Origin of the sequence: Solibacillus kalamii (assembly GCF_002174535.1) — a bacterium.
Taxonomy (GTDB): domain Bacteria; phylum Bacillota; class Bacilli; order Bacillales_A; family Planococcaceae; genus Solibacillus; species Solibacillus silvestris.
Map to the genome: position 1 here is coordinate 519,043 of NZ_NHNT01000001.1, position 57,671 is coordinate 576,713.

Consider the following 57,671-nt stretch of genomic DNA (forward strand, 5'->3'; position numbering starts at 1 on the left):
TCCACATTTACTTTCCCGGGTGTATAGTTATGGATTGGCTTGTTTGTTTTCGTATTATTGATGACCTTTTGTGGTTCGGCTTGAATATCGACGGAGCCGGGCGTGAAGTTTATTTTTACGCTATCCGCCTGTGGAATGAACTTGATCCCTAGGCTGGAGTACGGCTGTCTTCCTGTTCTTTTTGCCTGTTCTACAAGCGGGTTGCCACCGTTTTCGATTTTCATGAGCTCGCCGCCTTCTTGTGACCGTCTTGCCAGTCCTTCCATTGCGGTTTGCGCACTGTACTGAGCAACTTCTGCAGCTCGGCTAGCCGAGCTTCTTAAATCAAGACTTTCGCGCATTTCAACCGAATCAATAGATAGCTCCGACTTCGTTGTATGGATCGACATTTCGGCTTTTGGCTGCTGAAGGTCCAAATCGGCTTTTGGTTGCTCGATTTGCTGAACCGGCTTTTGCGTTGTCAGAGCAATTTGTCCTCTTGTTGTCTGTAGCTGGATCTGCGGGATATTCATCTTGTCCCTCCCTTTAAAGAAAGCGCTTGGCACAAGTTGTCCAAACGCTTTTCATTATCTTAGAAAATCTGTTAAAGTCGGTTGAATGATTCGGGCCCCTACCGATAAGGCAGCGCGGTGAATCGATTCCTGTGTAATCATTTGCGTAATCGTTTTTTCATAGTCGATGTCTTCATTTTCCGACATGCGCTTTGTTGCGATGACTTCCTGTGACTGGAGTCTTGTATCCATTAATTCCACCCGGTTTTGACGCGCACCGATTCCGGCCCTTGTTTCAAGGAGCTTGTTCATGTTTTTGTCGATTGTTGAGATATGTTTCGAGAGTTCACTAGCAGGTGTATCGCTTTGAATCGCTGTGTTGATTTCCTCGAACATTGCGTCGATATCCTTGAACATATCGATCGGTGTACTGTTGATCGGCATCATAATCCCGCTGAACACTTCAATTTCAATCGTCTTATTAAACGCTTCATCTTCCACATACTTTTCACCATCAAAGGGTGCAGTCGTTGTTTTTGTACCGCTGAAAATATAGCGGTCTCCAATTTTTGTGTTCGCTAGGTTCTGGACATGCTCTCTTAATTGCTGAAGCTCACTGTCGATTTTTTTGCGGTCGTCTTCTGTCGTTGTCCCTGAGGAAGCATTTACCATAAGCTCATTAGCCCGTTGCAGAGCAGAACCGATTTTGTCGTAGGTGTCGTCCGTCGTATCGAGCCAGTTGTGCGCTTCACCGATATTGCGGGCAAATTGCTCCACATTGTTCAGTTCGGCGCGGTAGTTGATACCTTTCATTGCTGTCACAGGATCATCTGACGGACGGTTCACCTTTTTACCAGTGTTTACTTGCTCCTGAAGTTTTCCCATTGCTGCATAGCTGTTTGATAAATTACGCAGCATATTGTTTGAAAGCATAGATTGTGTTACACGCATTTTCGTCTACCTCCTATAATCCGGCGCGTCCCATGCCGTTAATGATTTTGTCGAGCGTTTCATCGATTACAGTAATCATGCGGGCATTGGCATTGTAGGCCTGTTGGAATGTAATCATATTTGTCATTTCTTCATCGATTGATACAGAACTTACCGAGTCGCGGCGTTCTTTTACCGCCTGCTGTAGTGTTCCTGCATTATATTCAAGGCGCGCTGCCTGCTGACCATCTACACCCAATTGGCCAATTAGTCCTTCGAAATAAGTTTGGACACTAAGATTATCTAAATCTTCTAATGCTTCAAATTTCATATTTGCAAGAGCAAGAGCGTTTTTCCCGTTCCCTGCCTCTGCAGTGCCGATAGCCGAATCTGAAGCCGCAATTTTGTTCGGGTCTTTTATTATAGTATCGGAAACATAGATGTTTTCAGCTGTAATTCCAGTCGCGTTTGGATCTTTGGAAACAAAGAAGTCCACTCCTTGGTTGCCCTCTAAATCCGTTCCGCTTTTGTGGATTTCATTGAACTTTTCAGCAAAAGCCTTGGCCATGTCATTCAATTTATTAATCATTTCCGGGAAGAGCCCAGTTGTCTCATTATTATTATTTGTGTAACCATAAGAATTGACTAACGATTTAAATTTCCCTGAATCGCTAAAGTTGTTGATATCAACAGTAGTCCCTGTTTGCGACCAATCAGCCGGAAGTGCCGTATCTTTTCCGTCACTGTCCAGTTTCACAAGGGAAATTCCAGTCATATTGCCGACCGGTGTGACACCATCATCTGCTCCATCCGTACGGAACTGTGCATAATCTTTCCCGTCTACTAACTTCATCTTCGATCCGTCTTTTAACACAAGTGACACAGTAATCGGTCCTTCAGCGATAGCCAAAGAATTTCCGCCTGAACCTTTTTCCGAGCGCTTTACTTCAATCGGGAAGTGAGTCGCCAGCTCGTCCAGTAAATTATCTCGTGCATCATATAAATCGTTCGGCATGTATCCATTCGGTTCGATTGCCTGGATTTGTGCGTTCAAATCGCCAATCTGCTTCAAAATCGAGTTCGCATCTCTTAATTCAATGCCAATTTCCGCACCAGCATTGTCCTGGATTTTTTTAATGGAGTTATACATGTAGTGGAAAGAATCCGCAACCGCAATCCCACGCTGTACAACAACTGCACGTGTTCCTCCGTTTTCCGGACGGACATTTAAATCCTGCAGGGAATTCCATAACTCATTTAATGATTCTGCCAACCCATAGTCAGATGGTTCATTCAATACATCTTCTAGTTGACTGATAGAATGAGATCTTGTCTGCCAGTAACCAAGTTTATGCGTTTCCTGTCTATATTGCTGGTCAACAAAACTATCGCGGATACGCTGCACAGAATGCGCCTGTACCCCTGTTCCGATATGTCCCGCTGTTTTACCTGTATTTAAACCCGGACTTGGGAATCCCGGTGTTGTTTCCATATTGACGCGTTGACGAGAATAGCCGAGTGTATTGGCATTTGAAATATTATGTCCTGTTGTGTAAAGCGCTGATTGCTGTGTGAACAGACCGCGCTTGCTTGCTTCAAGTCCCATAAATGTTGAACGCATTGTAGGACCTCCCTTTTAAGTGTGTTTATATCTAAATTCCGATATTTCCCCATGAAAAACGCATGTATCGCCCCCGCAGCATGCGGAAGCTTACATGCGATTAGGCTTTAAATTCATTGAATGAACGTTTCGTTACCTCAGCGTTTCCGCGCACTTCCGCACCGGAATAATTGAACTGTTCCGTACGTTGTGGACGCATTGCATCCAATGTAATGTTAATAAACTGCAGTGAGTTCATGACTAATTTTTGATTCAAATCGTTTTGCATCTTTAATTGATTCAACAAGGCGATTAATCGTTCGCGCACGCTGACCAATTTTTCTGTGGATTCGCTGTTTTCAGCGGCTGTTATCACATCGGCAACAGACGGTGTGTCAGTGAGAGCAATTCCTTTTGCTCGGAGGTAATCCGTTACCATCGCCTGACGCTGTTGTTCAAGTGTGTTAATTGCCGCTACATGTGCCTGCTCATTTTTGATGAGCTGATCCAACTTTTCCATATCACCTTGCTTAATGTATTCCGTTTTCGCAAGCGCTAGCTCCAGCAGACTTTTATGCATTTTCTCTAGCTTCTCCAGCGTGACGACAATCGTGGCAATTGACATGTATTTAGCGCTCCCTTGCTTGCAAAATTTGTGTTATTAGCCGCGGTAGAATTTCAGCATGTCTTCAGCAACCTGCTTTGCGTCTACTTTGTAGTTTCCAGAATCAATATCTTCCTTAATCTTTTTCACACGTTCTGCACGCTCATTTGCATAGGTCGAATTTGCCTGCATCTCTTTCGCTTTTGTTGAAATTTCGATGTGGTCCGCAAATGTTTTTTGAGTTTCTGCACTCTTTACAGCGCGTGCCTGTTTGTTGTAAGGATTGACTGCCTGCAAACCGATTGGATTAATCTTCATCTTTATAGACCTCCTCTCAAATTAAAAGCTTCGTCTAAAGTATATTTCGACTGCTTTGGCCGATTGTTTAAGCTTTATCGCAAAAAACTGGACTTATGTAGTATTTTATTATGCTCATTTTACGAAAAATAAAAACGAAGTCCTATTCAAACGACTTCGTTTTACGAATTTATTTTTTTTCAGAGTGATAAGTTGCACGATTTTGACGATTCATCTCATCACGGAATTCCTGTGCTGCTTCCAATGTACGTAATTCTGATTTTAATTCATTTTGGCATTTTTCACAGAGCTTCCCTGTAGTTGTCAAACGTCCACAGTTGTCACACGGGTAGCCAAGGTTCGGAAACATCGCCGGGTGCAGACGCCCTTTTCGTACCCATTTATAAAGCAAGTCCCGCTCAACGCTTGTCGCCTCTACAATTCGGTCGACATTCGCCGCACGGTTTTCACGCTTACGCAGAAAACGATATACTTCCTGATATTGATCCTCTTCTTTTTGTGCACAGTTATGGCAAACTTCCCTCATACCAGTGTAGTTAAAAAAACTGTTACATGACGGGCAATTTCTTAATTCAGCCATTTTGAGCCCTCCTCATTCGTTTAAACTTAATCATCTTAATTAACTAATAGGTACTATAATTTTACCCATGGATTAATGTGAATCCGTCCACTGTTTTCGCACCAGCTTCGACCAGTGCCTTTTTCGCATGGTTTAATGTTGTCCCTGTAGTATAAATATCGTCCACTACAAGTAAATTTTTATCTTTTATTGCATAAGGATTGATGACTTCAAAAAGTTGTGGGGTTTGCAGCCGCTCTTCCCGTGTTTTAAGTGATTGCTGCTCATTCGAAAGCTTTGTTAAATGATGGGTAAACGGGATATTCGCCGCCTTTAGCAATTCATCGATATGAGCAAACGTTCTTAGTCGCAAGTTTTCGGGATGCATTGGAATGGGGATAATGACACGGGTTTCATTTTTGAGCTGTTCATGGAGGATTTTATTGAATACTTTTGCAAGGAGTATGTCGTGAAGGAACTTATAGCGGTGCAAGTAATCTTTCATCGCTTCATTATAGTGGAATAAAGACACGATACCTTCTTCCTGTTGCTGCTCGATTCGTTGAAAGCGTTGTTCACAGCGGGGGCAAATTGTCTGAGGTAGTGTTTTTAACAGCAGTTCTTTCCAGCCAATGCTTTGCTGGAGCTCACGGTCACATAAGAGGCAATTCAGGATCGGCTTATTCATAACGGTTCATCTCCAATATTTTATTGCGTGCCCGGTCCATTTCTATCGTGATGCCATGGTGGAAAAACACAATATCCCCTGTAGGATACTGCACATTACGTCCTACTCTTCCGCTTATTTGGATGAGAGCACTGGATGTGAAGACTGGATTTTCCGCTCCGACTACGGCAACTTGGACATTTTTAATTGTGATTCCGCGCTCCAATATAGTCGTTGTCAATAAACCTTTTCGGTGTTCATTGCGCAATTGCAGGACTTTCTCTTTTCGATTAGGATCTTCGGAATGGACACTTTCAATGGTAGATTCTATTTTTTGAAACACGGGAGTTGCTTGTTCCATTAATTCAATTGTTGGGAAGAAGATGAGGAATGGCTCGTTCTGCCGGAGCCTTTGTTCAAACCAAGCTTTTAGTTTAAGAGGGATTTTATTTTTTTGAAATGCTTTTTCGTAATTCCATAGTGACTGGAACCTAGGAACCGGTAAGGGATAGCCATGGAATCTTCTTGCGATAAAAGAGTAGCCCCAGTTTTCTTTCCTTTGCTGAAGGAGCAGTTTGTTTGAAGGAGTAGCTGTTACAAATGCAATCGGGGCATCCGCTTTTTTTGCTTTCATGACCGCACGCTGCAACGCTTCGTCATAGGTGTACGGGAAGGCATCCGCTTCATCGACAATCATGACATCAAATGCATTTTCAAACCGATATAACTGATGCGTCGTCGCCAGAACAAGCTGCGCAAACTCGGCGTTATTTTCCGCGCCTCCGTATAGTGCATGGATCGTAATCTTTTGGAACACCTGCTGAAAACGAGGGTACAATTCCAGGACTACATCCGTTCTAGGCGTTGCCACACAAACTCTTTTACCTATTTTCAGTAATTCGTATATTGCAGCAAATAGAATCTCTGTTTTACCAGCACCACAAACTGCTTCCAAAAGGTGATTTCTGTTTTGTGCAATACTTTGGGCGAGTTCATCCGCCGCTTTTTGCTGATGAGAGGTAAGGTTGCCCGTCCATGCAAATTGAACTGGCGATTTTGATTTCCGGGTTTTCGTTCCTTTCCACAAAATTAGCTCATCACAGCTGCACATTCGCCCCATCGTAATACAGTGCCGGCAATAGTGACAGATTTTTTGACACTTCGCACAGGGAAAGGAAACAAATTTATATGGTTGTTCATTTAGACAACGCCGGCAAGTAAGCTTGGGTTCTGTAATAACAGCTGGGGTGGTTTCAAAATATCCGCGGTTGATGTAGGTGTCGATTTTTTCCTGGGAAAATGGTGTATGACGGCGCGACCAGATTCGGCCAGTGAAGAAATTTACGATTGCCGGTTCGGGGATGAGTCCGGTGTATCGGGTGTGGGTTGGATAATTAAGTATATCGGAGTCGTTTGAGACGAAGGGTTTGTGAAGTCGATAACGTTTGTTTATTGAGGTTATTGTTAACATAATTTTCGCTCCTTTATTTAGTTTTATTTTTAGAAGTTGTTGCTAATCTTTGAAATTATTTGTGTTAATGAAGTACCTCGGACTATTCTACTTTTGATACTATAGGTTCTACATTTCCCTCTTCATATTCTACTTTCAGGGGCAGGCGTTCCACTTTCAGCTCAGAATTTTCTACTTTCAGGGGCTCACGTTCCACTTTCGCCCTGTGACTTTCTACTTTTCACGGCCCACGTTCTACTTTCCAGCCACGAACTTCTAATTCCACCGCCCACTTCCGCACAATTCAAAAAACAGCCACTAACTCCCTCAGAAGTAGTGACTGTTAAGCCTAAAAATTATTTCTTAATCCATCCCATCGCCATTGCACCTTCACCTAGGTGTGTGCCGATGACCGGACCGAAGTAGCTAAGCGTGAAATCGACTGTCGGGTAAGCCGCTTCCAGAGATTTCATCCATTCGCGGGCTTCATCCTCACAGTTGGCGTGAATGACTGTTGCTTGAAGGGCGCCGTGCTTTTCGACTGCTGAAGCGAGTTGTTCTTCCACTCGGCGTAGTGCTTTTTTACGTGTACGGATTTTTTCGAATGGCACGATGACTTTGTTCTGGAAAGTTAAAATCGGTTTTACTTGAAGCAATCCGCCGATCAATGCCGCTGCTGCTGATAAACGGCCGCCGCGCTGCAGATGCTGCAGATCATCAACAATAATGTAATCATCCATCGTGTCTTTCAGATCGTTTAAGTGTGTCATAATCTGCTCGCCTGAAGCGCCTTTCGATGCTAGTTTCGCAGCTTCTTTTACATAAAATCCTTGCAAGTAGGCTGCAACTTCCGAATCAAATGCAAGAACGTTGACACCTTCCACCATTGCACCGGCTTGGACCGCACCTTGGAAAGTGCCACTAATTCCGCTTGATAAGTGAATCGTTACAATTTCATCATAATCCTTACCTAATGTTTCATAAAGCTCGACAAATTTTCCGACAGAGGGCTGCGTCGTTTTCGGAAACTCCGCTGCACCGCGCACACGGTCGTAAAATTCAGATGCTGTAATATCGATTTCTTCATCGTAAAATGTTCCTTCAATGTTGACACTTAGAGGAATCATATGGACATTGTACGAATTTCGTTCTTCAAGTGTTAAATAGGCTGTACTATCTGTAACAATTGCTGTTTTCATCGCTCTCCCACTCTCCTATGTTCATTAGTTTACATGAACTCACTATAATTGTGAACGGTAAATTGCCATTCTTATAGGGAACTTCCCGCTGTCTCAACCTCATCGCTATATGAAAAAAACATCTTGGCATCGATTCGCACAAGACGTTTTTACTTTATATTATAGAAGATAAGTTTTTATTCACTACCGATATAATAGATACTTGAAACTTTCCAACTGTCTTCCTTCTTAAATACCGTTACTTGGCGGCCGACACCGGATAGTTCGGCACCTGTGTCAATTTCTTTCGTTTCGGTCTTTAAATTGGAAAATACTTGGGCTTCTTCGCCACTATATTTAACAATCGTAATATCTTCAGCCGTACGTTTTACATCATATTGATTGAACACGTCGGAAACCGCCTCGATGTCTTCATCATAATTAAAGCCTGTCGCATTTTTTGAAATTATATTTTTATAACGTTCTAAATCTTTTTCATTAAAGGCTGCAATATACTCATTAAAAGCAGAGATAATATTATTTTTTTCTTCCTCCGGGACATCTGTAGCTTCTTCAATCGAATCTCCCATCATTTCAAAACCTACAGTACCTTCGTCGATCGTTTTCTGCAGATTTTCAGGTGAAGCTTCTTGTTTATCCCCGCAAGCCGCCAGTACAAAAACCGCCAGTACTGCTACCAACCATTTTTTCATAATTTTACAACCTCCCGCAAAACATTTTAGCACACAATATTAGAAAAACACATCTTGTATTAAATAGCACGAATAATGTTTTCTTATGCCGATTTCATTGAAAACGAATACCTTCTTTAGCCGCGTAAAAATTCGATGTTCGAATTATTTGCTATCGTCTTCAAAAGATTAGGACGAAACTTGTTCACAGATGTTTCATAGATAAAACGGCAAGGTCTATTTATTAATCCTCAATAATATGCAAAAATAAAAACAGGGAGACGAATTCGAATCCCTGTTTTAACGTATAATATGTAATTAACGTACTTCTACCCAGCCGTTTTTGATTGCTGTTACAACTGCTTGTGTACGGTCATTAACATTCATTTTTTGTAAAATACTTGATACATGGTTTTTAACCGTTTTTTCCGAGATGAATAATGTCTCACCGATTGTACGGTTTGATTGGCCATCTGTTAATAATTGAAGCACTTCGCATTCACGCTTCGTTAATAAGTGGAATGGACGGCGAATTTCTGTTTGGTGGAAATTACCTTTGTTTTCGTGCTCTGAAAGACGGCGGAATTCCGCAACCAGATTTTTCGTTACTTTCGGGTGCAGGTAAGAACCACCGTTTGAAACAACTTTGATTGCTTCAACGATTTCATCGGCATCCATTTCTTTCAGCATATAGCCAAGAGCACCTGATTTTAATGCGTGGGTTACATAAGATTCATCATCATGAATCGATAAAACCATTACTTTCGCATCTGGATATACAGCGATTAAATCAGCAGTCGCCTCAACACCGTTTTTACCTGGCATATTAATATCCATTAATACGACATCCGGTTCGTTTTGTTCATACAAGTTTACGATATCTGTACCGTCATCGCCTTCAGCAACAACTTCAAATGTGTCTTCAAAATCTAAAATACGTTTTACCCCTTCACGGAATAATTGGTGATCATCTACAATAATAATTTTCGTCATTTCGAAACCCCCTGGAATTCTGCTATCTTATCTCTTCATCTTTTGTCGGCAATGGAATTTTCATTAAAATTGTTGTTCCTTTACCGATACTGCTGCTAATTTTCAAAGAACCTTTCAGCAGATCAATTCTTTCTTTCATTCCTATAATACCGAAAGATCCTTCACGAGCGCTTTCCGTATCAAATCCAACCCCATTATCTTTTACTACAACATTAATTTCGTCACATAACCACTCAAGTTTAACAATAATCAGGTTCGGCTTTCCATGTTTCAATGCATTGTTTACACTTTCCTGCACTAAACGGAAAACGGCCACCTCATAATCTGAAGGGATTCTGCGCTCGTTATTATATGAAAGGAACTGAATCTCAACACCTGGATTGTATTCCATAATCGTAGATAAATACTTTTTCAATGTCGGATCAATACCTAAATCATCGAGTGCCATTGGACGTAAATCATAAATAATGCGGCGTACTTCTGATAAGGCGTTGCGAACGCTTATTTTCAAGTCATGAATTTCTTTTAAAGCGGCGTCTGCTCCTTTTTCTCGGAAAGTGCGGTCAATTAAATTCGAACGCATCAGCACATTCGCCATCATTTGTGCAGGCCCATCATGAATTTCACGCGATAAACGTTTTCGTTCTTCTTCCTGGGCTGCAATAATACGTATGCCAAAATCTTGTTTGATCTTCGCCTGTTCCAGTGCTGCTCCGACATTTTTCAGGTCGGTCGTCAAAAAATTGATAACAACATTTACTTGGTTCACGATATGATCCGCTCTTTCAATCGTATCATAAAGTGTGCGCAGGCGTCTTTCCAAATCGTCACGCTTATCTCTTAGCTGCTTTTCGCGCTCCCGGCAAAGGGAGACCTTTAATTGTAAGTTACTTGTATTTTCATAAGCTGCACGTATTTGCTCTTCTGAATGATTATTGAAACTTTTACTTACAACGACTAATCGCTGTCTAGACAATTGAAGCAACTTTTCCAAGTTATCACTTTCATCTATTATAATCTTTATTTCATGACGCACAACTTCCAGCTCTTGTTGCATTTCTTCAAAGTTTCTGCGGCTTTGTTCGCTTATAATAAATACATCATCTTTCGAACTTGTAATAGTTTCCAACATTCGATTAAATATTACATCAAGCGAGGCGATGTCTATTTGATTGTTTTCTAGCACTTTTTCCCCACCTTACTTAGTCAGAATGCGAACTACTCTATCTTTTTACTTTGCAACCTACTATTATAGTACATACATATTATATCATTAGTAAATCATTTTTTAAGTTAAATTATAACCACAAATTTGAAATCAAATTGTAATATTAAGGAGAATCGATAATGAGAAATAACTACATTACTGTAAAAGGTTACGGAGAATCAGAAATCATCATATCAAAATCACGTTTTTTAACTTATGTCGAACGCGTTGAGACGGAAGAAGAAGCGATTCTCTTTATAGATAAAATAAAAAAGATTCATGCATCGGCTACCCATAACTGCTCCTGCTATATGATCGGTGAGCATGACCAGATCCAAAAAGCGAATGATGACGGGGAACCAAGCGGTACTGCAGGCGTCCCTATGTTAGAAGTACTTAAAAAACAAGGTTTAAAAGATACGGTTGTTGTCGTTACTCGCTATTTCGGCGGGATTAAGCTTGGCGGAGGCGGTTTGATCCGCGCCTATAGTAAAGCTACAACAGAAGGAATCGCTGCTGCCCAAGTTGTTGAGCGAAAATTGCATTATTTAATGAAAATTGAGATTGATTATGTGTGGTTAGGGAAATTAGAAAATGAGATACGCGGTTCCCACTACCCTCTTCATGATATTCAGTATGCGGAAAATGTAGAAATTTATGTACATGTTTTAAAAGAAGAAGAGCAAACATTTATCGACTGGATTACTGAACTGACAAACGGGCAGGCAGCAATTAAAAACGAAGACGCGCTTTTCATCGAATTTTCGAAGGAATAACCTCGAAATAAATGTCATCATAATGCAAGATTTCGTTACTTTACGACAAAAGGTGATTGTAGTATATTAGATAAGATTACGAATTAACTAGTATAACCAATTAAATATAGTAACCTATCCCTAACCTAGAGGAGAATCTTTATGACAACAAGGCAAAATAAAAAGAAAGGCTCTTCGAAATTCAGATTATTTCTTAAAGTTACGATGCTTCTGACTCTTTCACTCGCAATTTGCGCAACAGCATACGGTGTCTATTTGACGAAGCAAGCCGAACATGCAGCAGACAGTGCATATGAAGTTATCGAGGACCGCAAAATGTCGGACCAGCGAGAAGTAAAAGTTGAGCCTGCCCAAGACAATGTATCTATTTTAATTTTAGGTGTCGATGATAGTGATAAGCGCGGACAAGGTGCAGATAATTCCCGCACAGATGCCCTTTTGCTTGCCACTTTGAACAATAAAACAAAAACAGTTAAACTAGTAAGTATTCCACGTGATTCATATGTTTACATCCCTCACATCGGATATAACGATAAAATCAACCATGCGCATGCGCGCGGTGGTACACTTGCTTCAATTGAAACTGTAGAAGAATTATTTGATATCCCAATTGATTACTATATGCGTGTAAACTTTAATGCCTTCATCGATATTGTCGATGCATTAGGTGGCATAGAAGCAGAAGTACCTTACGCAATGCTTGAAAAAGACGAGTTCGACCGCAACACAGTCAACTTGCAGCCAGGATTGCAAACATTGGACGGCCGTGAAGCACTGGCACTTGCCCGCACACGTAAACAGGATAATGACATTGAACGCGGTAAACGCCAACAAGAGATTATTCAGGCGATCGCTTCTAAAGCAGCATCATTTACATCACTTTCAAAATACGATGATATTTTATCCGCTGTCGGTAACAACATGAAGACAGATATGACATTTACGGAGATGAAATCGTTCTTCAGCTATTTATCAAACGGTATGCCTCGTATTGATACATTGACATTGGAAGGCTATGACGACATGTCAACAGGTGTTTACTATTACAAACTGGATGAAGAAGCGCTTGCAGAAACAAGCCATATTTTAAAAAGTCATTTAGGGCTTACTCCTGAATCGACAAACATTTCGGGCACAAGCTCTCAATCCAACTCAGCTTATACAACAAAAACGAATTCCGATACACAATAACCGAAACCAACCTCCGCAAGTAATGCGGGGGTTGGTTTTTTATATGGCGTTTCTACTATAGTATAGGGGGTGTTCTACTTTACGGGTATTCTGTTCCACTTTTCCAAGAGAAGCTTCTACCTTAGACTTGGAACTTTCTACTTTCACTTCATTTCTTTCCACTTTCCCCCAAGACTTTGCTAATAAAATCGCGCGTTCTACTTTTTCGAGGATTCGTTCTACTTTTAAATGAGAAGCTTCTACTTTAGCTTCAGAACTTTCTACTTTCACTTCATTCCGTTCCACTTTCCCCCTCGAATCTGCTAATAAATTCGCGCGTTCTACATTTCAGCCGGTCTGTTCCACATTTCCACGAAAAGTTTCTACTTTCACCTCTAAACTTTCTACATTCACTTCATCTCTTTCCACTTTAGCCGCCAAACATTCTACTTCCTCCAACAACTTGGCAAATAAATTCCCCAAAAATAAAAAACAAGCAAACGGCACGAGGCCATTTACTTGTTTCGATCTTTTCACTTATTAAATATTCTTACGAGGTTGAGCAATGGTTTGTAGTTTTTGCCGGCGAGGCCGATAATTTCTACGAACAGCTCAATAGCCACTAATATAACGGCAATGAGTAAAATTGCGCCCCATACTTTTGCCATCGAGAAGATGACAGCAGCGAGACCGAACATTGCAGCCATCGCATAAATAATCATCACTGTTTGACGATGCGAGAATCCTAAATCCAATAAACGGTGGTGTAAATGCGATTTATCCGGATCTGACCACTTTTTACCGCTACGTAAACGACGCACGATCGCGAAGAATGTATCAGAAATTGGAACTCCCAGCATAATAACCGGGATAACGAATGAAATAACAGCTACGTTTTTAAATCCTAATAGCGCGAGCACCGAAATCATAAATCCTAAAAACAGTGCACCTGTGTCCCCCATGAAAATTTTCGCTGGGTGGAAGTTGAAAAACAGGAAACCGATTGTTGCAGCAGCTAAAATTGCAGCCATTGCGATAACAATACCGTTACCCATGATCATTGCCATTACGGCTAATGTCATTAACGCAATTGTTGATACACCTGCAGCTAGTCCATCAAGACCATCGATTAAGTTAATCGCATTTGTAATACCAACAATCCAAATAATTGTGAACGGAATTCCTAACCAGCCGAATTCCAGTTCCCCACCAAACGGCAAGTTAATATTATCAATTTGAATACCGCCGACAAATACAACGATGCAGGCAGCAATGACTTGACCAAGCAGCTTAGCCTTTGCGGAAATTTCCCGCATATCATCAACAATACCTGTTGCTACAATAATTGTCGCAGCAATTAAAATTGCATATAAGTAGTCACTTTCGAAGTTCGTGACTAATTTTAAAAGTAATATCCCGATCATAAACGCACCAAAAATTGCTAAACCGCCTAATCGTGGCATAATGCGAGCATGCACTTTACGATAGTTCGGGGCATCTACAGCTCCAAGGCGAAAAGCCAATCGCTTCACAAGCGGAGTTAGTATAATAGCAGCAATAAAAGCTACGATTAAAGACACGTAAATCATGTCTCTCCTCCTTAATTTTTGTAGTATTAAGCATTACAATAAATCGCCTTTTGGAGATTCATTAAAAACTCTACATTTTTATTCAACATAAGTATAGCATGAACAATTCATAAAATATAGCTCAAATTCCTTCCACTATTTATTCCGCTCACATAAATTTTACATCTATCATTCTTCTAGTATATTTCAAACCAATCAAATAATTAATATTATAAAAGGTTGTTCATCCAATTTATTTATATTGTTCCTATGAATTCCCTTTTGGTCAGTAGTCTTTTTGTGCATTATTTGATAAAATAACGGAGTGTCTACTATATTAAAGTAGCCAATTTCAAAGGAGAGTAAAATAATGTTCTCAATTTTCAAACGTAATAAAGAGCAAACAAGTGCTCGAGAGCTAAAAAGATACTACAAAACGGTAGAGCAAATTAATAGTCTCGAAGCAACATATAGTCCTATGTCTGACGAAGAACTTCGAAATATGACATTTACATTTAAAGAGCGTTTAGAAAACGGAACACAGCTAGTTGATATTATCCCTGATGCATTTGCTGTTGTCCGTGAAGCTTCTAAACGTGTATTAAACATGCGCCACTTTGATGTGCAGTTAATTGGCGGTCTAGTTCTTACTGAAGGTAATATTGCCGAAATGCCGACAGGTGAAGGTAAAACACTTGTTGCCTCACTCCCTTCTTACGTGCGTGCATTGGAAGGCAAAGGTGTACACGTTATTACGGTAAACGATTACCTTGCAAAACGTGACTTCGAATTAATCGGACAAATTCACCGTTTCCTTGGGTTAACAGTTGGACTGAATGTTCCAATGATGGAGCCTGCAGATAAAAAGGAAGCGTACAATGCGGATATTACATATGGTGTCGGTACAGAATTCGGCTTCGACTACTTACGTGATAATATGGCACATACAATCGGCGATAAAGTACAGCGTCCATACCACTTTGCGATTATCGATGAAGTAGATTCTGTCTTAATTGACGAAGCGAAAACACCTTTAATCATCGCGGGTAAAATGGGTGCAAACGAAGAACTGCACCGTATTGCTGCAATGTTGGCGAAACGTTTCAAAGCTGAAGTAGATTATGATTTCGATGACGAAACGAAAGCGACTTCTTTAACAGATCAAGGTATCGAAAAAGTTGAAGCGGCATTCGGAGTCGACAACTTATACGATTTAGAACATCAAACTTTGTACCACTACGTAATTCAGGCAGTACGTGCACACGTTATGTTTGAGCGTGATGTTGATTACATCGTGCGTGATGACAAAATCGAATTAGTCGATATGTTTACTGGCCGTATCATGGAAGGCCGTTCACTTTCTGATGGCTTACATCAGGCGATTGAAGCGAAAGAAGGCGTGACAATCACTGAGGAAAACAAAGCACAGGCACAAGTTACAATTCAAAACTATTTCCGTATGTATCCGAAATTATCAGGGATGACAGGTACTGCGAAAACTCAAGAAAAGGAAATTTTAGAAGTTTACGGTATGCGTGTTATTCAAATACCGACAAACCGTCCACGTCGTCGCTTGGACCAACCGGACATCGTATTCGAAAAAATCGAGCAAAAATACGAATATGTTGCACAGGAAGTATTGCGTCGCCATGAAAAAGGACAACCGGTATTAATCGGGACAACTTCTATTTTACAATCAGAAAAAGTAGCAGATTATTTAAAAAGACACGGCTTACAGTTCCAATTATTAAATGCGAAAACAGTCGAACAAGAGGTTGAATTAATCTCGGAAGCCGGACAAAAAAATCGTATTACGGTTGCGACAAACATGGCAGGACGTGGGACGGATATCGTATTAGGTGAAGGCGTGGATGAGCTTGGAGGTTTATTTGTAATCGGTACTGAAAAGCACGAAAGCCGTCGTGTCGACAATCAATTGCGCGGACGTTCCGGTCGTCAAGGTGACGTAGGTGAAACTCGATTTATCCTTTCAATTGAAGACGATATGTTCAAACGTTTCGCAAAAGATGATGTCGAGAAATTCCGAAAAAAAATGACAACAGATGAAATTGGTCTTATTCAAAACAAAGAAGTGACAGAGCTAATCGAACGTACACAGCGTATCGTTGAAGGCGCACACTTCTCTATGCGTGAATATAACTTAAAACTGGATGATGTGATTAATGATCAACGTCGTGTTGTTTATGATTTACGTGATAAAGTATTACGCAATGAAAATCTTCTGGAACATTTAGTGACGATGATGAAGGAAACTGTAGATTTTGCCGTTCGTGAAAATGCCCCTGAAGATAAAGATGTACTTGAGTGGGATTTCGATAAAATGGAACGCACAGTGAACTCTTTATTCTTAACACCTGTGACTGTGAACCGCGAAGAAACAAAAGTGAAGAAAATGCTCGATGCAATGGATCCCTCTGTAAAAGAGTTAACAGAAGTTATCGAAGGCTTTGCTGAAAACGAACAAATTATGGCGATTATTCCGCAAGTCATGTTAAGTTTCATCGATCAAATGTGGGTAAAACATTTAGAACAGATGGCTCACTTAAAAGAAGGTATCGGCTTACGTCATTACCAGCAGGAAGATCCGATGCGTATTTATCAACGTGAAGGACTTGAATTATTCGGTAAAAACTATCAGGAACTTCGCCGCAAAATAGTAGAAGAACTTGTAACATTTATGAAAAACATTACGATGAATGTGGAGGAATAGCAGATGGGTTTATTCGATTTATTTAAAAAAGGTGACAAAGTAGGTAAAGACAGTGCTGTTGATTCTTCATCAGTCGTAAAAACATCTGGTGATACTTCTAAAAAAGGTGCAAATCGCGATGTTATAACAAAATTATCGTTCCACCCTGAATGGGATGTACCACAAGAACAAAAGTATGTATTTAATTTCTTGGCAAATGATTTGGCACCATTGAAACCAAATCAGCTATCGTTGTCAGCAATTAATATTGAGCCTTCATTGGCGAACGGTTCTTGGAATGTTAAAGCATTTTTCCGTTCTTCATTAACAAAAGCAATTGAATTAGGCGAAATCGAGTTATTAATTTTAGATAAAGATGATAACCGAATTGCTTCACATTACTTTGATTTTAAAGAACTAGGTGTGATCCCAGCAGAAAGTGCTCGTCCATGGATTTTCACGTTCCCTGCTTCTTCAATTACTGCAGACGAAGTGCCTGAAGAAGGCTGGAAAATTTCATTCAACTTACTTTCATTACGCGGTCACCAATTAGACTTGGATGATACTTGGAAGAAACAATTACCGAAAGATCAGCAAGAAAAACTAGCTGAAATTGTGAAAACTTTACCGAAGTTAGGAAAAACAGAAGTAAACTTCACAGGACTGCAAGCGAAATTAAACGATGATGGCAGCTTCCACGCATCAATTTTCATCCGTAACGGCCATGAAAAAGCGATCAACTTGGAACAGTTACCACTTGAAATTATGGATGCACGCAATGTCTTAGTTGCTAAAGGATCGTTCAAATTAGACCCTGTATTAACAGTACAGCCTAATACGACAAAACCTTGGACATTCATCTTCCCTAAAGAATTAGTAACAGCTGAAGGCGCTGACTTATCTCGCTGGACAGCTCGCGTACCACAATAGTTTTATATGAAAAGGCAGCATTCGGAAGTCATTAAATGGCTTTCGGGTGCTTTTTTTGGTTTGTGGCTTGCTTATATTTGCTGATTTTTCGGGAAAAGTAGAAGATTTCTCTGCTAATGTAGAACGAAGCGCTGGTAATGTGGAATGTTGCGGGCTTACGTAGAAAATTCTGCTTAAAAAGTAGAACGCTCATTCTTTATTTGCCATCCTGTCTTGAGATGTAGAATGTTTCTGATCTATTGAGGAAACTTTCACTATTAATGTAGAACGGTTCACTCGGAATGTAGAAAGTAGCAGCACTTATGTAGAAATTTCCGCATTGAAAGTAGAACATCGACTTTTTATTCACCATTCATCAGGAAATGTGGAAAGTTTCAGCTCAAATGTAGAACGAAGCGCTCATAATGTGGAATGTGTCGTAACTTATGTAGAACATTTCTCTCATAAAGTAGAACGCCATCCAATCTAGCTTCCCCACTCAAAATATAGATACCCAATCTATCATTCAGCCCCACTACCAAGCCCAAACCACACCAAAAAATCCCCCATCCTATAAAAGGTGAGAGATTATAATTACGAATTATGCAGTATGTAGTAGTGTGGATAAGCTATGTATTATTCTGCTTCTGGAGTGTTGTCTACATCTGAATCGTCTGCATCTGCTACAAGGGCTTCTTCTGTTGAGAAGTTGGCGATGCGTTTAGCACCTACGTACTTTTTACCCCAGTAATATTTGTCGTTAATGCTTGTTTTGATAACACCCTTGCTTGTAGAAGCGTGGATGAATTTTCCTGAACCAATGTAAATCCCTACATGAGAGATGCGTTTGCCTGATGTGTTGAAAAATACTAAATCGCCTGGCTCAAGGTCACTTTTCTTAACTTTCGTACCTTGCGTATACATATCTGAAGATGTGCGATTCAGTGATGTGATGCCTAGTTCTTTAAATACGTGACGTACATAGCCAGAGCAGTCAAAGCCTTTTGCTGATGTACCGCCGTATGAATAGCGAACTCCTAAATATTTTGAAGAGACTTCTTTTAACTCATCAATCGAGTAAACAGATTCTTCTGCAGAAGCTTCCTTTTCATTCACCGGTGCGAAGAAAATTACGAAGGCAGCTGCCAAAGTTAGTACGGTATTGCGTATTAATTTTAAGTAATCCATCGTGTTCCCCCAACCAATAAATTTTCTGAAAACTTAACTGATATTAGGTTAACACGAGATTATATTTAATGACATTACAGTTATGTAACAACAAAGTTACATTTACCCGATTTTAAATAACCTCAAACATTGCTAAAGGACCTATTTTAATTAGGATTTTTACACTATTACCAAAACAAATACCGCTATTATTTGTAATATTAACCAATATTCAAGCCCTTTTTTGTAACATTTGTAACATTATCACGAATTCATGTAACAAAAAAGAACTAGTAAGCAATTTTCAACACCACTTATTAGCTCTTCACTATTTTATTTTAAATTATTAATGCGTTTGTATGCGACAAAACGCTCATCCCAATATTTTTCTTTGACATTCGAAACCGTAATTCCCTTTGAACCCGCATGGATAAATTCATCATTACCAATATAAATACCCATATGTGAGACATTTGGGATAAATGTATTTTTGAAAAATACTAAATCTCCCGGTACAGGTTGCGTCACTTTTGTCGTATCCTGTTCGAAATACATAAGACTGCTTTTACGATCCATTTGGATACCAACTGAATTAAATATGTAGTTTACAAAGCCGCTACAGTCAAATCCATCTGTTGTCGTTCCGCCGTATTTATAAGGTGTGCCTAATACTGCATTAGCCGTTTCAATAGCTTGTGCATAAAGGCGTTCTGTTTGTTGCGAAACCTTCCCAGGCATTGCAACTTCCTTCTTCAACTGTTTTTCAATCGCATCATCTGCTGTTTGATTAAAATTAATTTCCGCTTCCACTGTTTTGGCAGAAGGTGCTTCAACAGCTAAGTCTTTAGTTGACTGCTGGCTGATTGTGAGCTTTTGACCAACTTTAATCGCATCCGTTTTCAAATTGTTCAGCTGTTTAATACTCGCTACCGATATACTATACTTTTTAGCGATCTTTGTTAAATTATCACCTTTAATAACGGTATGAGAAACTGCATTTTGAAGGGTTTCGACTTTTTCCTCTACAACTGAAACAGCTGTTGTTTTTGCCGCCGCAGTTTTGCTCACTGCACTTTTTGCTGGTGCAACGACCAGTTTTTGTGCGATAAAAATGCGATCTAGAGATAGTTTGTTCCATTGTCTAAGCTGATTAATCGTCGTGTTGTGAGCTTTCGCAATTTTTGTTAACGTATCGCCATGTTTCACCGTATAGGTGGATGCTTGGGCATCGGGTGCAATGAATAGTGCAAGTGAAAATGTGACACCTGTCAGCACTAACTTCCATTTATTATTCAATATGATAACTCCCCCTTCTTAATGAAACTATTTTTTACTCTATTTTACTTAATTTTTAATAGAGGATACAACCCTCTTTTAATAAGAAGATTAATCGGATAGCTATATTTTTCTTCTATTACTATACTCACATAGTAATATTATGAAATAGAAATTAACGAATATTTTATAGACACTGAATTATTGCAAAATGATTTCTTAAAATATGCTTGTATTTTAATAGTTTTATGATAGAATTAGTTTTTGTTAAAAGATTTAAATTTTTAGAAAACTTTGTATTTTCAAATTAAAGGAGTTAAGTCAACATGAATAGCAAGTCAAGTTTTTTCCGTGAGAATATCGCGGTCGGTTTTATGTTATTTGCATTGTTCCTAGGTGCAGGTAATATCATATTCCCACCACAACTAGGTCAAATGGCGGGGGAAAATATTGTAATATCCATGATCGGATTTTTAATAACAGGAGTAGGGTTGCCTCTATTAGGTATTATTGCCGTAGCAAAGAACGGCGGAGACTTAGAAATATTGGCAGGTCGCATTAATCCATATTTCGGTATAATTTTCACGTCGATTATATACTTGTCGATCGGACCATTCTTTGCAATTCCGCGTACTGGTGCTGTGTCATATTCAATCGGTGTGGAACCGTTTTTAACAGAAGCAATGAAAGGTAGCTGGATTCCATTATTTATTACAACACTTATCTTTTTCGGAATCACATTCTACTTAGCATATAACCCGACAAAAATCGTCGACCGTGTCGGAAAAATTTTAACACCTGCTCTTTTAGTCGTTATTTGTTTACTTGCGATTAAAGCCGTTATTACTCCGTTAGGTGAACCTGTTGAAGCACAGGGACCATATATTAATAACGCTTTTGGTGAATCGTTCATTCAAGGGTACTTAACGATGGACGTACTCGCATCATTGGTTTTCGGGATTGTTATCGTTCAATCATTAGTTGCCCGTGGTGTAACTGATAGAGCTAAACAAGTTAAAATTACAATTTTCGCAGGGATTGTCGCTGCAATTGGTTTAGCATTTGTTTATGTATCATTAGGTTATATCGGGGTAACAAGTACATCGGCAATCGGCTTCCATGAAGATGGCGGTACAATTATTTCTTTGGCAGCACAGCAACTATATGGACAAGCCGGTAAGATTATTTTATCAGCCGTAATCATTTTAGCTTGTTTAACAACATCTGTAGGTCTCTTATCTGCAAACGCAACATTTTTCCATAAGATTTTCCCAAAACTTTCTTACCAGGTGTACTTAGTTATTTTCGCACTTTTCAGCTTCGGTGTTTCAAACTTTGGATTATCGGATTTAATTAATCTATCATTGCCTGTTTTGGTTGCAATTTATCCATTCGCAATTGTGCTTATGATTTTTGCATTATTCGGAAACCTTTTCAATCATGCACCGAGCGTGTATGGAATGGCTTTAATTTTCACAGGTATTGTTGCAATTTATGACGGAATCAAACAAGCCGGATTCGAAATCGAAGCTTACGATAAGTTTTTATCAATCTTCCCGTTTTATGAGCAAGGCATAGCATGGGTTGTCCCTGCATTAGTCGGTGGTGTCATCGGCTACATCATGTATTTAGCAAAACGAAAATAAGTTTAATTACTAGAATGAGGGTAAGTTATAAGTGTAAAAACTTGTAACTTACCCTCTTTTATTGACTAAAAATAGATTAAAATAATTTTTTACATTTACCATAAATTAGTGAAGTATTCATGATAAAATATGGTAATATCGCTATTGTGGCATTACGCATTACATTTTAGAAAAATAAAACTAATGAGGTGGACTCATGCTAAAAAGACGTTTGTCAGCAATACTGTTTTTCATCATGTGCCTAACCGTTCCTTTGACGGTGCTAGGTGCTCCTTTAGATGAAGCAAAACAGATTGTTAAGGAAAACTATGTAGGGAATATTAATGGTGATATCAACCGTGCTACAAGCATCGACCAACTGACAGAAATGCTCGATTCGTATTCCGCTTACTTTACACCGGAAGAATTCGATGAGTTTATTAATGGCGTGGACCTTACTACTGTAGGCATCGGCGTTATCATCGAAAAGGTTGAAGGCGGTATTCAAATATCCGAGCTGATCGATGGGGGCAGCGCAAAAAATGCCGGCTTAAAAGTTGGCGATATCATCACAGAGATTGATGGGAAACCGGTTGCAGAACTGACAATCGACCAGGCTTCTTTACTTATAAAAGGCGCAGCAAATACAACGGTTTCTTTAACGCTTTCACGTGAAGACGGCACCATTATAACGAAAAAATTAACACGTAAAGCTTTCTCACTTCCTAATGTGGAAACAAAGCTTTTATACGGTAATACGGGATACATTTCATTGAATTCATTTTCAAACGACACGGCGAGTCTCGTTTCAAAAGCCATTCGTGATTTGAAAAATAAAGGGGCCAAATCATTTATTTTCGATTTGCAAAATAACGGGGGCGGCTATGTAACCGCAGCAGAACAGCTTATCGGTATGTTCCCGAATGCCTCCTATGCCTATAAACTGAAAGAAACTTCGGGGACATCTATTGTACGATCGATGAAGCAATCAACAACATTCCCTGAAAATACGAAAATGCTTATAAATCGATATAGTGCCAGCTCGTCGGAAATGACTGCGGCCGCACTTTCCGATCAAAAAGCAGTCACACTTTACGGGGAAACGACTTATGGTAAAGGCTCGATGCAGGCATTTTACGAGCTTGAAGATGGCAGCTTTCTAAAATTAACAGTTGGCCATTTTTATGGTCCAAACGGTACGAAAATAAATGAAGTTGGGGTTAAACCTCATATTAAAACAGCAAGCGAGCCCCTCTTTAAAGCACATTACGATACAATCGCTTCAAACTTAAAAAACTATAAAGAACTTGCTGCCTTAAAAAATGTTCCGTTAAATAAAACATTTACAATCAAGTTTACCGCTAAACTGGCGAAAGAGCTGAATGCTTCTTCCATAGAACTAGTAGAGCTGGGTGCAGATACTGTAAAAACAGCTCACAAATTATCGGGTCAACAGCTCGTTGTTACCCCTGCAAAAGAATTAACGGCTGGCAAAGAATATGCCCTCATCGTTCATCCTAAAGTAAAAAATGAGAAAGGCAAAAATTTAAAAGCCGGTGTTTATTTACATGTAACGACAAAACAGTAAAAGAAAAAGAGACGATTTGCGCATTGGCAATCGTCTCTTTCAATTTTATGAATGTACTAAACTTAGTTCCGTTGCAAAATAAATCATGCAAATCTCTTTTGCAAGCTGTTCCGGACTCGTTTTATTCGTTAATAAGTTTGTCAGTGTCAGCCGTTCCACCGAACCAATAAGACTTTCTGCAAGAATAGTCGCATCCGCCTGCTTTAAAACATTCGAATCTTTTAACTGTGTATTTAGGATATGTATTAATTCAGAAACAAGCATTTCCTTTACGGCCGTTGATTGCTCTGCTTCATAAAAACCGATTTTTGTGAGGTTGGGGTTTTCGATAAAAAACTCGAAAATATGTGTCAGACTTCCTTGAATAAGGTCGATTCCAATTTTTCCGTTGTTTATGTCATTTGTTGAACTAGAAAAAATTTCAGTTAGCTCATTGTGGAACTTCTCATTTAAATCGTTAAACAATGTTTCCTTACTTTGAAAATATAAATAAAATGTCGGCTGTGTTAAATTTGCCGATTTCACAATATCACTGATTTTTGTTTGATGATAACCATATGTAGAAAATAACTCAATTGCTTTTTCCAATAATAATTTTTTACTTTTTTCACCGCATGAATTTACACGTCTTCCTCTTGCCATACTTCTCCACCCTTATCTCTATTTTAGATGTTTAGTAATTTATATTAAATTCCATTTATTCCACTTATGATTATATAGGAAAGTTTTTTTAAAATAAAGTTTTCCGCCATATAACTAACATTTCTCCTTATTATTAGCACTCCATTGACATAACTTAGCAATAATTTGAATTTCATCATGCGTAAATTGTCCTGTTATACGGATAAATTATTCTTTTCCTAAAAATATCATTAAATAATAGATACAAAAAGGCGTATCCTAATCAATTTCAGGATACGCGCTTTGTCATGTTATTTTTTTCGTAAAATCTTACCTTTGACTTTACCTGTAATCTGCTGCAGCTCATCCATTTTGAACGCGAACAGTAATATCATATAGCTAATTGACGCAACAATAAATGTAGCAATTATATGAAGCCATTTTTGATCGATTGAAATCCATTGTGCAATCGCCCAGTTAATTGCGACGTATATTAGTCCAATGATGGCCAACTTAAATAGCTGACCAACGTTGTTGTCCAAAAGTTTTAACTTATATTTACTTTGAAGCACATATACAAGCAACAGGAAGTTTACGATAGCACTGATTAATGTCCCTAAGGCAACTGCATTAGCGCCCATTTCATCAATTGTCGCCATTACGACCGCAATATTCACACCGAATACCGTTAAAATACTGAATATCATCGGTAATACGGAGTTACCCTTCGCATAGTAGAAACGCGTAATATACGTGTTTGCAGCAAGGAAGAACATCGTCGTACTGAATACTTGCAGCAGTGGCGCTGTAATCGCTGTTGACTTTGCATCAAATTCTTTATATTCAAATATGATGCGGACAATCCCTTCTGCCTGGAAGTAGAAAAACACCGAAACAGGCAACACTAGTAAGTATAATAAACGCATCCCGCGAACATACAGTTGTTTTACCGACTCTGTGTCCCCTTCTCCTTCTTTTTTGCTGAGTAAAGGGAAAATAACGGTCGTTACAGCAGTCATTAAAATTGCCTGCGGGAACTGGGACATTTTTGTCGCATAGTTCATCGCTGACGGAACACCAGCTTCCAGCATATTAGTAAAGAATCGTTGAATTAAAATATAAAGCTGTGCAGTCGCACCGCCAAGCATAATTGGCAACGCAATTTTCCATAGCATTTTTTGATCTTCAGCCTGTTTAAAGTTTGGCTTGAAGGACATTTCTTTCACATTCCGAACTCCGAATACAAGGAACAGGAACATACAGATTGCCCCGACTAATGCCCCGATCCCCATTCCGACCGGTCCCATTGTGATGGATAAGACTACGGATACGAGTAAAAATGAAGCGTTATAAATAAGCACTGAAAACGCTGATAAATGATAACGGCCCTGGACATTTAAAATACCGCTCATCCAAGTCGATAATACGAGCATAATCGTCGATGGCATCATCCAGTAGTAAAGCGAGCGCAGTATTTCATATTCCGCCTGATTCTCAACTTGGAAAAATTGCATTAATATCGGATCGGCCAACGCCATAAATAAAATGACAATGAGCGTAATCGAAACAGCAATCGTTGTAAACGTTCGCTGAATATATTCGGTAATGCTTGATGACGTCTTATGGTATATGGATATAAACGCCGTCGTAAACGCTCCGCCGATGACTAAATATAAAAAGTTTGGAATTGTATAAGCATTAACAATACTATCTGAGTATAAAGTGGTACCAAATTCAACCGCGATATATGTTTCGCGGGCAAAACCGACCAGACGCGCTAAAATATTAATAACCGCGATGGCCCCTATTATTTTTAAAATTCCTTTCAACGCTTATCACAATCCTTTAATTACTATTACTTTATTTCGCATGTGTTGTGTAGAGCACTTTTAAACGTGCAATAATGTTTTTTGCATCATGTGAATGAAGCAGCTCAACTACACGTGCTTCATTCACTGTGATTCCGTCTTTCACTGCATTTTCAAGTGCCAGCTGAAGTAAAATCTCGTCTTTAGGAGGCACTAATACCCCTGCTCCATCTGCCAGCATATAATGCAGTCCTCCGACATCCGATGCAATGACCGGTGTTCCGCAGCTCATTGCCTCTAAAGCTACTAATCCCAGTCCTTCAATATAAGAAGGGAGTACGAAAACATCAGCCGCCTGAAAATAACGCGCCAACTCCTGCTGTGGTAATGGTTCGATAAAATGAATCGCCGTATTGTCCCTAGCAAGCTCTTTTACTTTACTAGTAAAATTGCTATCTTTTGTCGAACCAACACAATAAAGAGTGGCTTGCTGCGGAAGCGATTCCGTTACTTTATTGAATGCACGTACAAGTTCTGTAACGCCTTTTTCCCTTATAATGTTACCTACGAATAAAAAGTTTGTCTTGTCAGGGTCCATTCCAAGCTCTTTTGCATGTTGTTTTTTATCGTCTGCTTTATTGAAAACCGTACGATCAATCCCCATGCTCATCACCGAAATTTTATCGTTTTCAACATGGAAAGTTGTTTCAATCGTTGCAGCAAGCTCTTCCCCAACTGCAATGACATGATCTGCAGACTGTAAAATCTTCTCCGTAAACTCACGGATTTGTCCGCCTTTTTTAGCCATTTTATTAATATCTCCACCATGTGCCGTCACAATATACGGGATATTGTGACGCTTTTTTAAATAGTAGCTGAATATCCCGCTCGGAAATACGTAATGGCTATGTGTTAGCGAAATATTCCGCTTGTTTGCACGGAATACACGCATGAACTGTTGAGCCCACTTTAAATATTTCAGAATAACATTTTTCTTTCCTGTTGCTGGATTGGTATTTACAGCGAGCACTGTATCGATACCCTCTCGTTCCAATTGCTCGACCTGATTTTTCACGAAAATGCCGTAAGCTAAATGTTCCTTTGAAGGATACATATTGCTAATGACGAATACTTTTTTCATTACTTTTTCGCACCTTCTTTTAAAAGCTGCTCTCCTAATGCTGATTTTTCTTTAAATGACGCATTTGTACGAGCCGCTAAGTTTTGTGCACCGTTCCAATCTACTGCCATATCGTTAAAGAGCATCGCAAACTTCTCGTCTGATTCATGAAGCGAATCAATCGGTAAAGAATAGTTGCCAAGCCCCGCCATTTGTAAGAAGTCATTCACCTTCACATGATAAGACACACCGATAATCGGCGTTTTCGCATCCGTTGCCAATATTAATGAATGAAGTCTTGTACCGATCAGCACATCAAACGTGGACGTAATTTGTAAAATACGCTGCGGCGGCAAGTTTTCATCAATAATTTTTGTGTTCTCCGGATGCTTCATTTTAGCCTGGATATCTTTTGTCACATCAGCATCTTGCGGATATTTTGTCGCAAAAAATGTTACATCGACATTATGCTCTTCAATTAAACGGTCCAGGTTTTTCGCCATGCCATCAATATAGTTTTCGTATTTTGTCTCATCGCCTGTTGGCCAGTATGAAGCATTATAATAAGGAACCGCTGTAACCCCAACAGATTTTGGTTTATCACTATAATTTGAACGTTCTACTTCTAAACTAAATGCCGGGTCTCCAATAACATGAACATTTCGTTTTACCCCGATTGTTTTAAGCAGCTGTTCTGACTGCGGATCACGAACTGAAATATTTTGTGCATGCTTGGCCATATAGCGGATAAACCATTTCCCTAAACCTGTGTTTAGCGGGCCCGCCCCACAACCATAGACAACATATGGTACATTATTATTTTTGGCCATCATCGCATAAGAACCATACAGCGGTGCTTCACGTTTATAAAGATCCATTAAAATACCGCCGCCGCCGATTACGACAAAATCAAGGTTTTTCACGACATTAGAATTTTCTTTGTACGTCTTCATAAACGTTTTCACGGCATTACCGTTTTTGTAGTATAAAGGGTAACTTTGCACAGAATAACGTTCAGCTGTTTGTTTTGGATTATTACTAAATACCGTAATATTTTTTGTATCTATTTGAAATACCTTCTGCAGCTGGCGAATAATACTTAATAAAATCGCCTCATCTCCATTATTATCATTTCCGTAATTTCCAACAATACCAATTTTCATTTATTCATTCATCCTTTGAATCAAGCATATTAAGTATGCTTGGCTTATTTCATTTTTCATTTGAAAAACACCTCTGAAGTCGATGTGTTCTGCGTTATGATTCGTATTTTCAGTATAGCATAAGGTCTGTTTGAAACGATATTCCCGAGGGCAAGATCACACCATTTCACAATAAAAAATTAACAATAAATTTATAGTTTTTCGTTAATGAGACGGTTTGCATATAAGATTAGTTTCATTTTTACTTTTTGAAGTGGAAATTATGCGGTAAATGACTTTTCCAGGGCATTTGCAAGCGGGGAATTTTTCGGATACATTGCTGTCATAGAGATTTTGTCTCAATGCACGAGTAGAGGTGATTTATTGTACAGGTCTGAAAATTTTGTTTATTTGGAAGCTCTTGTTTCTAGATTACAAGCTGATGATGAAGAGTTTACCTCTTATCAAGAGGCTTATTATCGCGTCCAAGCTGGAGTTGCAGGCGAATTAAAAATGCAGAGAACATTAGCGGATTATCATTTTATTGGTCCATATAAAATTTTTTATAACTTTGAATGTATAAATGAAAAGGGTTTTTCACATCAAATCGACGCCCTTATAATTACGACAAGATTTCTTCTTGTTGTCGAGGTTAAACAAATTTCCGGTACTTTGTTTTATAAACCTGCATTCCACGAGTTCGCCCGTCAAACTGAGGAGGGGGTTTTAGAAAATTTCCCGAATCCTTTTGACCAGGCTTACCGGCATCAGTTATTTTTATCGCATTTATTATCAAGCTGGAGAATTCAGCTGCCTGTCTTATATATTGTGGTCAATGCTAATATCAGAACCAAATTGGATTCGTCCTTAAACGATTCCCCGATTATTCATTTAAGCGGCCTGCCGAAGTTTCTGGAGAAATTATATCAAAACTATGGTGAAATAAAACTTGATTTAGTGGAATTGGAAAATAAATTATCGGCCATCTCTTGCAGGCTACCTGTTAGAAGAAAAATAGATAGATATCGTATACGAAATGGCGTCCTTTGCAAAAAGTGCGACTTTCAGCATGTCATGTATTATCATCACGGATTATGGATTTGCCCACATTGCGGCGTGAAAAGTAAAGAGGCAATCTTTTTAGCATTACATCACTATCGCTTATTAATCGGGGACCGCATTACAAATCGTGAATTGAGGGAATTTGTCGGAATCGACTGTAAAGCAGTTACTTCCAAACTTCTAAAGCGCTTAAACTTTGAGCAATTTGGCAAAGGACGTGGTGTCTATTACTTAATTCCTGAAGACGTTTTAGATCAGAAAAATGGATAGGTTGTTTTCTTATGTGATTTCTACTTAAAGGAGGTGATGAGTTACTTACGAAGTATATTCTTCTAGTTTTTCCGGGTAAAGTTCTATATTTCTGGGGCTGTGTTCTACATTAGCGTTAATTCATTCTACTTTCTCTGACAACTTGGCGAATACTCGCCACCCGTTCTACTGTTTGAATGAATCTTTCTACTTTACCCGGGAAACGTTCTACTTTCTTGGTGCGAAGTTCTACTTTAACCCAAAATCGTTCTACTTTCTACGGCAACTTGGCGAATACTCGCAACCCATTCTACTTTTGGAATGAAACATTCTACTTTATCCGAGAAACGTTCTACTTTCTTGGTGCGAAGTTCTACTTTAATCCAAAAGCATTCTACTTCCGCGCCATAATATTCTACTTTCTGCGGCAACTAGGCGAATACTCGCCACCCGTTCTACTGTTTGAATGAATCTTTCTACTTTACCAAAGAAATTTTCTACTTTCTTCGTACGAAGTTCTACTTTAATCCGTAAATATTCTACTTTCTGCGGCAACTAGGCGAATACTCGCCACCCGTTCTACTTTTTAAATGAAATCTTCTACTTTACCTGAGAAAATTTCTACTTTCTTGGTGCGAAGTTCCACTTTCTTCCGTAATTATTCTACTTTCGCGCCAAAAAATTCTATATTTCAACAACACAGAAGCCATTACTTACACCTTCCCCATAAAAAAATACATTCCACGTAATAAAACTCTCCGTTTCAACCTCACTTCGTCTAATTCCCTCCCCCTCTTCCCCAACGCCCCCTTTTTCTCCATAAAAAAACCTTTGTAAAAGTTGCGATTCCTCGCTGCAACTTTACAAAGGTTCTCTCTTATTTGTTTTGTGTAATTGTGCGGTATAAGAATAAGCTGAAGTGCACGCGTGATACTTCTTGACTTGGTTTATAAGTATTATCTTCATAACCTGTCGTAATTTCATTTGCTGCTAACGTATGAATATAATCGTACGCCCAGTGCTTTGTACTTACATCTTTAAATTTTGTAGAAGTAGTACCTGTTAACTTATATGCTTCAACTAGGATTTTCGCCATTTGAGCACGAGTTAATGGTTTGCCTGGCTCATATTTGCCATCACCAGTACCACTCATGATGCCTGCTTGTACAATCGCTGCAACTGCACCATAATATGTGCTCTTTGTTGATAGATCGCTAAATCCAGGGTTTGGTACATCTTTTGTAGATAAGCCTAATGCACGAGTCAGCAGTACAGCTGCTTGACCTCGGTTTAATGCTAAATCCGGTTTGAATGTACCATCCGGATACCCGTTGATTAAGTTATTATCCACTAAATATTGAATTTCTGTTTTGTAAACATTGTTCACAGAAATATCTTTGAATAATGGTTTTTCTACCGCCTTTACAACGATATCTTTAGAAACAGATTTTGTTCCTAATGTCGCTGTTACACGGGCAGTGCCTTCTTTACCATTCGATTTGAAAATACCTGAGCTGGATACTGAACCGATGTTTCCATCAATAGACCATTTAATTTGTGAATCGTTATATATTAATGTTTCATTATTTGACCCTGTTACATTAGCTTTTAATTGAAGCGATGCATTTGGTTCAACTGGACCTGTTACTCCTGAAATAGAAAGTCCCGCAGGTGCATCCACTACATTGAAGCTGATCGTTTGTGTTGCGCCTTTATTTGAAACAGTTATACGTTCTGAGCCAGGCGCTACAGCTGTATAGCTTAAGCCGTTAACTGTTACTGTGTTATTTTGCGGCGTTAACACAAAATCACTTGCATTTACTGCCAATGGATTGTAATACTCATCCAACACGTAGCTTGGTGTAAGTTTTACTGTTGCACCGACTAATAACGTACCTACTTTATCACGATTTACTTGAATATATTTAGGTGCATTGGTTGTTGGTGCTGTACTGATTGCTTCAATAATTGCAGAAACGCGACGTTGCGTACCTCCAGATGGTGTATTGGCTAAAACGACTGTGTTGCTGCCGTATTTTCGAATACCCATTGTTGTTGAACCGCCGCCATCTAAATTAATCGCACGGTCAAAGCCAAGGCTTACTAGATAATCCGCAAACTGTGGTAAAGACATACCTGCACTTGAGTTAATACGTCCGTCCACTGTAATTAAGTGTACTTTCTTCTTATCTTTGCTGATTGCAATCGCCGTACGTGGTGCAACTTCTCTTGCACGTGAGCTTGATTCATTGATTGTCAGATTTTTCTTGCCGTCCAATACTAGTAATGGACCACTTGCCATCATAAACTGTGCGTCCATCCAACGATCATCAATAGCAAAGTTTACTGAAATTTCATCGCCGACTTTAATACCACGGTATTTATCGCCCCATGCTGATCCGTTAAAAGAAAGCACGAAACCGTTACGCGGAATTTTCGTTTTTGTCTCATCATCATAACCGCGGATTGCAGTTACCTTACCCGTTAATGTTTGGCCGAATTTCGTTGCACCGACTGTATTTCCAGTTTCAACGATAAACTCCATACCTTTTCCATTGTTCGGCGTCATAGAACTATGATTTTGCGGTGTATAAATAACCGCCTCATCTGTTCCGCGCTTTACATTAAGACCATTTACTTCATTTGTTTGACCGTTATATGTAACGTTAATCTTACTATTGTAGTAAGCAATCTCTCCGTATCCGTCCTTTGTAATACCGAATGCGATCGGTTGGCTCACATAGTTCGAACTTGAATCTGAAATAACGCTTGGTGTAACGATTGTATTATATTGAGAAATTAAATATAAAGGATAGCCATCCCCCATATTATAGAAATTAGAGTTGATTGCCCCAACTACCCGGTTTCCTTCCTTCGTATGACTGTTCGCATGTTGCGTCGTTGTCATTAACGTATTGACCGGAGTTGGTAAACCTAAACCGATTTTTGTGAAAGAGTCTGTTAAATCAACTTCTAAATGATTAACCACACTTGTTTTAGAACCTTTATGAGTGTAGTTTGAATATGTTACCCCTGTTGAAAGCGGGTATGAGTCATTTGTCGTTTGTGCTGCACTTGCAAATTGCGGTGTACTGAAAATGAGTGCAAACACCATTAGCACTGCAATAAATAGTGATTTATTTGTTTTCATAATTTGTGCTTCCTAATTAACTTGAAGCAAGTCACCTTCCTTTCTTAATGTCCTATCTCTAACCTTAACAAATTTTCGCATGAGAAACTATTAATCTTTTGTTACATTTTACAAGAAATCCATTTTTTCAACATAAAGTTACATCTTGTATAAGAGAATAATGCAAATACAATAATGGAAGCTTCTAAAATAGTCTGTTCATTTCATAAAAAAAGAACTATCCCCCTGAAGAGATAGTTCCTTGATCTATTCTGCTTTTTGTTTTTCGTAATCGCTGAGCTTGAGCATTGGATACATTGTGCGCATACTTGCAAATATTCCAAAGAGAATAAAGTAGAAGAGTACATATACTTTTAATTCCCAAATATTATAGAAGAACCCTGCTACACCTGTTGCAAACCATAGCCCGAATAAATATTGCCCGAAGATTGTTTTACGTTCTTTCCAGTACATCCATACCATCGCAAGTAAGAAGCCTGCAAATAATAGAACGCCGACTGCACCTGTCTCTGCAATAACTTGAATATATTGGTTATCGGAATAGAAGTTCTTGCCCCCGTATATATCAGAACGGATACCGTACTCCTCATAAATCGGTGAGTCATATGATAAAGTTGCAGAACCACCGAATGTCCCAAAGCCGGCACCTGTAATCGGATAATCCTTCAGCACTTCAAATCCTTTTTTAATATAGAACATACGACCACTTTCCTGCATTAGCTCCAAAGTGTCGTCCGAGAATGTTTCCGTGAAGCGATTGCTGATTCCACCTGAAATTTCCTCTGGTGCTACCGTGTTTTCCACACCTAAGTTTTGTAAAAACGATACTCCCCAGTTTACAGGGAAATAAATTAACGCGATTGCCACAACAAATGAAATGGCAATTCTCTTCAATAGCTTCCAATTTCGTGATAGCAGCATGAAGAATAAAACGAAGACGAACGCAGAAATCCATGTACCACGGGAAAGTGTCAATAACAGCATTCCAAAGAAAGCGACTTGTGCTATACGGAACGTCCATTTAAATTCATTGTTTTTATAAGCCCATCGCAGGAAGAATACCGCGCCAATAGCAAAGAACATGACTAATGCCAGTGAGTTCGGATTGTTCAGCATACCGTAGACACGCACGAAGTTTGTTGAAGAAAGTATTTTTTCCGTCCAAATTTCAGGCATTAATAACTGGCGCATCGACAGTTTTTCGAAAATCCCCTGAATGAAAATAACTGCACCTGAAAATACAGTAACCCATGCCAGTTTCACAAGGAAGTTTTTCGGCAATTCACTGCGGCTTAGAATGTAATACAGTAAATACATAACGCCGAATGTACGTAGTTGGAAGACGATCGCACCAAGTGATACACCGTTTTTGTAGCCGATGATTGCACCGAAGATTAAAAAGGCGAAGAAGAAGTATTCAAATGGTTTGAAATGAAACCAAGTTTTAAATTTCTTCGTATTAAATAAAAATAAACGCAGTAATACGACGATCGTAATTAAATCGCCGATGAGTTTAAGACCAGGGTTCAGTTCAATAAAGAAGGTACGGAAAATAACGTACGGTACTAAAATTACTAAACTTTGAAACGGCTTAAAAAATGCAAAGAGTACAAAGAAAATCGCTGTACTGATTTGCGCTATCGAAGGCGGAAGCAGTAAGGCCGCCACAAGTACAAGAATTGCTCCAAAAATTTCGAGCCACTCTTTTTTATTCATTTTGACAGAAATGTCATTCATAGATGTCCCAAACCCTTTCCTATATGTAGTTCTCTATTTTTAGATGAGTTTTGCTCATGTGGATTAAGACGAACTTAAGTATAATATGGTTACAATTATAATTCAATGAGAGTATAAAACACACCCTAAATTACTAGAATAATTGTCAGATCAATGGTTTTTCAGTCACATAACATAAAAAAAAGAGAGGATATATGCCTCTCTTCAAAACTATCAAAATCGAAACTCAATTTAATAAAACCTTAATTTTCCATTTAAATAATTCTCGATATTTTTTCGTTATAACGAGCATCAATAATAAAGGGAAAATAAGCACAGTCAATTGAGAAATATAAAATTGTATTGGCATCGTTCTAAATAAAATGACCATTGAAATGAGCTCGATGGCACTAAGCAGTATTGATAAACATAGTATGAAAGAAAGTATGGCAATTTTGAGTTTTTTGTAAGTAAGATGACCAAACAAATTATAGATATACACACTTAATACAAGACTACCTAATATAAAATACATAATATACTCTCGAAAAGGTATGATCATATGTTCTTCATGTGGCGTATCAACAGTAATTATATCTACAGCCCACCCTAAGTGAAATATGAAACAAAAAAGCGCTGTATAAAAACCTAATATAAGGAAAAGTGCTATATCTCCCATATATGCAATAAACTTAAAAGCTTTATTCATTTTTACTTGCCCCCCAAACCTCTCGAATTAAAATACCCCTAAATTTTACTATTAAATAACCTTGAAAGATTTTAAAACTTTCTGCAGCAAATTCCTCCAGTCATTCATAATTGCTCCTCAAAACCATAAAATATATACATCACTATTTTGGAGGTCGTACTATTGCAAACTAATAACCGTAAGAAAAACAATGAACCGCCGATCGATAACAATCCATTAATTCAAGCCGCTTCACTTGAGGTATTAGCCGGTTTGTTAGCTACATTAGCTGAAGGAATTTCTACATTTGCATCTGCTCTTGCACTACAGGAAACACAGCAGCAGGTCACTAATAACAATCAAAACAACGTGAATCTCCAGGAAGTACATGAACAGCTTCATTACTTAACAAAAGAAGTAAAAAAAATATCGAAGGCATTAAACTTGTAGTCATTTTCCGGTTTTCTTAAATAGAAATACGACGCTTTGTTTTGAAGTGCCTTCTATTCTATTTGTTTATCGCTATTCCTCTCATATAAAAAACCTCCCCCTCAATTGAATTTTATGAGCTTTAACCCAGCTCACTCTTTTTTATATCTTCTATCCTTATAGTATTGGACTCATTTTTCCCTATCATCAAAATATTTTTCAAAGGACTTTTTAATTACATTTATATTACAAACGTCTAAAGAATTAGGATTCATCTATGATTCTCGCTCATATATTGGTAAAATATCATCATATAGGAAAGGAGCGTGAATCTGTGTTTAAAAAAATAGTTGGACTAGCATTCGCATTAATCGTTGCTCTGTCTTTCACAACACAATCAACATCTCATGCAAATGATATAAAAGGCCATCAAATGGTAAATGAATTAACATACTGGTCTAATCTTAATGTCATCCGACCAGACAGCAAAGGAAATTACTACCCAAACCGTGCCGTTACGCGAGGTGAATTTGCTTCTTACATTACACGCGCACTTGAATTACCAGACTCATCTACATACACTTTTAAAGATTTAAAAGCTGGTAATGAATTGACACGTGAAATCCAGGCAGCTGCTGGCTCGAATATTTTAAGCGGTTATCCTGATGGCACATTCCGTCCGAACGAAAAGATTACGCGCCAGCATATGGCAGCACTTTTGGAAAAAGCATTGCGTTATTCAAACGTGCCATTGGAAGGACAACCATTAACATTCAAGGATAACAACAAAATCAGTGATCAGTTCAAACCAGCTGTAGCTACAAATGTTTACTACAATATTATCCGTGGATCGCATACGAAAAACGGGGTATTTTTTGAACCTCAGGGCAATGCGACAATCGCTCATGCTGCAGCATTTTTATTTCGTATGCAAACGACAATCGAAACATTTGCTGTAAAAGAAGGTGAAGGACCGGTGGAAACACCTGCTCCGAACCCAAATGTTTATTATGTCGGCAAAATTTCAAATGGAGTAATTACGAAAAACTCTACTGTTTACTTTAACTACGAACAAGCTGAATCAGCGTTAAAAAGTTCTGGCTCAAACTTGATTATTAAAGGCGAAAAAATCATTAAAATGTCATCTGGTATCGCTTCAGCAGCTGATACGAAAGCAAACACTGTAACAATTTATTCAGACAAAAACTTCACGAAGTCGTTATCGTACGCTGTTGAAGGCTCTCAATTTAAATACATCGGAAGCAATGACCAGTATGCAATCGTTCAATTAGCTGATACAAAAGGCTATGCGAAAATTGATGAAGTTACATTAACACCGACAAGCTTAATTAAAGGACAAGACTTCTATTTTGTTGAAGGCGGTTACTTAACACATCGTACGTACAATCATATTACACAAAAGTATAATTGGGATTATGTAGTGAGTGAAGCACCTGTATTTATGCAGCGCGGCGGTCAATACTATAGCCAGGATGGTGTAAACTTCTACTCTGATGTTCTATTAACGAAAAAAGTAGGCACACATTATCCGTACTTCCAATTCCAGTCAATTCGTCAGCCATCTAACTATACAGCTGAGGAACTGGACAATATGATTATGACATTATTAACAGAGCGCCAGGCAATCAAAACTTCCCCTCAATATGCTAAAGCAACGACTGAATCTCGTTTAATCGGCATGGGTAAATTTTTAAAGCAGGTGGAAGCACAATATAATGTCAATGCCCTATTCATTTTAGCTGCAGCAATGCACGAAGGTGATTACGGTGTAAGTAAAAATGCATTAACGAAAAACAATATTTTCGGTATTAAAGTATTCGATACAGATCCGACATTAGGTGAAGTTTATAAATCTCGTGATGATAGTGTCCTTGCGTTTATTAACCGCTATGTCAACCTGAACTACGTGCCTCAATCAGGAGGTTATGCAAAAGGTGCAGCACCGGGGAATAAAACAGCCGGCATGAACGTGCACTATGCATCAGATCCATTCTGGGGCAGTAAAATTGCGGGCCATATGTACCGTATGGATAACCGCTTTGGTAAAAAAGATTACAAACAAGCTAAATTGGCCTTCGTCTCATATGAAAATGGTCTTTTAGTAAATGTTCGTAACGAGCCATCAACAGCTTCGCCAGTTCACTTCACTTATAAAGCCAAATATGTAGGTGAAACAGGCGTGTTCGGTTACCCTGTCTCAATCGTTGAAGAAACGAAGGGTACGGACGGCTATGTATGGTACAAAATTATGTCAGACAATAACCCTCCTGCAAAATACGGTTGGGTACGCTCTGATTTAGTTCAACTAATTCCAGGAAATTAATTTTTTAAATCCAGTACTTCTACGGAAGTGCTGGATTTTTTTTGAGTTGGGCCTGAGGTTGCGAGAGTTGTTGTTTATTAGAAAAGTTAGGAAGGTTATTAGGAGATTGGACTAGGATATTTGAACTTCCGGGTATGGTTTTAGAACATCCGAATGATATTTTAGAAGAAATGCCTATTATATTAGAACTTGGCACTTTTATTAGAACATTTTTCAGGATATTAGAACTTCTGATAAAGATATTAGCAAATCGAAAGCAAAAAACTGAGCAGCCCCCTCTGCCAGGAAGCCACTCAGTTCATTATTTCGTATAATATTGCACAATGCCATTGTAAATGGACTGGGCAAAAATTTCGACATACTCGTCAGATACCAGTTTTTCTCTATCGGCATTGTTAGTTATGAAACCGAGCTCTACTAAAACAGCAGGCATTACATTTCCTTTAATAACAACATAATCCGCGCGCTTTACACCACGGTTGTACATTTTGGCGTTTTTAACGATTTCATTGTTAATGGCCGTTGCCAACGCTAAATCTTCTTTTTCATTTGCATTGGAAGTCACGCTGTAGAATGTTTCCGTTCCATTTGCTGATTCCTTTGCTGCTGCATTTGCATGAAGACTGATAAAAATTTCACCGTTTTCATTTTTTGCGTATCGGACACGATCCTCTAAGCTAGGATATGTATCTCCAGAACGCGTCATTTTCACTTTTGCACCATCTTTTTCAAGCTTTTGCTTTACGAGATTCGCAACTTTTAAAACGATTTCCTTTTCACGTGCATCTTTCTTTACAGCACCTGGGTCTTTACCGCCATGACCTGGATCAAGAACAATAATACGATCTTTTACAGCAGGTCCTTTTTGATTTAGAAGTTGTAAATATGTTTTATTAATATAACCTTTTATACCGTTATACGTTATTTTAGCCCAGCTACCGGATACCGAATGGACTTCCACAAGTGTACCTCGCTTAATTTGACCAAGCGAACGTGCACTGCCTGAAGCAGTCTCGCGAATTTGCAATGCATCAACTGTTGCTTTACCAACCGTATTGGTCAATAGCTCTTGCGGCGGGGTAACTGGTTGTTCGTTTTCACCGCCAGTATCTGCAGGTGGATTCGGTACATTATTTTCCTCTTCCACTACTGGAGGAGTAACTGGTTCTGTCTGCAATGCATCCTCAGTTTGAGAAACACGGACATAGGCAGGTAAACCATTTACTAACGTGACATACCAATTGCCAATCGTATTATAAACAGCAATTTTCTCTTTTGCTGCTATTGAACTTACACTATTTGAACCAACATCACGCTTTTCGTATGCTTTAATATTGCCCGATGCGTAAACATGCTTTTGTACTTTATTAAGCTGCTTACCTGTTTCATCCATAAAATCTACATAATCCTTGTAAACATAGGCATAGCGTCCTTCATGGGAAACTTTCAGCCAACCATCTTTCTGGATTTCAAATACAGCAAACGATGCACCTGTATTTACTTTCGCCAAAATATTCGATGCATTTGAAGAAGATGCAGATGTGCGGACATTTAAATTATTTACATTTGCTTTAACAGAAGCAACTGCTGTCGAAATATCCGGTACAGTCACCCCTTGAACAGGCAATGGCAAACGATACTTGTCAGAAGAGGCACGAGCAATAAATGATGCGAACTGTGCACGTGTTACTGAATTTTTCGGATTATATTTATCAGCCTCTACAGTAATTCCGTTAAAGTAGATTGCCGCGATGTATGGATAATAGTCATACGACGGTTTAATATCTTTAAATGGAACTTCCAGCTTTTCTGTTTGAGCTGCGTTTAATTTAAATGCAATAGCCAGCACTTTACTCATTTCTTCTCTTGTCAAAGGAGTGTTCGGCGCGAATTTTCCATTAGATTGCTCAGAGAAAAACCCTAACTCCACAGCACTTTCTACATAGCCCGAAAGCTCAGTGCCTAATGTAACATCAGAAAACGAGGACTTTTTTACAGTTAAAGGCTTGTTATTGGTTGCAACAACAACCATTTTAGCAGCTTGACCCCGGGTTACATGGGCATTCGGTTTATAAAGAGTTTTACCGTTTTCTGTATACCCTTTTATGACACCCGTATTTATTAAATAGTTTATTTCATTATACGCCCCGTTTGAAGAAGGGACATCGGCAAAGCTTGTACTAGCATATGCCGTATTCAATTGGAACATTGCCATGAAGATGATTGTCACCGACATGACCAGATTGCGCAAAGACAATGTTAAAATCCTCCCCTCTATTAGATAGTTCCCATTTTACCAAATTATTCATAAAATTAATATGTACAAAGCAAGAAATTTAATATATTTCTAGATTATAGAAGATAGAAAGTGATATTTTCCTTATTTGCTGATGAGAGTTTGTCTTTTAGGTGAAAATTGTATCAATGAATGGCTAATTAAACTGGTGGGGTTCTACTTTAATCGTGTACTGTTCCACATTAGGAGTTGAAGGTTCTTCTTTCAGACAGAGAATGTCTAATAGAGTTGGCTTGTTCTACTTTCGGTGCTGTTTGCTCCACATTATAAGTTAAAGGTTCTACTTTCTCTCGTAAACTTCTACTTTAGGCGAAAAAGTTTCCACTTTCATTCTAAGAATTTCTAATAGAGTTGTAGAGTTCTACTATTAGTGCTGATTGTTCCACATTAGGAGTAAAAATTTCCACTTTCCCTTGCAACTATTCTACTTTATACGAAAGAGTTTCTACTTTTCCTCCGTAAACTACTAATAAAGCTCCCCCACCAACAAAAAAAGAAACACAGACAAATTTCGTCTGTGTTTCAAATACTATTAGTAAGTACTTCCCTGCAAGGTGGATATCTATTGAGATATGTAGAAGTTACTAATTTTTATTCATTAAGTATTGGTATTGCCAATCTTATTATTGTAAACGGTTAATGAAAGCTGTTAAATGTTTTAACATAACGTTGTCGTTTGTACCGAATGTGCCGTCACCTTTACCAACTGTGATGCCGTTCGATGCTAAGATCGAGATGTCGTTATGTGCCCAGTGAGATGTCGGTACATCTGTGAACTTTAAAGTATCTTGTTTCATTTTTAAGTCAAATGCTTTTACTAACACTTTTGCCATTTGAGCACGTGTTAATGGTGAAGCTGGATTGAATTTACCTTCATCACCAGTGAAAACGCCTAATTTATATAGTGCTGTTGCTGCACCTGCATATTTTGATGATGATTTAATATCTGAGAATGGTGAATTTGTATCAGATGTATTTAAACCTAATGTTTTTGCTAATTGAATTGCTACTTCACCACGAGATGCATAAATTGTGAAATCGATAGCTGAATCTTTAACTTCTTCTTTTTCAACTGAAGATACTGCTGCAACTACTTTATTACTTTCTCCAAAGCTCGCTACGCGTTTTGCTCCGTTATATCGTTTCGCCCAGTAAGAAGAATTTAAACTTGCTTCAGTAACGCCTGTGCTTGTACCAGCGTGAACGAATTTATTTCCACCTAATGAGATACCAACATGAGAAGCTACTTTACCAGTAGTATTAAAGAATACTAAATCGCCTGGTTGTAAATCTGATTTTGAAACGGCACTACCTTGTTTATATTGAGAAGCAGCTGTACGGTTAAGGTCAAAGCCTAATTGCTTGAATACTAATTGAGTAAATCCAGAGCAATCTAATCCGCTTGCTGTTGTTCCTCCGTAAACGTATGGTACACCGATATATTTAGAAGCTGTTGCTGTTAATTCTGAAACTGATGCTGCTTGTGCTGTATTATTCGAACCCATCCCTACACCTGAAAAAATCATGAAAGTTGCAAAGATCGGTAATAAGATTTTCTTTTTCACTTTAAAATGGAACTCCCTTCAAAATAGGCCTCGTGATGAATATTCGAGGTATAACATAACGTAAAACTTGTTTGTTCATGTTTATTTAACCTAATAACAGGGTAACATATATAATTGTGATATTATTTTTCACTTGTGTAACAGTTTGTAGTAATTCGATATAAAAACAGAAAACACCAAATCCCTGTATTTACGCAGGGATTTGGTGTTTTTTATAGAATTTTTATAATATGAAATTATATTTTGTAACATTACTGTAATGTAAGGTACTAGTATTTACCATTTTATTTACTAGAAAAGTGTTGAACTACATAATATTTCCCATTTTTAGATTGCTCAATGCCGATGCCCATATGTGTATATACTTCTTTTAAAATATTATCTCGGTGTTTCGGTGACGCCATCCAAGCCTTTACCGTTGTTTCCGGTGACTCGAAATTTCGGGCCAAGTTTTCTCCATAGCTTGAATACTCATAATCGAACAATGTCGCTAAATCCCACGGGTTGCCGTAAAATGGTGAATTATGTTCGAAGTAATTGCGTTTTAGCATATCCTTCACTTTAATAATAGCGATCTGTGTTAACTTCTTGTCTTGCATAAATGGTGAAAGTCCTTTAGCAGCCCGTTCTTTATTAACAAGCTCCAATATTTTTTTCTCCCACTGTTTATGATGATTCACTGTATCAATATAATCTTTTTGTAAAAAGTCATATACTACTTCCAGATTATTAATCTTTTCCTTAAACTCCATTCCGCGCATCGTCAGTGCAGCGATATGAGCTCGTGTAACAAACTCATTCGGTTCAAAAGTTTTAGTAGTCTTTCCTTTTACAATTTCCACATCTGCCAATGATTCAATATAATCTTTTGCCCAATAGTTTTTAGGCAGATCCTTAAATGTTGTCTTATTTTTCTGATCAACTTCAACCTCATAGGCAAGAGCGATCATTTTTGAAATATGTGCACGCTTTAAAGGGGCTTCAGGATGAAACTCACTAGCATTTTGAATAATCCCCAATTCTGCAAGTTTACAAATCTCTTTATAATAACGGTGATTTGCAGGAACATCCGTAAAATTCGGAACAAAATCAGTCGCGAGAGGAATGCCCATCGTTCTTGCAATAATACTTGCCGCCTCAGCACGAGTCGTCGTACTGTTCGGTTTGAATGTACCGTCTGTATAGCCTTCCATAAACCCTTTTTCAACTAGCTCATATATTACAGGTGCTGCCCAATACGTACTTTTCACATCAGTGAAAGTTGGAGACGTTTTTGCATATGCATCAGAAGATGGTGCATGTAATAAACACGCAATGATGGACCCCATAATTAAAACCCGTTTCATCAAACCCCCCCTATCAGTCCATTTCCTATTATTATACAATGAATTAATTACTTTTCTCTTAACAGAAAACTTGTCTACTAACTTAAAAGCCACTAAATAGAAATTCTACGCCAAATTCGACCAGAATCAATCTTATTTTCTGCAAAAAGCGTTCAGCTCAAATTTAAGTTTACTCTAAAAAATACCCCAAAAGGCAGATTTTCCATTCTACCTTTTGGGGTACAGTAATTAAACTATAATATTTTCAATAAAATTACAACCCTAATTCAAAAATAGCTGCCTGCAGTTTATTGTAGTTTTTCACTAATGATTTTTGGTCGTTTGTCAGGCGATCGTAAGCTGTTTTCGCAGACTTTGCTCTTGAAGCGTACGTTCTTAAGGTTGAATCCAGATCCTCAATTTGCTTAATGACACGCTCCGCTGCTTTTAAATCTTTTTCGGCTTGCTGAAGAACAGAGTAGTTCAGTACTTGACGCTTGGAACCAGAAGGAAGTGCTTTATATGCCGCCAATGCACTTGTAACATCTGTAGCAAAGCTGCTTGAAGAAGAATTCAATGAGGCAATGATAGTCGTCACCTTTTGGACTTCTGTCATATCGAGTACGGCCTCTTGTAATTTGTAATAGTTTGTTACCTTCAGTTTTTCCTCCTCCGACAGTTTGTCATATGCCAGCTTTGCGGCTTCCATATTCCCTTGATAGTACTTGTCGCTTGGCGTTAAGCCGGCAATTAGTGTATAGACATGGATTACATTCGATAAATTCGAGTACTGATCCATATTTGTTACGTACTCTTTTTGTTTGTCGTCCAGTTTTTTCAGGGCGTTATTGACTGTATTAAATTGACGGCTCAAATCATTTCTTGGATTGCTCAAACCCTCAATTGCATTAATTGCCGCTTCGATCGGTTTAATGTATTTTTCCTGTTCTTTTAATTCAGGTTCGAGCGTCACGCCTTTTTTATTGGCCGAGCTTAATGATTTATAGGCTTCACGCGCTTCTTTTATTTTGGCGATAAATTCATTTGCCGGTGCTGCATTTAATGCTCGAATCATGGCATCTACCTTTGCGCCGCCTTCTACATTCAGTTCATGCTCCTGCAATGTCGGTAAATTCGACACTTGCGCTGCTAACTCAGCCGGCAGTTCGTTATATAACGCTCTTGCTGCTGCTGTCTCTTCCACAAATGTTTTGCTCGATGATTTAATCGAATTGATTGTATTTACTACATTATAAATGGTAGCGAGATTTCCTAATAACTTTTCACTGTTGACGAGCAGTGCGCGTTCAGACATTGTCAGCTTTTCATAGGCTTTCTCTGCTGATTGATACATAGAAATAAATGTACGAGCATTTGACGGATCCAATGCCAGAATATCGTTATCCAGTTTTAATACCGGTTTTACTCCGCGTTCGCGAGTCGTCAAATCTTTGTAGTTCGTTACTAAACGCTGATCTGATTTACTCAGACTGTCATAGCCGTTTCGTGCATCAATCAGTTTTTGAATATAACCTTCCGCAGTAGGTATTGCCGCATCAATTAGTGCCACTACCTTCTTGGCATCGGAAACACCTTGTTCGGCAGACGCAAGCTTCGTAATATTGTGCACGAGTTCTTGCTCCGGAGCAGTCAACGCTGCATATTCCGCACGGATTGCCGCAACTTCTGCCTCATATGTTTTTGAGCCGACACGCAGTTTTTCAATGCGGTTGATTAAATCTGCTACTTTTAAAATATCGCTCAGCTTCGAGCCATAATTATAAACATCTTGTTTTTGCTTATCCGTTAATCGTTCATATGCTTTTTGAGCAGCCGCTACTTTTGACGGAAAATTACGGTCTGTGTGAACGGGCAGTTTTTCAATGAGATCGATTACCTTTAATGATGCTTTGTAGTCCCGTTCAAGCTCCGTTAACACTTTGGCATTCCCGACATTGCGTTTCGTTGCAGAATCCAATTTTTTATAAGCTGCCGACACTTCCGCTAAATCGGTTATGAACGCTTCACCGGATTTCGTTTGCAGTGCATCGATTCGGCTTTCAATTGAAAATGAATCAGAAACAATCGTTTCAAAGCCCTTTAATTTTTTCCCATATTCGGTAAAGAGCCTTAATTGAATATTCTCAAGATCTGTAACTGGTTCTGACGGAGCATTATAGTCCTTTAACATATTTGCAAAATCATTTTGTACTTTTGATAGACTAACCTTAAATTCAGGTGTAGTAGAACGCATTGCATCAATTTCAAGCATCAGCTTTGCGAACGGCAACAGCTCAACTAGTTTATCTCTATTGTAGACAAGCCCTTGCATAGGCTCTGCCAGTTTGTTGAAGGAAGTTTCGGCTGCAGTCGTTTTACGCGTAAAATCTTTTGCCATTACATCAATTTTGCTGATTGCCTGAATTGTATTTAATATTGCCTTGTTGGCCTGTTCAATCTCTGTTAATACTTTAATATTTTTCACTAATCGTTTGCCATTTGCAGATAGTGAATTATATTTTTCACGAGCAGCATCAATTTGCTGTAAATCAACTATATCAGCAGTTTTGAATGCAAGAATGTCAGCATCCAATTTTGCCGCGATAGATCGTTCTTCTTTTTGTAGTCGCAAATAGGACGTTAAAAATTGATGAAGTTTCTCGATATTTTCTGCATCATCTGGAAGAATCGCTTCTTTTAATGAATCCCATTCGTTTAATTTATTTTCCGCTGTTGTTAAATCTTCTAAATAAGTAGAGCTCGTAACGTTTAAATTGACTACTTTATCTGCAATATCCACAATCGGAATAAACGCTTCAAGAATGTCTCGTTTTGAAACAAGTTCCCGCTCGTTTTCCTTAATTTTGGCATAGGAAGATTCCGCTGTACGGACCTTTGTGATAAATGAAATTGTAGTTGAACGCTTTTTCGTATCAGTCAGCTTTTCATCATCCATATTCGCAAACAGATCTGTTTTAATCGCATCAATTTGTTTATTGATTGTTGCGGCGGTTGCTGTTGATTTTTCCCATGATGTTAGGAGATCCGATAATTCTTTTAATACATATTTACGCTCAGTTGTTGATAATGCGTTGTACGCTGCTCTTGCATCCGCAACGATCGAGCTTTTCTCTTCATATTTTGCCGAATCTATCTTTGCAATTTCTGTTTCGACTTTTTGGGCAATTTCAATAGCCGCTTGCATTTCGAGCAATTTGTCATAGTTCACTACAAGACGCGTATCCAGTGGATCGAGGGCATTATATAGAGTCCCAACATTTTCCGCCTCTTCACGGAATCCTTCAGTATTTGCAGATAGCTTAGATATTCTCGTAATTTCATTTACTACGTTTAATACATTTTCATACGGTTTTAATTCATCCCCGTTTGGAACCAAATTTTTTTGAACGGCTGTTAATTGTCCATATTCTTTAACAAGTGCATTTACTTTTGAATTAAATGTTGTTGCAGTTGGCGGATTGTCCACTAAATCTTTAATTTTATCTTCAACCGTTTGCGACTTTTTAATATCAGATTCTGCATTTTTTATAAATTGTTCAATTCCTGTATTGTTTTCTACTAATTGAACTTTCAATACATTTTTAAATGCAAGATCTGTTATGTCATTAAATTCATTCCGTGCGTTAGCTACAACGCTAATAAAGCTCTCCTTACTAAATGACTCCTGAGCCGTTAATGTCGTGATCGGGCTAATATGATTTTCAATAAATTGCTCAATGGCTGTCGTTTGTTCCTCAAAAGATTGTAGATGACTTAAAGATGCTGCTGTCACGTATTTATTAATGAAATCTGTTTGACCGTTTTCATCGTAATACAGTAATGTTTCCAAAAATGTACCGGCATTACCGTTTACAGTATTGCTTAACTCACTGCCGGCATTCTCCAAACTTATATTTAGATTTTCAATTGCCTCCAGTGCAGCTTGTCTATCTGCAACTAAGTTTTTATTGGAATTCGTTAACTTTGAAATTAAACTTTTTACTTTTGCTGCATCTTGCTTGAGTTGCGTGTATTTTTCTAAATAGGTCAATTTGGCATCAATCAGTGGCATGATGTCCGCATATGTTTCATCATCTTTATATGTATTGTAAATTGTTCTTTCCTGAGTTAATGTCGCACTCGTCGATTCTTCATTGGCTGCTTTAAAACTATTCAATAATCCCTCTGCAGTAACTGAAGCCACGACATTAAAGGGAGCCGGTGTTGCACTAGCTTCTGCCTCTCCAGCCTGCGCGACGATTGCAGGAGTGATCAAGAGCCCTGCCATCAAACCAACCTTCAAATTTTTCTTCATCGTTTTATCCCTTCCTTCATGGGTAGTGCTTTAAAATAGTTCATAATCCTAGGTTAATTATCGGCATATTCTCACAGTTTGTTAGTTGATTTATAAGGAAAAGGATTGAGGGATAGTGAGCCCAATAAATATTCGGCACTTTACATGCTTTTTTCGCCAAAAGGGGATACTTATTCGCCAAAATGTATTGTAAAGCCGCAACGTCCGTAACTGACAACATTTATTCGCCAATTAACTAAATATAATAGTCAAAGTTAAGAGCTTATTAGTCAATTTCATTACTATTTTAGTCACTCAAAATCAAATAATCGACACTTTACATGAGATAATCGGCAATTCCATATTTAATAGACAATTTTTATATTTATTCGCCATTTCCTTTAAAAACAAAAAATCACTCTATCCAATAAAGAATAGAGTGATCTTTTATTACAATGCGTCTGTATATAATTTACCTTCCGGTAAATACTCGGACATGCCGATTTCTTCAAGACCATTTTTAATTTTGTATGTGTGACCTAATCGGTTTTTCGATAAATAATTCGCTTTTGAAATCAACATCTCTTCAAATACCGGTAATTGTGATGGATCTACATCTTTCCAGTTTTTATAAGAGTTGATCAAGTCTTCAAGCGTTAAGTGCTGATAATCATCACCGGCGAATTCACCTTTTGGATTCACACGGTACCAAATATCTCCGTTTGAACGGATCCACTTGTTCTTCTCGATTTGCAATGCACGGCTAATCGATTTTGCCGCGTCCAAATATTTTGGATCCTGGAATTCTTTATATGCCAATAACAGAACATTCATGCCACCAAGTACATGGTTCATCGATGCATGTGTTGTCACCTGCTGATTCACAGGGAAGTAATCTGAAATATAGTAAGCATCTTTAGCAACAGTGATTACATGCCCTGCCTGTTTACGCGATGCTAAAAGGTCCGCATAATTACGTAATGGCTCTTTATAGTTCGGCATATTAAACTCTGCTCCGGAATTATAGTAGAATAACGCAATCTGCTCATTGAAGCGCGTGTCGATAAATGGTGCTGTAATGCCAAATAAGTTTTTCAAATACGTACTCGTTACTTCAGTCTTCCAGTAAGTCGCGTCACCTTTAAACTTATTCAAGTTAATGAACGAGTTTTTCACTAAGTTTGCAAAATAACGGTCGCCCTGTTCTTTTAATAATACAAGTGCGCGGTCTTCTTTTACCAACAATAGATTACGCCCGAACCCTTGGTAAGATTTTGGCATTGGCTCTGTAGTTGTCGCCATTTTATTGTATGGACCTTCTGCTGTGTACCAGTTGTTACGCTTCTTATAGTTAAGCGCAGTTTCAAGCATCCAGCCGTTCATATTTTCATCTGTTTTAAATAAACGTTCATTTGAATTCATATACCATGTGTCAACAATATCGTTGCCATTAGAAACAAGTGTATAGTAGCTGAATAAATCTTCGCCAAGCCATGCTTGTGAATACGCTTCATACTCCGATTCCAAATCACGCATATAACTTGTACCACCAGTATCTTTATAGCTTTGTGTTAATTGTTTTGAACGATATGCCTTTCCGACCATACGATCTGTCGCCAGCTTTTCGTTCTCCATAATGCGTAATAATCCTGTCGGGTATGATGACGAGTCAAAGCCAAATACATCAGCCGAATTTTTTTCGATTGGGAAACGATCATATCGGTACAATCGGTAATTCGTTACATTCGTTGCTTTCTGGAATAAATCCACAGTCAGCTTTGATTTCCCCTTATTCGTTAACGTTGTAAATACAAAATCATCGCCGTTTTCCAAAGCTCGAACTGTTATTTTCACTGTTGCCCCTTGGTTTCCGACTGCATAATTATAAACTGTATCCTTTGCAACACCGTAAGTTTCATTTGTTGTTCCTTTAAATACAATCGTAGCTGTTGAGCGGAGATATAACGGGTTTGCGTCAGATGTTACTTGTGCAAAGTTCATTTCTTCACGATTGTTTTTAAAATTACTTGATACTTCCGCTGCCTGAACTTTATATTCATTTTTTGCAATTTGATTTGTTGCAACTAGTGCACGGTGAAGCATGACCGAGAACGTTACACGGTTAACCGTTGCTTTCGGATCGTAAGTACCGTCTTCACGCCCTGTTGTAATTCCATGCTGCGCTAAAATTTTAACATTCTCGCGATGTGATTCACTGATTTTGTTCCAGTCTTTAAACGTCAGTTCCTTACCTGTATCTTTCAAATCAAATGCACGCACTAAAGTCGTCGCCATCTGTTCACGTGTTAACGCATCCGCTACACCGAAACGTCCATCTGGTTTACCGCCAAAAATACCAGCTTCATATGTAGAAAATACACCTTGTAAAAAGCTAGATTTCGTACTTACATCTGAAAACTTGTTTTGATACTTTCCGTCCGGAAGCTTTAACGCACCTTTAAACAGGTTTGCCGCCTGACCACGGTTAATATTTAGATTGGGACGAAACTGTGCATCCGGGTAACCGCCGATTACGCCCATTTCCACAAGCTGCATCACTTCATTTTTTGCCCAGAAATTATCCGGCACATCCGCAAGCTTCTGCTTAACCGTTAACTTTTCACCTGTTTGCGGCTGATTAGCTGGCTCCTCTGATGGCTCGTTTTGTTCTGCATCAGTTGCAGGTTGTTCAGTATTTTCTGGAGACTCTTGCTCTACTGTTTCCTCTTTTTCCGGAGATGTTTCTGTTTTTGGTTCTTGCTGAGCTGGTGTTGTCGTTGTTTGTTCAGCTTTTTCGTCAGCAGAAGTAGAATCCGCTTCTTTTTCATTTGTAACCGTTTCCTCTTGAACTACCGGATTATTATCGGAATCCGTAGTTTGAGTCGTAGTAGTGGTTGAATTTTGTTCTGTTGGGTTTTCAGCTTCAACTGTGCCTTGTACATTTGCATACGTTGCGGTTGGTAGCGCTGTGGATAAAAATAGTAGCGAGGCTAACAGTGCTGATTTTATTTTCAACATTCGACAGATTCCCTCCTTTTATTTCAATAACGTATAAATTATACCGAAAATCGCCATATATTTCACTGAAATGTACAATATTTAATAGAATAATAGCAATCAAATTAAGTGTAGCACGCTACTTGTTATGAAGCGATGGTAATTCTCGCTTCCTTTAGTAGGTATTTCTTTATTGGGGTTTGGGTTCTAGTATTCGGCGGCGTGGTTCTACTTTTCGACAAAAAGGTTCTATTTTTCACGCCGGAACTTTCTACTTTTCCCTTTTTAAATTCTACTTTCCTCATAATCTGTTCTACTTTTCAGAGCAAAGGCTCCACTTTTAAGCATAAACTTCCTCTTTACACATAAAAGGTTCCCACTTCTTTTCTCCCCTCTATCTCATGATCTCAATCTCTGAATTTCTCCATAAAAAAACACTTGAGCTTATATCCAGACTCAAGTGCATTACCCAAAAAGCTTCCTTATTCTATACCAATTACAATAAAGTCATCAGAAGTGGCTTGGATTGCATTATATAAAAATGTCGCTAACTGTGCGCGTGTTAATTTCATATTCGGGCTGAATGTTGTAGCTGTAGTACCTTTTGTAATTCCATAATCAACTAAGGTTTGAATGTACTTCTTCGTTGCAGTATCTGTTAATTTGTTGACATCTGTGAATTTCGTCTTTGTAGTAGTAGATTGCTGAAGCTCAAAACCGACCGTCAACATTTTGGCTAACTGAGAGCGAGTCAATGTTGCGTTCGGGCGGAATTCATCGCCATAACCGTTTACAATGCCTGCTTTATTTAATGCTGCGATGGCTTTGTAATATTTGCTTGATGTTGGAACGTCTTTGAAACCTGGATTTGGAGCGGTATTATTTTGCAGATTCAATACGTTCGCTAAATATAGTGCGGCATCCCCGCGTGTTGCCGATTTACCAGGCTCATAAGTTTTACTCGTCACGCCTGTAACAATTCCTTCATTATATAATGAAACTATTGCATTGGCATGGGAGTTCGTTTCTTTTACGTCGGTAAATGGGTTTGTATATGCTTGTACTGAATGGCCGCTTACAAAAATGCTTGAAATAATAACAAGCACTACAGTAAGTATTGACCCGGAGAATAATTTCTTCATTTACTTCAATCCTTTCGATTAAACTAGTTAGCACAATTATACAATAGTTTTAGTTTTATGTAGATGATAACTATACAACCGGTATCTCATTAACCTCAAACATTTTTATTAGAAAGATTGTTGAACATATTCGATAATTTCCACACTATATTAGAACTTCCAGTACTGATATTAGCACTTTCATATATTTGGCTTCAAAATTCAATTATATCTATGCTCCAACCGTGCTAATTTATTTACTCTATATATTTTATTAGAACAATCAGCCCCTTTATTAGCCATTCTAATTGACTTATTTGAACTTTGAACAGTGATATTTGAAAATGAGGAACACTTATTAGAAGAAACTAACTTTTTATTAGAAAATGAATTACTTATTAGATCATCCTAAGATTTATTAGAAAGTCTTTAGTTTATATTAGAAAACTAAAATTCTAATAAAAAGGCATACACGCAATTAAGCATGTATGCCGCATCTAAGCTTAGTCCGTACCTAAAGTTGTTCGTATATTATCGAATGTATCAACAACAGCATTGCCTGCCCCGTCCACTACCTTCGCTATACCTGCACCTTTTTTAACCGTAACGGTTGTACCACCTGGTTGGTTAGCCGATAAAGTAACGACTGCTTTATTGGAGGTTGTCGACCCTGTTACTGATGCGATTCCGACAGCTGCTCCTGCAGAATTTTCAAATACAAATGAATCTGCAGCAAGCCCGCTTACATTTTCGCTAAAAGTAAGCTCGATTTGATTTGCTGATATAAATTGAGCAGAATTTAGCGCTGGTCGAATATTTTCATTTAAATTGACGACGGCCGTTAAGTTCCCCTGCGATGCCACCGAATCTTTTGCCTTTACGCCGGTAATCGTTAAGTTACGTTCTCCAGAAGCTGTTGTTTCATTTGGTGCTAACGTCAAAATAACCGTATCTAAAGCATCGCTTGGAACTTGCGCATTCGTAATTCTTGCATTTGGAATAGAATAATTGCTTGCAACAGAAGCTGTTGTTGCGTCCACCTCATGGTTAAACTTCAATCGTACTTGGTTGTTCGTCAATTTTGGATCCGTCACTGAAGTTGTAACAGTTGGTGCAACTAGTACATTTTCATTGTTTGAATAATCTGAAGTACGTTGGAAAGTGACCGCCTTATTTGCTGTATTCACATTATATGCACTGTCTACTTCTGTAAACGATAAGGTCACATTATACGTTGCATCAGCCGCATCGCCTGATCCTAGTAAATCATCAAGTTTCACACGCACTATAGTACGATTGCCGTTTTCTCTATATTCTAACGCTGTCGCTGTACCATTGAATGAATGTGTTACGCCGCCTTTAACATAGTTGCCGGAAGCTGTGACACGTGATGCAGTTACTAAATCTACTGGTTTATTGAGCGTAATATTTAAATACTCGAAATTGCCTTCTCGTGTTACAGAAGTTGACGTCACTTCGGGCGCTGCTGTATCGAGCGTAAATGAATGCGTAGTCGTAAATGTATTCGTTTCGCCTGAAATATCTGTAATCGTTTTGCCGGATGCTGTACCAATATTATAGACACCGTTTAAATCATTCGTAGCTGTTACGATAAATGAACGGTCATCACCTGGCACTGCCTCAATTGCCGTAATTGCATTTGCCGAATTACCTAAACGTAACTCTAAATCACCGACTGCCGGTTTTTGAATTCGTTCCGAGAATGTCAGTCTAAATGTTTTCGGACCTGTTTGTGAGATGCTCGTCAGGGTTGGTTTAACTCCATCAGCCCCGCCCATTGCAAAGCTAGTTGTTAACGGGTTTGGTGAGCTGAAGTTTCCTGCAATATCACGCAGCCCTGCAAATGTTGCTGTAACTGAAGTATTTGCCGCTAATGGCTGACCATTAACCATTGCGTTGGATAAATCAAAATCTGCATACGTAGCACCCGCAGCGATTTCTCCGGTAATACCTGTTACATTCGTGCCGTTCGCCAGTCGGAATGTAATACTGCTGTTACTAAATGCGCGCAAAGGCTCCGAGAAAGTAACACGGACTGTTTTCGCATCTCGGTTTATAGTACTGATTAATGTTGGTGCCACTGTATCTGAACCGAAGTTGACGACGTCATCATATGGGGTAACCGTTGTACCGGCAGTATTTTTCACATTGTTTACTTTTACTAAATAGCGTCCTGTTAAAGCTGACGCCCCATTTGTAGAGATTGTCAATGTACGGCCATCTTCACTTAACTGCCCTCTTGAAAGAGTAACGGCATTATTGTCTACACCGGATACTGATACATAGTTTGCCAATTGCGCAGATGTTAAGCTGGCAGGCAAGTCGACTCTTTGATTGAATTTCACTTCAATTTGTCCTGCATTAAGCGCTTTCACAGATGCGACTTTCACTTCAGTAACGACATACGTTACTTTCGCTGAATAATCTTTACCGTCAATTTTAAATTCAACCGTTGTTTCCTCATTTTCAGGAAGGTTATTTTCTAAAGTAACTGCATGCTCGGAGTTGTCGCTTAATGTGACTTTCAATTTATTTGCTGCAGTAGCTTCTGCTGATTTTACTGTTAAGGCAACATTGTAAGTTACAGAAGTTCCATACTCCTTACCGTTGATCTTAAACTTAACTGGCGTTTCTTTGCCCGTTTCCAAAGGTGTATCCAATTTTACCGTATGTTCCGTATTGTCAGTAAGCGTAACTTTCAATGTCGATGCATCAACAACTTCGACCGCTTTCAATCCTTCGCCCGGAACTTCCACTTGAAGCAATTTATACAGGAATGAAGAGAACTGTCCGCGTGTTGTGTTACCTTTTGGGTTGAAGTTCGGTACGCCCGTTACGTTATAGTAATCTAAAACTCTGATTGCAGAACGTGCCTCTGCTTTAGCTCTGTTATAATCGATGACATCCTCTTTAAAATCCTGGTCCATAACATATCCTAGAAAGTCAAAATTATTAATATTCGTATAAGCGCGAACTAAAACAACCGCCATATTTTCACGTGTAATCGGATCGGCCGGTAACAGGTTTCCGTTACTTCCGTTAAATACACCATTGTCTTTTACTAATGCCGCATATTGCAATAGCTCATCCTGTGATGTACTGCGCAAGTCTGAAAAGCGCATATTTGTTTTATAGTCTGAAGGGATTTTATAACCTTGTGACACTAAGTATTTACCTAGTAGTTTTACAACATCCGAACGTGTCAATGTACGATTCGGTTTAAATGTGCCATCCGGATATCCTGAAATGATGCCTTGGCTTACGAGTGAATCAATTGCACGCTCATGAGTATTACCTGCTGTGTCCGAAAAACTGGCCGCACTTGCTGCGGGAACAATTGCCGATGCCACTAATGTCGCAGTAGCCGCTGTCGTTAAAAACTTCTTATACTTCTTCTGCATCTTTATTAACCTCCTAGTTTGTAAAACAGATAAATATGTTGCCTTCTTCAAACTTGCTTACAACCTTTCCAATTCCACAAATTATTTGAATATAAACATTATTCCGTTAAAATAACTAAAAAGTATTATAAAGATATAAAAAAGCATATCTATCGAAATAGATATGCTCCAAAAATTAGTAATTAATATTTGTAGGAACGGTAAATTGAATTGGTGAAAGGACCAGTTTATTGTTGGCAAAATCACTTACCGTTGAAGTGGCCGTTTGTGTAATTGTAACAACTTGGTTAGCTTTTAATGATTGGGCTAACCGGATTGCCACTTGCTCATTAGTAGTTGAATAAACTTGTGAGATTGGCACCGCTAAGTCGCCCACTTTTACTTCAAACGAATGATTCAATGCATTTTTAACTGCTTCATTAAATGAAAGCGTAATTGTATCGGTACCGGTAATATTATGATACACATATTGCGGTGCGATATTTTCATTTAAAAAGACTAGTTCTGTTTTAGGTTCCATCGTTACGACTGAATTTAACGCCCGTAAATTGCTGATTGTTAAATTCGTACCGCGTGATTGGGCAATGTCTTCCTTAATCGTTAAATATACTTTGTACGGTTCATTATGTTTAACAATTGCTTGTTGGATTGTCAAACCGTCCAATGTATAGTTTTGCAGATTCGATGCCGTAATACCGTCCACATGTGTCGAGAATGTAACGACAATTGTTTTATTATCAATTACCGTGCCCTGTCTAGTATTATACGAAGTTTCCACACTTAATACGGAGAGCTTTTCTTCATTTTGCGCATAATCCGAACCACGCACAAAATTCACTTGGTAAGCCGGGTTTACCGCTTGTCCATATTCACTCGTAACTCCTGTGAATGTAGCACCTACTGAATATGTGTAGCCGGTAGTAGTTGTCACGCCAGAGCCAGTTAAATTGCTTAAACGAACACGGATTGTTTTGTCGTTCGTTGTGGATTTTTCAAGCTGTCCGACTAAAGACTTTTCTAACGGATACGTATACCCATTTAAAATATAGCTGCCTGTCAGCGTCACCTGTGCAAAAGCCGCCGCTTCTACATTGCGGTCAAATGTAAACTCTAAATACTCGATCCCTTTATCTTTTACTACATTTGTACTAACAACAGATGGAATTGTCGTATCCGCAACAAAGTTATACGCAGTTGAAAATACATTCACTTCACCGGAAACATCGGTAATATAACGACCAGGCGTTGTTGATATTGTAGTATAGCCATTTAAAGATCCGTTTGTCGTAACAATATAGGAATTAGCATCGTCTTTATCTTTCACAACACTCGTAATTACCGGTGAGTACGTATTTTGAGCAATCTTAATATCTGCCGGAACAATTGTACGAATTTCTTCAGAGAATGTTAACTTGAACTTTTTAGCGCCCAGTTGTGTAACATTCGTTAACGTTGGGACAACACCGTCTTTATCGCCTTTTGTAACGTATGTTGATAAAGGGTTTGGCGAAGAAAGATTGTTTGAAATATCGATGATTGTACCAAATGTGATTGCAATAGCAGTACCTGGTGCTAAAACTTGTCCTTTTGCTGTAGCAGCGGATAAATCATAAATAACTTCTGTCGCATTTTTTTCAATTGTCCCTTGAACACCTGAAACAACCGAACCATCTGCTAATTTAAATTGCGTTACCCCAATCGGATTTGTAACAGGCTCTGTAAAAATTACTTTTACTTTAGTAGCCGAAACATTATCTACTTTTAAAACGCCCGGTGCTGTCTTATCAGGTACGAATGTTGCGATATCATCGTATTTAACAAGCTTTTGCGATGTTACTGATTCAATACCATCAACTACAACACGGTAGCGTCCCTCAAGCCCCGTTGTTGCATTAATTGTCACCGTCAATGTGCGCTTATCTTCGCTTAATTGACCTTTTGACAATTGTACTTGTCCAAGACGATCGACACCTGTAACCGCAACGAGTTTATTAATGGCCGCTGTATTTAACTCAGTCCCGAGTTTCACCGGCTGATTGAATGAAATAGCAATTTGTCCGCCATTAGGATTTGTAATAGAAGAAATTTTCAGATCCGGCACTTCAAATTTCACTTTCGTTGTAAACGTTTGTTCGTTAACATCAAAAGTAACATCAGTTTCCACATTTTCCAATAACGGTGTTTTTAAAGTCACAATATACGCCTTATCATCTGAAAGCGTTACACGTAGTTTGTCCGCTGCTTGTACTTCTACTTTTTTAATTGTTAAAACAGGTTTTTCCGGTTCAGGCTTTGGCACTTCAATTTGCAGCATATTATATAGGAACGTTGCGAACTGACCACGCTTTGTCGGATCTTTCGGACTGAATGTCTTTTGCTTTGTCACCGCATAGTAAGCAAGTGTTTCAATAGACTCCTGATGCTCCTTAGTTGTTCTATTTAAATCACTAATATTCGATTTATAGTCCGTTTCTTTCATTGCTTCCACATAATCAAAATCATTGATCACTTTAAATGCGCGCACTAAAACTGTCGCCATCTGGTCGCGGCGTAACTGGTCACGGTGCATAAGTGCCCCATTACTACCTTGGAAAACCCCAACATCCTTCACTAATGCCGCATACTGCAACAATTCATCCTGAGATTTTGCTGTTAAATCTTTAAAGCGCATTTTCGTTTTATAATCTTTTGGAACTTCATGACCCAATGAAACTAAATATTTCCCTAGTAGTTTTACAACATCTGAACGCGTTAGGTTTTGATTCGGCTTGAATGTGCCGTCCGGATAACCTCCGATAATGCCCTGCTCCGATAACGAAGTAATCGCATTCTCATGACCACTGC

At 38.6% G+C, this 57,671-nt stretch carries 42 protein-coding genes (2 of these 42 only partly in view); 9 read left to right on the forward strand and 33 right to left on the reverse strand.

Features of this window, described 5'->3' with window-relative positions:
* The 12 genes from CBM15_RS02510 to CBM15_RS02565 form a co-directional block, all read right to left on the reverse strand.
* A protein-coding gene (locus tag CBM15_RS02510; RefSeq protein ID WP_087615603.1) for a DUF6470 family protein crosses the window boundary here: on the reverse strand, positions 1-512 show its 5' portion. It extends 43 nt beyond the left edge of the window; only the first 512 of its 555 coding nucleotides appear in the window; its start codon is at positions 510-512; its stop codon lies beyond the left edge, outside the window.
* 54 nt (positions 513-566) lie between these two features.
* Positions 567-1,442 carry a flagellar hook-associated protein FlgL gene (gene flgL, locus CBM15_RS02515; protein ID WP_087615604.1) on the reverse strand — a complete coding sequence of 292 codons (876 nt, stop codon included), beginning with the start codon at positions 1,440-1,442 and terminating at the stop codon, positions 567-569.
* Between the two features lie 13 nt (positions 1,443-1,455).
* Complete coding sequence (flgK, locus tag CBM15_RS02520) at positions 1,456-3,042, reverse strand: flagellar hook-associated protein FlgK (RefSeq protein WP_087615605.1); 1,587 nt, start codon at positions 3,040-3,042, stop codon at positions 1,456-1,458.
* 100 nt (positions 3,043-3,142) lie between these two features.
* Entirely contained in the window at positions 3,143-3,646 is a 504-nt protein-coding gene (locus tag CBM15_RS02525; protein ID WP_087615606.1) for a flagellar protein FlgN, read from the reverse strand.
* Positions 3,647-3,682: 36 nt separating this feature from the next.
* Positions 3,683-3,943 carry a flagellar biosynthesis anti-sigma factor FlgM gene (gene flgM, locus CBM15_RS02530; RefSeq protein ID WP_087615607.1) on the reverse strand — a complete coding sequence of 87 codons (261 nt, stop codon included), beginning with the start codon at positions 3,941-3,943 and terminating at the stop codon, positions 3,683-3,685.
* Between the two features lie 169 nt (positions 3,944-4,112).
* Positions 4,113-4,523 (reverse strand): TIGR03826 family flagellar region protein, encoded by a 411-nt coding sequence (locus CBM15_RS02535; RefSeq protein ID WP_087615608.1) that lies wholly within the window; start codon positions 4,521-4,523, stop codon positions 4,113-4,115.
* A gap of 61 nt (positions 4,524-4,584) precedes the next feature.
* The gene (locus CBM15_RS02540; RefSeq protein ID WP_087615609.1) at positions 4,585-5,190 is read right to left on the reverse strand and encodes a ComF family protein; all 606 of its coding nucleotides are present in this window, start codon (positions 5,188-5,190) and stop codon (positions 4,585-4,587) included.
* Positions 5,183-6,256, reverse strand: coding sequence for an ATP-dependent helicase ComFA (locus tag CBM15_RS02545; protein WP_338057538.1), 1,074 nt, complete (start codon positions 6,254-6,256; stop codon positions 5,183-5,185). Before CBM15_RS02545 ends, CBM15_RS02540 begins: the two co-directional genes overlap by 8 nt.
* A 719-nt stretch (positions 6,257-6,975) precedes the next feature.
* Positions 6,976-7,818 carry a DegV family protein gene (locus CBM15_RS02550; protein WP_087615611.1) on the reverse strand — a complete coding sequence of 281 codons (843 nt, stop codon included), beginning with the start codon at positions 7,816-7,818 and terminating at the stop codon, positions 6,976-6,978.
* Between the two features lie 176 nt (positions 7,819-7,994).
* Positions 7,995-8,510: a nuclear transport factor 2 family protein gene (locus CBM15_RS02555; RefSeq protein ID WP_087615612.1), complete on the reverse strand. Its 516-nt coding sequence runs from the start codon at positions 8,508-8,510 to the stop codon at positions 7,995-7,997.
* Positions 8,511-8,807: 297 nt separating this feature from the next.
* Positions 8,808-9,482 carry a response regulator gene (locus CBM15_RS02560; protein ID WP_008407366.1) on the reverse strand — a complete coding sequence of 225 codons (675 nt, stop codon included), beginning with the start codon at positions 9,480-9,482 and terminating at the stop codon, positions 8,808-8,810.
* Between the two features lie 22 nt (positions 9,483-9,504).
* Complete coding sequence (locus CBM15_RS02565) at positions 9,505-10,668, reverse strand: sensor histidine kinase (protein ID WP_087615613.1); 1,164 nt, start codon at positions 10,666-10,668, stop codon at positions 9,505-9,507.
* 161 nt (positions 10,669-10,829) lie between these two features.
* Between CBM15_RS02565 and CBM15_RS02570 the strand changes: the two genes are divergently transcribed.
* Both CBM15_RS02570 and CBM15_RS02575 read left to right on the forward strand, forming a co-directional pair.
* Complete coding sequence (locus CBM15_RS02570) at positions 10,830-11,465, forward strand: YigZ family protein (protein WP_087615614.1); 636 nt, start codon at positions 10,830-10,832, stop codon at positions 11,463-11,465.
* A 141-nt stretch (positions 11,466-11,606) separates the two neighbouring features.
* Complete coding sequence (locus CBM15_RS02575; protein WP_087615615.1) at positions 11,607-12,656, forward strand: LCP family protein; 1,050 nt, start codon at positions 11,607-11,609, stop codon at positions 12,654-12,656.
* Positions 12,657-12,695: 39 nt separating this feature from the next.
* Here CBM15_RS02575 and CBM15_RS02580 read toward each other — a convergent pair whose 3' ends face one another.
* Genes CBM15_RS02580 through CBM15_RS02585 form a run of 3 tightly spaced genes read right to left on the reverse strand, consistent with a single transcriptional unit; the run spans position 12,696 to position 14,224 of the window.
* A complete protein-coding gene (locus CBM15_RS02580; RefSeq protein ID WP_087615616.1) occupies positions 12,696-12,941 on the reverse strand; it encodes a hypothetical protein in 246 nt (81 codons plus the stop codon).
* A 42-nt stretch (positions 12,942-12,983) separates the two neighbouring features.
* On the reverse strand, positions 12,984-13,172 hold the full coding sequence (locus tag CBM15_RS19105) for a hypothetical protein (RefSeq protein WP_140405547.1): 189 nt from the start codon (positions 13,170-13,172) through the stop codon (positions 12,984-12,986).
* Positions 13,169-14,224: a glycosyltransferase family 4 protein gene (locus CBM15_RS02585; RefSeq protein ID WP_014824666.1), complete on the reverse strand. Its 1,056-nt coding sequence runs from the start codon at positions 14,222-14,224 to the stop codon at positions 13,169-13,171. The genes CBM15_RS19105 and CBM15_RS02585 overlap by 4 nt, the downstream gene beginning before the upstream one ends.
* Positions 14,225-14,573: 349 nt before the next feature.
* Between CBM15_RS02585 and secA2 the strand changes: the two genes are divergently transcribed.
* Positions 14,574-16,934 carry an accessory Sec system translocase SecA2 gene (secA2, locus tag CBM15_RS02590; protein ID WP_087615617.1) on the forward strand — a complete coding sequence of 787 codons (2,361 nt, stop codon included), beginning with the start codon at positions 14,574-14,576 and terminating at the stop codon, positions 16,932-16,934.
* A 3-nt stretch (positions 16,935-16,937) separates the two neighbouring features.
* A complete protein-coding gene (locus tag CBM15_RS02595; RefSeq protein ID WP_087615618.1) occupies positions 16,938-17,843 on the forward strand; it encodes an accessory Sec system S-layer assembly protein in 906 nt (301 codons plus the stop codon).
* Positions 17,844-18,458: 615 nt separating this feature from the next.
* Here CBM15_RS02595 and CBM15_RS02600 read toward each other — a convergent pair.
* Positions 18,459-19,010, reverse strand: a complete 552-nt coding sequence (locus CBM15_RS02600) for a C40 family peptidase (RefSeq protein WP_087615619.1) — start codon at positions 19,008-19,010, stop codon at positions 18,459-18,461.
* Between the two features lie 312 nt (positions 19,011-19,322).
* On the reverse strand, positions 19,323-20,285 hold the full coding sequence (locus CBM15_RS02605; protein WP_239534734.1) for a C40 family peptidase: 963 nt from the start codon (positions 20,283-20,285) through the stop codon (positions 19,323-19,325).
* A 305-nt stretch (positions 20,286-20,590) separates the two neighbouring features.
* On the opposite strand from CBM15_RS02605, the gene brnQ reads away from it, so the two are divergent.
* Together brnQ and CBM15_RS02615 are read left to right on the forward strand one after the other, a co-directional pair.
* A complete protein-coding gene (gene brnQ, locus CBM15_RS02610) occupies positions 20,591-21,910 on the forward strand; it encodes a branched-chain amino acid transport system II carrier protein (RefSeq protein ID WP_087615621.1) in 1,320 nt (439 codons plus the stop codon).
* Between the two features lie 196 nt (positions 21,911-22,106).
* The gene (locus CBM15_RS02615) at positions 22,107-23,477 is read left to right on the forward strand and encodes a S41 family peptidase (RefSeq protein ID WP_087615622.1); all 1,371 of its coding nucleotides are present in this window, start codon (positions 22,107-22,109) and stop codon (positions 23,475-23,477) included.
* A 45-nt stretch (positions 23,478-23,522) separates the two neighbouring features.
* On the opposite strand, the gene CBM15_RS02620 is transcribed toward CBM15_RS02615, so the two are convergent.
* From CBM15_RS02620 to CBM15_RS02635, 4 genes are all read right to left on the reverse strand, one after another.
* Positions 23,523-24,119, reverse strand: a complete 597-nt coding sequence (locus CBM15_RS02620) for a TetR/AcrR family transcriptional regulator (protein WP_008407380.1) — start codon at positions 24,117-24,119, stop codon at positions 23,523-23,525.
* Positions 24,120-24,409: 290 nt separating this feature from the next.
* Entirely contained in the window at positions 24,410-25,927 is a 1,518-nt protein-coding gene (gene murJ, locus CBM15_RS02625; RefSeq protein ID WP_087615623.1) for a murein biosynthesis integral membrane protein MurJ, read from the reverse strand.
* Between the two features lie 31 nt (positions 25,928-25,958).
* Positions 25,959-27,047 carry a glycosyltransferase gene (locus CBM15_RS02630; RefSeq protein ID WP_087615624.1) on the reverse strand — a complete coding sequence of 363 codons (1,089 nt, stop codon included), beginning with the start codon at positions 27,045-27,047 and terminating at the stop codon, positions 25,959-25,961.
* Positions 27,047-28,189: a polysaccharide pyruvyl transferase family protein gene (locus CBM15_RS02635; protein WP_087615625.1), complete on the reverse strand. Its 1,143-nt coding sequence runs from the start codon at positions 28,187-28,189 to the stop codon at positions 27,047-27,049. The genes CBM15_RS02630 and CBM15_RS02635 overlap by 1 nt, the downstream gene beginning before the upstream one ends.
* A 363-nt stretch (positions 28,190-28,552) precedes the next feature.
* Here CBM15_RS02635 and CBM15_RS02640 point away from each other — a divergent pair, with 363 nt between their 5' ends.
* Positions 28,553-29,500, forward strand: a complete 948-nt coding sequence (locus CBM15_RS02640; protein WP_087615626.1) for a nuclease-related domain-containing protein — start codon at positions 28,553-28,555, stop codon at positions 29,498-29,500.
* Between the two features lie 233 nt (positions 29,501-29,733).
* Here the strand turns inward: CBM15_RS02640 and CBM15_RS19225 are convergent, their stop codons facing one another.
* The 4 genes from CBM15_RS19225 to CBM15_RS02655 form a co-directional block, all read right to left on the reverse strand.
* Complete coding sequence (locus tag CBM15_RS19225) at positions 29,734-29,910, reverse strand: hypothetical protein (RefSeq protein WP_158100187.1); 177 nt, start codon at positions 29,908-29,910, stop codon at positions 29,734-29,736.
* 446 nt (positions 29,911-30,356) lie between these two features.
* Positions 30,357-32,630, reverse strand: a complete 2,274-nt coding sequence (locus tag CBM15_RS02645; RefSeq protein WP_087615627.1) for an S-layer homology domain-containing protein — start codon at positions 32,628-32,630, stop codon at positions 30,357-30,359.
* A 246-nt stretch (positions 32,631-32,876) separates the two neighbouring features.
* On the reverse strand, positions 32,877-34,367 hold the full coding sequence (locus tag CBM15_RS02650; protein ID WP_087615628.1) for an O-antigen ligase family protein: 1,491 nt from the start codon (positions 34,365-34,367) through the stop codon (positions 32,877-32,879).
* A 226-nt stretch (positions 34,368-34,593) separates the two neighbouring features.
* The gene (locus CBM15_RS02655; RefSeq protein ID WP_087615629.1) at positions 34,594-35,055 is read right to left on the reverse strand and encodes a hypothetical protein; all 462 of its coding nucleotides are present in this window, start codon (positions 35,053-35,055) and stop codon (positions 34,594-34,596) included.
* Between the two features lie 162 nt (positions 35,056-35,217).
* On the opposite strand from CBM15_RS02655, the gene CBM15_RS02660 reads away from it, so the two are divergent.
* Together CBM15_RS02660 and CBM15_RS02665 are read left to right on the forward strand one after the other, a co-directional pair.
* Complete coding sequence (locus tag CBM15_RS02660) at positions 35,218-35,484, forward strand: hypothetical protein (RefSeq protein WP_008407391.1); 267 nt, start codon at positions 35,218-35,220, stop codon at positions 35,482-35,484.
* 313 nt (positions 35,485-35,797) lie between these two features.
* On the forward strand, positions 35,798-37,807 hold the full coding sequence (locus CBM15_RS02665) for an S-layer homology domain-containing protein (protein ID WP_239835807.1): 2,010 nt from the start codon (positions 35,798-35,800) through the stop codon (positions 37,805-37,807).
* Between the two features lie 301 nt (positions 37,808-38,108).
* Here the strand turns inward: CBM15_RS02665 and CBM15_RS02675 are convergent, their stop codons facing one another.
* The 8 genes from CBM15_RS02675 to CBM15_RS02710 form a co-directional block, all read right to left on the reverse strand.
* Entirely contained in the window at positions 38,109-40,064 is a 1,956-nt protein-coding gene (locus tag CBM15_RS02675) for an N-acetylmuramoyl-L-alanine amidase (protein ID WP_087615632.1), read from the reverse strand.
* A gap of 662 nt (positions 40,065-40,726) precedes the next feature.
* Positions 40,727-41,668: a C40 family peptidase gene (locus tag CBM15_RS02680; protein WP_087615633.1), complete on the reverse strand. Its 942-nt coding sequence runs from the start codon at positions 41,666-41,668 to the stop codon at positions 40,727-40,729.
* Positions 41,669-41,952: 284 nt separating this feature from the next.
* Positions 41,953-43,014, reverse strand: a complete 1,062-nt coding sequence (locus CBM15_RS02685) for a CAP and S-layer homology domain-containing protein (protein WP_087615634.1) — start codon at positions 43,012-43,014, stop codon at positions 41,953-41,955.
* Between the two features lie 253 nt (positions 43,015-43,267).
* The gene (locus CBM15_RS02690) at positions 43,268-47,308 is read right to left on the reverse strand and encodes a hypothetical protein (protein WP_087615635.1); all 4,041 of its coding nucleotides are present in this window, start codon (positions 47,306-47,308) and stop codon (positions 43,268-43,270) included.
* 429 nt (positions 47,309-47,737) lie between these two features.
* Positions 47,738-50,305 carry an S-layer homology domain-containing protein gene (locus CBM15_RS02695; protein ID WP_087615636.1) on the reverse strand — a complete coding sequence of 856 codons (2,568 nt, stop codon included), beginning with the start codon at positions 50,303-50,305 and terminating at the stop codon, positions 47,738-47,740.
* Between the two features lie 461 nt (positions 50,306-50,766).
* On the reverse strand, positions 50,767-51,426 hold the full coding sequence (locus tag CBM15_RS02700) for an S-layer homology domain-containing protein (protein ID WP_087615637.1): 660 nt from the start codon (positions 51,424-51,426) through the stop codon (positions 50,767-50,769).
* A 482-nt stretch (positions 51,427-51,908) separates the two neighbouring features.
* Positions 51,909-54,827, reverse strand: coding sequence for an S-layer homology domain-containing protein (locus CBM15_RS02705; RefSeq protein ID WP_087615638.1), 2,919 nt, complete (start codon positions 54,825-54,827; stop codon positions 51,909-51,911).
* A gap of 175 nt (positions 54,828-55,002) precedes the next feature.
* Positions 55,003-57,671 carry the 3' portion of an S-layer homology domain-containing protein gene (locus CBM15_RS02710; RefSeq protein ID WP_087615639.1) on the reverse strand. Its footprint extends 103 nt past the window's final position, so 2,669 of the gene's 2,772 nt are visible here — the last part of the coding sequence; its start codon lies beyond the right edge, outside the window — the gene reads right to left on this strand; the stop codon is at positions 55,003-55,005.

What these genes read in the sequence shown, in the direction of transcription:
- flgL (WP_087615604.1), bottom strand. Translation starts at nt 1,442, where the DNA reads ATGCGTGTAACACAATCTATGCTTTCAAACAATATGCTGCGTAATTTA.
- flgK (WP_087615605.1), bottom strand. Translation starts at nt 3,042, where the DNA reads ATGCGTTCAACATTTATGGGACTTGAAGCAAGCAAGCGCGGTCTGTTC.
- CBM15_RS02525 (WP_087615606.1), bottom strand. Translation starts at nt 3,646, where the DNA reads ATGTCAATTGCCACGATTGTCGTCACGCTGGAGAAGCTAGAGAAAATG.
- flgM (WP_087615607.1), bottom strand. Translation starts at nt 3,943, where the DNA reads ATGAAGATTAATCCAATCGGTTTGCAGGCAGTCAATCCTTACAACAAA.
- CBM15_RS02535 (WP_087615608.1), bottom strand. Translation starts at nt 4,523, where the DNA reads ATGGCTGAATTAAGAAATTGCCCGTCATGTAACAGTTTTTTTAACTAC.
- CBM15_RS02540 (WP_087615609.1), bottom strand. Translation starts at nt 5,190, where the DNA reads ATGAATAAGCCGATCCTGAATTGCCTCTTATGTGACCGTGAGCTCCAG.
- CBM15_RS02550 (WP_087615611.1), bottom strand. Translation starts at nt 7,818, where the DNA reads ATGAAAACAGCAATTGTTACAGATAGTACAGCCTATTTAACACTTGAA.
- CBM15_RS02555 (WP_087615612.1), bottom strand. Translation starts at nt 8,510, where the DNA reads ATGAAAAAATGGTTGGTAGCAGTACTGGCGGTTTTTGTACTGGCGGCT.
- CBM15_RS02560 (WP_008407366.1), bottom strand. Translation starts at nt 9,482, where the DNA reads ATGACGAAAATTATTATTGTAGATGATCACCAATTATTCCGTGAAGGG.
- CBM15_RS02570 (WP_087615614.1), top strand. Translation starts at nt 10,830, where the DNA reads ATGAGAAATAACTACATTACTGTAAAAGGTTACGGAGAATCAGAAATC.
- CBM15_RS02575 (WP_087615615.1), top strand. Translation starts at nt 11,607, where the DNA reads ATGACAACAAGGCAAAATAAAAAGAAAGGCTCTTCGAAATTCAGATTA.
- CBM15_RS02585 (WP_014824666.1), bottom strand. Translation starts at nt 14,224, where the DNA reads ATGATTTACGTGTCTTTAATCGTAGCTTTTATTGCTGCTATTATACTA.
- secA2 (WP_087615617.1), top strand. Translation starts at nt 14,574, where the DNA reads ATGTTCTCAATTTTCAAACGTAATAAAGAGCAAACAAGTGCTCGAGAG.
- CBM15_RS02595 (WP_087615618.1), top strand. Translation starts at nt 16,938, where the DNA reads ATGGGTTTATTCGATTTATTTAAAAAAGGTGACAAAGTAGGTAAAGAC.
- CBM15_RS02600 (WP_087615619.1), bottom strand. Translation starts at nt 19,010, where the DNA reads ATGGATTACTTAAAATTAATACGCAATACCGTACTAACTTTGGCAGCT.
- brnQ (WP_087615621.1), top strand. Translation starts at nt 20,591, where the DNA reads ATGAATAGCAAGTCAAGTTTTTTCCGTGAGAATATCGCGGTCGGTTTT.
- CBM15_RS02615 (WP_087615622.1), top strand. Translation starts at nt 22,107, where the DNA reads ATGCTAAAAAGACGTTTGTCAGCAATACTGTTTTTCATCATGTGCCTA.
- CBM15_RS02620 (WP_008407380.1), bottom strand. Translation starts at nt 24,119, where the DNA reads ATGGCAAGAGGAAGACGTGTAAATTCATGCGGTGAAAAAAGTAAAAAA.
- CBM15_RS02630 (WP_087615624.1), bottom strand. Translation starts at nt 27,047, where the DNA reads ATGAAAAAAGTATTCGTCATTAGCAATATGTATCCTTCAAAGGAACAT.
- CBM15_RS02635 (WP_087615625.1), bottom strand. Translation starts at nt 28,189, where the DNA reads ATGAAAATTGGTATTGTTGGAAATTACGGAAATGATAATAATGGAGAT.
- CBM15_RS02645 (WP_087615627.1), bottom strand. Translation starts at nt 32,630, where the DNA reads ATGAAAACAAATAAATCACTATTTATTGCAGTGCTAATGGTGTTTGCA.
- CBM15_RS02650 (WP_087615628.1), bottom strand. Translation starts at nt 34,367, where the DNA reads ATGAATGACATTTCTGTCAAAATGAATAAAAAAGAGTGGCTCGAAATT.
- CBM15_RS02655 (WP_087615629.1), bottom strand. Translation starts at nt 35,055, where the DNA reads ATGAATAAAGCTTTTAAGTTTATTGCATATATGGGAGATATAGCACTT.
- CBM15_RS02685 (WP_087615634.1), bottom strand. Translation starts at nt 43,014, where the DNA reads ATGAAACGGGTTTTAATTATGGGGTCCATCATTGCGTGTTTATTACAT.
- CBM15_RS02690 (WP_087615635.1), bottom strand. Translation starts at nt 47,308, where the DNA reads ATGAAGAAAAATTTGAAGGTTGGTTTGATGGCAGGGCTCTTGATCACT.
- CBM15_RS02695 (WP_087615636.1), bottom strand. Translation starts at nt 50,305, where the DNA reads ATGTTGAAAATAAAATCAGCACTGTTAGCCTCGCTACTATTTTTATCC.
- CBM15_RS02700 (WP_087615637.1), bottom strand. Translation starts at nt 51,426, where the DNA reads ATGAAGAAATTATTCTCCGGGTCAATACTTACTGTAGTGCTTGTTATT.
- CBM15_RS02705 (WP_087615638.1), bottom strand. Translation starts at nt 54,827, where the DNA reads ATGCAGAAGAAGTATAAGAAGTTTTTAACGACAGCGGCTACTGCGACA.